The following is a 55,917-nucleotide window of genomic DNA, read 5'->3' on the forward strand; positions in this document are numbered from 1 at the left end:
TGGAACCACCTGATCCCATCCCGAACTCAGCAGTGAAACGATGCATCGCCGATGGTAGTGTGGGGTTTCCCCATGTGAGAGTAGGTCATCGTCAAGATTAAATTCCGAAACCCCAATTGCGAAAGCAGTTGGGGTTTTGTTTTGTCCGCAAGAAAATCTGCCCGGTACGGTTTCTATGCAACGGCTCAAGGCATGGCTATCATGCGGGCCTCATTGTGAGGCGGGACTTGCATGCTGACGTTGTTAAAGCTTCTTAAGGATGGCCGATTCCATTCAGGTCAGGCCCTGGGCACCGCTTTAGGTGTCAGTCGGAGTGCTGTGTGGAAGCAGCTTCAGCTTCTCGAGGCTGAGCTTGGCTTGTCCATCCACAAGGTGCGGGGGCGTGGTTATCAATTGGCCTCGCCGTTGACACTGCTCGACTCTGTCGCAATAGCAGAGCAGGCGCCTTCTTGTGATTGGCCCATTCTGGTTTTCGATTCAATTGACTCCACTAACGCCGAGGCGCTGCGTGCAATAGAGCGCGGTCAGGTAGCGCCATTTCTTGTGCTCGCCGAGCGGCAGACGTCCGGCCGTGGGCGCCGTGGGCGTAAGTGGGCGAGTCCTTTCGCGGAAAATATCTATTACAGTCTGGTGTTGCGTATTGAGGGTGGCATGCGCCAGTTGGAAGGCTTGAGTCTTGTTGTTGGACTTGCTGTCTTGCAAACCTTGCGAGCGCTGGGCGTATCAGATGCAGGTTTGAAATGGCCCAACGATGTTCTGGTTGGTCAAAAAAAACTCGCGGGGATACTGCTTGAGTTGGTAGGTGATCCTGCTGATGTGTGCCATGTGGTTCTGGGTGTCGGGATCAATGTGAACATGCAGGTGACCGACGAGGTTGATCAGCAGTGGACGTCCTTGCGGCTTGAGTCAGGACGGACATTCGATCGCAATCACTTGGTCGCGCAGTTGGGGCAGATGCTCCAGGTTTATTTGAGTCGACATCAAGTCGGCGGATTTTCCGCTATCCAGGCAGAGTGGGAGCAGAATCATCTGTGGCAGGGGCGGACGGTGTCGTTGATCGCCGGAGTTAACCATATAGATGGCGAGGTACTGGGTATTGATAGTCAGGGTGCTCTGCGCTTGAAGGTGGGCGGTGTGGAAAAAGTCTTTAGTGGTGGTGAGCTCAGCTTGAGGTTGCGTGATGATTCTTGAGCTCGACTGCGGAAACAGTTTTATCAAGTGGCGAGTGCTTGAAGCTGATGCTCGCCAGACGGTTGGCGAGGGTGTCGTCGACTCCAATCTTGCATTGCTGGAGAGCTTGAGCGCGCTGAAGGGGCTCGCCCTCAGGTTTTGCCGATTGGTCAGTGTCCGAACGGCAGAAGAGACCGGTGCATTGATTACTCTGCTGACCGGCACTTTTGGAGTGTCAGTAGTTTGCGCTGCGCCCGCTCGCGAAATGTCGGGGGTTCGCAATGGCTACGAGGAATTCGAACGCTTGGGGCTCGACCGCTGGCTGGCGATGCTTGGGGGGTTCCAATTAGCGTCGGGTGCATGCCTGGTGCTTGATTTTGGTACTGCTGTCACTGCAGATTTCGTCGCCGGTGATGGAGAGCATCTCGGGGGGTTTATTTGTCCGGGAATGCCATTGATGCGAAATCAATTGCGCACCCATACCCGTAAAATTCGTTATGGGGATCTGGCGGCTGAGCGCGCCATGGAGAGCCTCGTTCCAGGTCGCACAACCGTCGAAGCGGTTGAGCGGGGGTGCTCGTTGATGCTTAGAGGCTTTGTTCTGACCCAGCTGGAGCTTGCGCGTAGCTACTGGGGGGCGGATTTCTCCGTGTTTCTGACCGGTGGGGATGCCGGGTTGGTTTCTGAGATTGTGCCAGAGGCTAGAGTGGTTCCGGACCTGGTATTTGTGGGTTTGGCTATGGCATGTCCTTTGTCCTGAGGTTCTTATGCGTTGGTTGTTTCTGCTGCTGCTTGTTCTGAATGTGTTCTATTACATCTGGCACCAACAAGAGGCTCCTCTGCGCGCGAAGGATGTCACTCCTCTCAGTTTGTATAGGGGAGGGCAGCAGGATATTCGCTTGTTGAGCGAGGCGGCTGATCCGGTCCTTGATAAGGGGAAGGCTGCTCTGCCGGACAATAGCTGTTTGTACTTGGGTGGTTTTGTTCGTCAAGAAGCGGTTCAGGCAGTTGAGCGACGCTTGAATGGCATGGAAATCAAGTATCAGCTCCTGCCAAAGGATCATCTTGAATTCGCGGGTTATTGGGTTCGGATCGCCCCTGAAAGCCGGCGTTGGCTAGGTGAGGTTCAGCTGCAAAACCTTTCTAGAGAATTCAATGAGTTAAAACATAAAATAATGCCGTGTGAGGGGGTTGCACCGGCTGAATAGTTTGAATAGAATGGCGCCCGCTTCGCAGTGAACGCCTTTAACGGCAAGCACAACGAAACGACGTCAACGCAGCTAACCTCAGGTTTTTAATGAGAAAATGCTTGACAGAAGGCTGGCATGATATAGAATGCCGGCTCGCTTAGGAGGGGTTCCCGAGCGGCCAAAGGGATCAGACTGTAAATCTGACGTCTACGACTTCGAAGGTTCGAATCCTTCCCCCTCCACCATTTTTAGCGAGAGCTGCAAGCCTCGCGGGTATAGTTTAGTGGTAGAACCTCAGCCTTCCAAGCTGATGATGCGGGTTCGATTCCCGCTACCCGCTCCAAGTTTGCAGGTCCTGCAAAGTGTTACGCTCTTGTAGCTCAGTTGGTAGAGCACACCCTTGGTAAGGGTGAGGTCAGCGGTTCAAATCCGCTCAAGAGCTCCATATAACAAGGCAGATATGAAAATATCTGCCTTTGTTTTAAGGGTTGCGATCAGGCCTTGTTGTTTTTTGTTGGCTGGTTGCGCGGGTGGCTTTGGACTTAAGGTCGAGGCTGTCGAGTAAGGTGTTGTAATGTCTTTTTCGGGTCGGCATAATGGTCGGCCTGATTTTGTTTTAGGTCAGTAGCTCAATTGGCAGAGCGACGGTCTCCAAAACCGTAGGTTGGGGGTTCGATTCCCTCCTGACCTGCCAGATTCACTTGGTGTGTCTGGCTTTCTTTTCACAGGATCTTCATAGATGACTCCTAAAGCTGAAGCTCAAGGCTCTCGCTTCGATCTGCTCAAGTGGCTAGTAGTAGTCGCTTTGGTGGTTGTTGGCGTTGTTGGTAATCAGTATTACTCTGCTTCGCCGATCCTGTACCGCGTACTTGCATTGCTTGTCATCGCTGCTGTGGCTGCCTTCGTAGGTCTGCAAACAGTCAAGGGCAAGTCTTTCTTTGTACTGGTTAAGGAAGCTCGCACCGAGATTCGTAAAGTCGTATGGCCAACTCGCCAAGAAACCACGCAGACCACGTTGATCGTTGTCGCTGTTGTGTTGGTTATGGCGTTGCTGTTGTGGGGGCTTGATTCCCTGCTCGGCTGGCTTGTTTCCTTGATTGTCGGCTAAGGGTGTCCCGTGGCTAAGCGTTGGTACGTTGTGCATGCTTACTCCGGTTACGAGAAGCATGTCATGCGCTCGTTGGTAGAGCGCGTAAAGCTGGCTGGCATGGAAGATGGCTTTGGCGAAATTCTGGTTCCCACTGAAGAAGTGGTTGAAATGCGTAATGGCCAGAAGCGCAAAAGCGAGCGTAAGTTCTTCCCAGGTTATGTGCTGGTTCAGATGGACATGAACGAGGGTACTTGGCACTTGGTCAAGGATACTCCTCGGGTGATGGGTTTCATCGGCGGTACCGCTGATAAGCCTGCACCAATCACAGACAAAGAGGCAGAAGCGATTCTGCGTCGTGTCGCTGATGGTAGCGATAAGCCTAAGCCGAAGACGTTGTTCGAGCCTGGTGAGTCGGTGCGTGTCAACGACGGGCCGTTTGCCGACTTTACCGGCACGGTTGAAGAAGTTAACTACGAAAAGAGCCGGATCCAAGTGGCAGTGCTCATTTTCGGTCGCTCTACTCCGGTAGAGCTAGAGTTCAGCCAGGTCGAAAAAGTCTAGCTGAGCAAGCATCCCAACCCCGCAGCCCCAGGCTGTGGGGTTTTGTCGTCACTGGGATAAACGCGCAAGTAACCGGGGAGCCTTTCGAGGCGTTCGAACCCGTAATTGGAGTGCCTCATGGCCAAGAAGATTACCGCTTACATCAAGCTGCAAGTGAAGGCCGCTCAGGCTAACCCAAGCCCACCTGTTGGTCCTGCTCTGGGTCAGCACGGCGTGAACATCATGGAATTCTGCAAGGCTTTCAACGCCCGTACTCAGGGTATTGAGCCAGGTCTGCCGACTCCAGTGATCATCACTGTCTACAGCGACCGTAGCTTCACTTTCGAAACCAAATCCACCCCTGCTTCGGTTCTGCTGAAGAAGGCGGCTGGTCTGACTAGCGGTTCCGCTCGTCCGAACACCGTTAAGGTTGGCACTGTGACTCGTGCTCAGCTGGAAGAAATCGCGAAAGTTAAAAACGCGGATCTGACTGCAGCTGATATGGAAGCAGCCGTGCGTACCATCGCCGGTTCTGCTCGTAGCATGGGCCTTAACGTGGAGGGTGTGTAATGGCTAAGTTGACCAAGCGTCAAAAGGCTATCGCCGGCAAAATCGAAGCAGGCAAGTCCTACAACTTTGTAGACGCTGCTTCTCTGCTGGCTGAGCTGTCGACTGTCAAGTTCAGCGAGTCGTTCGACGTTGCTGTGAACCTGGGTGTTGACCCGCGTAAATCCGACCAGGTCGTTCGTAGCGCTACTGTGCTGCCGCACGGCACTGGCAAGACTGTTCGCGTTGCTGTGTTCACCCAGGGTCCAGCTGCTGAGGCCGCTCTGGCTGCCGGCGCTGACCGTGTAGGTATGGACGACCTGGCTGCCGAAATGAAAGGCGGCGACCTGAACTATGACGTAGTTATCGCATCCCCGGATGCAATGCGCGTTGTAGGTCAGTTGGGTCAGATCCTCGGTCCACGTGGCCTGATGCCTAACCCTAAAGTCGGCACCGTAACTCCAGACGTAGCTACCGCGGTTAAAAACGCCAAGGCTGGTCAGGTTCGTTATCGCACCGACAAAAACGGCATCATCCACACTTCCGTTGGCAAGATTGGCTTCGACGCCGTCAAGCTGAAGGAAAACGTTGAAGCCCTGATCGCTGATCTGAAGCGTATCAAGCCAGCTTCCTCGAAAGGCATTTACGTCAAGCGCGTTACCCTGAGCACCACTATGGGCCCAGGTCTGGTCATCGACCAAAGCTCGCTCGACGCGTAAGACACAGGTTGGCGTAAGCGATTGCGCCAATTGAAAGATTGGGGTCCCTGCCTGGCGGGGGCTATCCAAGACCGTAGGCGACGCAAGTCTTAAACCTCAAGCCTACGCAGATGGTGCTCCCGGTTCCTTACCGAATCAGACACCAAAACGACATCCGGCTCCGGTTGGATGAAACGGTAACAAGCAGGAGTTAAACCCGTGGCAATTAAACTCGAAGACAAGAAGGCCATCGTCGCTGAAGTCAACGAGGCTGCCAAAGTCGCTCTGTCCGCTGTCGTGGCTGATGCCCGTGGCGTAACAGTAGGCGCAATGACCGGACTCCGTAAAGAGGCTCGTGAAGCTGGCGTTTACGTACGTGTTGTACGTAACACCCTGCTCAAGCGCGCCGTTGCCGACACTGAATACAGTGTTCTCAACGACGTGTTCACCGGCCCTACCTTGATTGCATTCTCCAAAGAACATCCGGGCGCTGCTGCTCGTATCTTCAAAGAGTTCGCAAAAGGTCAGGATAAGTTCGAGATCAAGGCAGCTGCGTTCGAGGGCAAGTTCCTCGCAGCTAATCAGATCGACGTACTGGCAACCCTGCCGACCCGTAACGAAGCTATTTCTCAGCTGATGAGCGTGATTCAAGGCGCTACCAGCAAGTTGGCTCGTACTCTGGCGGCAGTTCGCGACCAAAAAGAAGCTGCCGCAGCCTAAGGCTCGTCTCCTTCTCGCGTTTTTTGTTTATTTCGATGGTCGCGTAGGCCGTCCCCAATATCAGGAATTAGATTCATGTCTATCTCTCAGAACGATATCCTTGAAGCAGTTGGCAACATGTCCGTAATGGAAGTTGTTGAGCTGATCAAAGCTTTCGAAGAAAAATTCGGCGTTACCGCTGCTGCTGCATCGGCTGGTCCAGCTGCTGCTGCCGCTGTTGTTGAAGAGCAAACTGAATTCAACGTCATGCTGACCGAAGCTGGCGAGAAGAAAGTTAACGTGATCAAGGCTGTACGTGAACTGACCGGTCTGGGCCTGAAAGAAGCCAAGGCTGTAGTTGACGGCGCTCCTGCCATGGTTCTGGAAGCTGTTGCCAAAGACGCAGCTGACAAAGCCAAAGCAGTACTGGAAGAAGCAGGCGCTAAAGTCGAGCTGAAGTAAGCATCGACTTTGCTCCTCCAGCCCGAGCGTTAAGCGAAAGGCTGATGGCTGGTGGCTCTTGCCACCGGCCTTTTTCCGTTATTGGCAGCCGACTGGGTCGGTGCTGATAACGAGTTGTAACCACCCGATGCGGTGGCGCAAACCATGGGGTTTGCACGATTTTCTGGCTGCTCCCGTCGGGAGGGGCCAAACAAGCAGGTGACCAAGCTGGGGAACGCTGATGGCTTACTCATATACTGAGAAAAAACGTATCCGCAAGGACTTTAGCAAGTTGCCGGACGTCATGGATGTGCCGTACCTCCTGGCCATCCAGCTGGATTCGTATCGTGAATTCTTGCAAGCGGGAGCGACTAAAGATCAGTTCCGCGACGTGGGCCTGCATGCGGCCTTCAAATCCGTTTTCCCGATCATCAGCTACTCCGGCAATGCTGCGCTGGAGTACGTCGGTTATCGCCTGGGCGAACCGGCATTTGATGTCAAAGAATGCGTATTGCGCGGTGTAACTTACGCCGTACCTTTGCGGGTAAAAGTGCGCCTGATCATTTTCGACAAAGAATCGTCGAACAAAGCGATCAAGGACATCAAAGAGCAAGAAGTCTACATGGGTGAAATCCCCCTGATGACTGAGAACGGTACCTTCGTAATCAACGGTACCGAGCGTGTAATCGTTTCCCAGCTGCACCGTTCCCCGGGCGTGTTCTTCGACCACGACCGTGGCAAGACGCACAGCTCCGGCAAACTGCTGTACTCCGCGCGCATCATTCCTTACCGCGGTTCGTGGTTGGACTTCGAGTTCGATCCGAAAGACTGCGTGTTCGTGCGTATCGACCGTCGTCGCAAGCTGCCTGCATCGGTACTGCTGCGCGCGCTCGGCTATACCACTGAAGAAGTGCTCGACGCGTTCTACACCACCAACGTCTTCCACGTGCAAGGTGAAAACCTCAGCCTGGAACTGGTGCCTCAGCGCCTGCGTGGTGAAATTGCTGTCCTGGATATCCTGGATGACAAAGGCAAGGTTATTGTCGAGCAAGGTCGTCGTATCACCGCTCGCCACATCAACCAGCTGGAAAAAGCCGGGATCAAAGAGCTGCAAGTGCCTCTGGACTACGTCCTGGGTCGCACTACCGCCAAGGTCATCGTGCATCCGGCAACCGGCGAAATCCTGGCAGAGTGCAACACCGAGCTGAACACCGAGATCCTGGCAAAAATCGCCAAGGCTCAGGTTGTCCGCATCGAAACTCTGTACACCAACGATATCGACTGCGGTCCGTTCGTCTCCGACACCCTGAAGATCGACTCCACCAGCAACCAATTGGAAGCGCTGGTCGAGATCTATCGCATGATGCGTCCAGGCGAGCCGCCAACCAAAGACGCTGCCGAGACTCTGTTCAACAACCTGTTCTTCAGCCCTGAGCGCTATGACCTGTCTGCGGTCGGCCGGATGAAGTTCAACCGTCGTATCGGTCGTACCGAGATCGAAGGTTCGGGCGTGTTGTGCAAAGAAGACATCGTCGCGGTTCTGAAGACTCTGGTCGACATCCGTAACGGTAAAGGCATCGTCGATGACATCGACCACCTGGGTAACCGTCGTGTTCGCTGCGTAGGCGAAATGGCCGAGAACCAGTTCCGCGTTGGCCTGGTACGTGTTGAGCGTGCGGTCAAAGAGCGTCTGTCGATGGCTGAAAGCGAAGGCCTGATGCCGCAAGACCTGATCAACGCCAAGCCAGTGGCTGCGGCGGTGAAAGAGTTCTTCGGTTCCAGCCAGCTCTCCCAGTTCATGGACCAGAACAACCCGCTGTCCGAGATCACCCACAAGCGTCGTGTGTCTGCACTCGGCCCTGGCGGTTTGACTCGTGAGCGTGCCGGCTTTGAAGTTCGTGACGTACACCCGACTCACTACGGTCGTGTATGCCCGATCGAAACGCCGGAAGGTCCGAACATCGGTCTGATCAACTCCCTGGCCGCCTATGCGCGCACCAACCAGTACGGCTTCCTCGAAAGCCCGTACCGTGTGGTGAAAGATGCTCTGGTCACCGACGAGATCGTGTTCCTGTCCGCCATCGAAGAAGCTGATCATGTGATCGCTCAGGCTTCGGCCACGATGAACGACAAGAAAGTCCTGATCGACGAGCTGGTTGCTGTTCGTCACTTGAACGAGTTCACCGTCAAGGCGCCGGAAGACGTCACCTTGATGGACGTATCGCCGAAGCAGGTAGTTTCGGTTGCAGCGTCGCTGATCCCGTTCCTCGAGCACGACGACGCCAACCGTGCGTTGATGGGTTCGAACATGCAGCGTCAAGCTGTACCAACCCTGCGCGCTGACAAGCCGCTGGTCGGTACCGGCATGGAGCGTAACGTAGCTCGTGACTCCGGCGTTTGCGTCGTGGCTCGTCGTGGTGGCGTTATCGATTCCGTGGACGCCAGCCGTATCGTGGTTCGTGTTGCTGATGACGAAGTTGAAACCGGCGAAGCTGGTGTCGACATCTACAACCTGACCAAATACACCCGCTCTAACCAGAACACCTGCATCAACCAGCGTCCGCTGGTGCGTAAAGGTGATCGGGTCCAGCGCAGCGACATCATGGCCGACGGTCCGTCCACCGACATGGGTGAGCTGGCTCTGGGTCAGAACATGCGCATCGCGTTCATGGCATGGAACGGCTTCAACTTCGAAGACTCCATCTGCCTGTCCGAGCGTGTTGTTCAGGAAGATCGCTTCACCACGATCCACATTCAGGAACTGACCTGTGTGGCACGTGACACCAAGCTTGGGCCTGAGGAAATCACTGCGGACATCCCTAACGTGGGTGAAGCTGCACTGAACAAACTGGACGAAGCCGGTATCGTTTACGTAGGTGCTGAAGTTGGCGCAGGCGACATTCTGGTCGGTAAGGTCACTCCGAAAGGCGAGACTCAACTGACTCCGGAAGAGAAGCTGCTGCGTGCCATCTTCGGTGAAAAAGCCAGCGACGTTAAAGACACCTCCCTGCGCGTACCTACCGGTACCAAGGGTACTGTCATCGACGTACAGGTCTTCACCCGCGACGGCGTTGAGCGTGATGCTCGTGCACTGTCGATCGAGAAGACTCAGCTCGACGAGATCCGCAAGGATCTGAACGAAGAGTTCCGTATCGTTGAAGGCGCCACTTTCGAACGTCTGCGTTCCGCTCTGGTCGGCCATAAAGCCGAAGGCGGCGCCGGTCTGAAGAAAGGTCAGGACATCACCGACGAAGTTCTCGACGGTCTTGAGCATGGTCAGTGGTTCAAACTGCGCATGGCTGAAGATGCTCTGAACGAGCAGCTCGAGAAGGCTCAGGCCTACATCGTTGATCGCCGCCGTCTGCTGGACGACAAGTTCGAAGACAAGAAGCGCAAACTGCAGCAGGGCGATGACCTGGCTCCAGGCGTGCTGAAAATCGTCAAGGTTTACCTGGCAATCCGTCGCCGCATCCAGCCGGGCGACAAGATGGCCGGTCGTCACGGTAACAAAGGTGTGGTCTCCGTGATCATGCCGGTTGAAGACATGCCGCACGATGCCAATGGCACCCCGGTCGACGTCGTCCTCAACCCGTTGGGCGTACCTTCGCGTATGAACGTTGGTCAGATCCTTGAAACCCACCTGGGCCTCGCGGCTAAAGGTCTGGGCGAGAAGATCAACCGGATGATCGAAGAGCAGCGCAAAGTCGCCGAGCTTCGCAAGTTCCTGCACGAGATCTACAACGAGATCGGCGGTCGCAACGAAGATCTGGATAGCTTCTCTGATCAGGAAATCCTGGATCTGGCGAAGAACCTGCGTGGCGGCGTTCCAATGGCCACTCCAGTGTTCGACGGCGCCAAGGAAAGCGAAATCAAGGCCATGCTGAAACTGGCAGACCTGCCAGAAAGCGGCCAGATGCAGCTGACCGACGGCCGTACCGGCAACAAGTTCGAGCGCCCGGTTACTGTTGGCTACATGTACATGCTGAAGCTGAACCACTTGGTAGACGACAAGATGCACGCTCGTTCTACCGGTTCGTACAGCCTGGTTACCCAGCAGCCGCTGGGTGGTAAGGCACAGTTCGGTGGTCAGCGTTTCGGGGAGATGGAGGTCTGGGCACTGGAAGCATACGGTGCCGCTTACACTCTGCAAGAAATGCTCACAGTGAAGTCGGACGATGTGAACGGCCGTACCAAGATGTACAAAAACATCGTGGATGGCGATCACCGTATGGAGCCGGGCATGCCCGAGTCCTTCAACGTGTTGATCAAGGAAATTCGTTCCCTCGGCATCGATATCGATCTGGAAACCGAATAACACGTGACGCGAATCGAGAGCGGGGCAGGATTGCCCGCTCTCTGCTCCGCCAGGAGGAAAGGCCTTGAAAGACCTACTGAATTTGCTGAAAAACCAGGGTCAAGTCGAAGAGTTCGACGCCATCCGTATTGGATTGGCATCGCCTGAGATGATCCGTTCGTGGTCGTTCGGTGAAGTTAAAAAGCCGGAAACCATCAACTACCGTACGTTCAAACCTGAGCGTGACGGCCTGTTCTGCGCCAAGATCTTTGGCCCGGTAAAGGATTACGAGTGCCTGTGCGGTAAGTACAAGCGCTTGAAGCACCGTGGTGTGATCTGCGAGAAGTGCGGCGTTGAAGTCGCGCTGGCTAAAGTTCGTCGTGAGCGCATGGCGCACATCGAACTGGCCTCGCCAGTTGCCCACATCTGGTTCCTGAAATCGCTGCCGTCGCGTATCGGCTTGCTGATGGACATGACCCTGCGTGATATCGAACGCGTTCTCTATTTCGAGAGCTATGTCGTTATCGATCCAGGCATGACCACCCTTGAAAAAGGTCAGCTGCTGAACGATGAGCAGTACTTCGAAGCGCTGGAAGAGTTCGGCGACGATTTCGATGCCCGCATGGGTGCCGAAGCTGTCCGCGAACTGCTGCACGCTATCGACCTGGAACACGAGATTGGCCGTCTGCGTGAAGAAATTCCGCAAACCAACTCCGAAACCAAAATCAAGAAGCTGTCCAAGCGTCTGAAGTTGATGGAAGCCTTCCAGGGTTCCGGCAACCTTCCAGAATGGATGGTGCTGACCGTTCTGCCGGTTCTGCCGCCAGATCTGCGTCCGCTGGTCCCGCTGGATGGCGGTCGCTTCGCGACTTCCGACCTCAACGATCTGTATCGTCGAGTGATCAACCGTAACAACCGCTTGAAGCGTTTGCTCGATCTGTCCGCTCCGGACATCATCGTGCGCAACGAAAAGCGTATGTTGCAGGAAGCTGTCGATGCACTGCTCGACAACGGTCGTCGTGGTCGCGCTATCACCGGTTCTAACAAGCGTCCTCTGAAATCCTTGGCTGACATGATCAAGGGTAAGCAAGGTCGTTTCCGTCAGAACTTGCTCGGTAAGCGTGTTGACTACTCGGGTCGTTCGGTAATTACCGTAGGTCCGACCCTGCGTCTGCACCAGTGCGGTCTGCCGAAGAAAATGGCTCTCGAGCTGTTCAAGCCGTTCATTTTCGGCAAGCTGGAAATGCGTGGTCTTGCTACCACCATCAAAGCTGCGAAGAAGATGGTTGAGCGCGAGCTGCCGGAAGTTTGGGACGTTCTCGCTGAAGTTATCCGCGAACACCCAGTGCTTCTCAACCGTGCACCGACCCTTCACCGTCTAGGTATCCAGGCGTTTGAACCAGTTCTGATCGAAGGTAAGGCTATCCAGCTGCACCCTCTGGTCTGTGCTGCGTACAACGCCGACTTCGACGGCGACCAAATGGCCGTGCACGTACCGCTGACACTGGAAGCCCAGTTGGAAGCGCGTGCGTTGATGATGTCGACCAACAACATTCTGTCGCCAGCCAACGGTGAGCCAATCATCGTTCCGTCGCAGGACGTTGTATTGGGTCTGTACTACATGACTCGTGAAGCGATCAACGCCAAGGGCGAAGGTCGTGTGTTCGCGGATCTGCAGGAAGTTGACCGTGTGTTCCGTGCCGGCGAAGCCGCACTGCACGCAAAAGTCAAAGTCCGGATCAACGAAACCGTCAACGACCGTGATGGCGGCAGCGTGACCAACACCCGTATCGTCGACACCACTGTCGGCCGTGCGCTGTTGTTCCAGGTTGTACCAAAAGGTCTGTCGTACGACGTCGTCAACCTGCCGATGAAGAAAAAGGCGATCTCCAAGCTGATCAACCAGTGCTACCGCGTGGTTGGTTTGAAAGAGACCGTGATCTTCGCTGACCAGTTGATGTACACCGGTTTTGCCTATTCGACTATTTCCGGCGTTTCCATCGGTGTTAACGACTTCGTTATCCCGGATGAAAAAGCCCGCATCATCGGTGCTGCTACCGACGAAGTGAAAGAGATCGAAAGTCAGTACGCCTCCGGCCTGGTAACCCAGGGCGAGAAGTACAACAAAGTGATCGACCTTTGGTCCAAGGCGAACGACGAAGTTTCCAAGGCGATGATGGCCAACCTCTCGAAAGAGAAAGTCATCGACCGTCATGGCGTCGAAGTCGACCAAGAGTCCTTCAACTCGATGTACATGATGGCCGACTCGGGCGCACGGGGTTCTGCTGCGCAGATCCGTCAGCTCGCCGGTATGCGTGGCCTGATGGCCAAGCCGGACGGTTCCATCATCGAAACGCCGATTACTGCGAACTTCCGTGAAGGTTTGAGCGTACTTCAGTACTTCATCTCGACTCACGGTGCTCGTAAAGGTTTGGCGGATACCGCGTTGAAAACTGCGAACTCCGGTTACCTGACTCGTCGTCTGGTAGACGTGGCGCAGGATCTGGTTGTGACCGAGATCGATTGCGGCACCGAACATGGCCTGGTAATGACTCCGCACATTGAAGGCGGTGACGTTGTTGAGCCGTTGGGTGAGCGCGTATTGGGTCGTGTCATTGCCCGTGACGTATTCAAGCCAGGTACCGAGGAAGTTATCGTTCCTGCCGGCACTCTGGTAGACGAGAAGTGGGTCGAGTTCATCGAGCTGAACAGCATCGACGAAGTGATCGTGCGTTCGCCGATCAGCTGCGAAACCCGCTATGGCATTTGCGCCAAGTGCTACGGCCGTGACTTGGCTCGTGGTCACCAGGTGAACATCGGTGAAGCGGTCGGCGTTATCGCTGCCCAGTCCATCGGTGAGCCGGGTACCCAGCTGACCATGCGTACGTTCCACATCGGTGGTGCGGCAAGCCGGACCTCCGCAGCTGACAGCGTTCAGGTGAAGAATGGCGGTACCGTCCGTCTGCACAACCTGAAGCATGTTGAGCGAGTGGATGGTTGCCTGGTTGCTGTGTCCCGTTCCGGTGAGCTGGCAATCGCTGATGACTTCGGTCGTGAGCGCGAGCGTTACAAGCTGCCGTACGGTGCTGTGATTTCGGTTAAAGAAGGTGACAAGGTCGACGCTGGCGCAATCGTGGCCAAGTGGGATCCGCACACTCACCCAATCGTTACCGAAATGAAAGGTACCGTGACCTACGTGGGCATGGAAGAAGGCATCACGATCAAGCGTCAGACTGACGAATTGACCGGTATGACCAACATTGAAGTTCTCGACGCCAAAGACCGTCCAGCTGCCGGTAAAGATATCCGTCCTGCTGTGAAGATGGTTGATGACAACGGCAAGGATCTGTTGCTGCCAGGCACTGACGTTATCGCTCAGTACTTCCTGCCAGCCAACGCCCTGGTCGGTGTTGCGGACGGTGCGAAAATCGCGATCGGTGATGTTATCGCTCGTATTCCGCAAGAGACTTCGAAGACCCGTGACATCACCGGTGGTCTGCCGCGTGTTGCCGACTTGTTCGAAGCCCGTCGTCCGAAAGAAGCCTCGATTCTGGCTGAAGTCAGCGGCACCATCGCGTTCGGTAAAGAGACCAAAGGCAAGCGCCGTCTGGTCATCACTCCGAACGACGGTAGCGATCCGTACGAAGAGCTGATTCCGAAGTGGCGTCACCTGAACGTCTTCGAAGGCGAACAGGTAAACCGCGGCGAAGTTATCTCCGACGGCCCGAGCGATCCACACGACATCCTGCGTCTGCTGGGTGTAAGTGCGCTGGCCAAGTACATCGTGAACGAGATCCAGGACGTTTACCGTCTGCAAGGCGTGAAGATCAACGACAAGCACATCGAGACCATCCTGCGTCAGATGTTGCGTAAAGTTGAAATCGCTGAATCCGGCGATTCCAGTTTCATCAAGGGCGACCAGATGGAATTGACTCACGTACTGGTAGAGAACGAGCGCCTGGCGAACGACGAGAAATTCGTTTCCAAGTTCACTCGCGTGCTGCTGGGTATCACCAAGGCGTCGTTGTCCACCGAATCGTTCATCTCGGCGGCTTCCTTCCAGGAAACCACTCGCGTACTGACCGAAGCGGCGGTAACCGGCAAGCGCGATTACCTGCGCGGCCTGAAAGAAAACGTGGTCGTGGGTCGTCTGATCCCGGCTGGTACCGGTCTGGCTTATCACAGCGAGCGTAAACGCCGTCGTGATGCTGACAAACCGTTGCGCGTAAGCGCCAGTGAAGTGGAAGCTGCACTGACCGAAGCGCTGAACTCGAGCGGTAACTGAGTTCTGCGATAAATGAGCCAAGGCCCTGATCGTTCCGTTCATCGAATCAAGACATTTTGTCGAGGTTGGATAAACGGGAAGGTCGGGGCCTTGTCTTGACTGGGGGCAAGATCCTCTTTAGACTCTTGTACCCCTAAATTTGGCGGGAATTCGTTCCTGCCATTTTGCTTTTCTTGCAAGACAATAGCGTCGCAAGACAACAGTGGAGCTAGTAGATGGCAACTATCAACCAGCTGGTACGTCAGCCGCGTAAGCGTATCGTCGAGAAATCCGACGTGCCTGCGCTGCAGAACTGCCCGCAACGTCGTGGCGTATGCACCCGTGTGTATACCACCACGCCGAAAAAACCTAACTCGGCACTGCGTAAAGTATGCCGTGTGCGTCTGACCAACGGTTTCGAGGTTTCCTCGTACATCGGCGGTGAAGGCCACAACCTGCAAGAGCACAGCGTGGTACTGATCCGCGGCGGTCGTGTAAAAGACTTGCCAGGTGTTCGTTACCACACCGTTCGCGGCTCTTTGGATACTTCCGGCGTTAAAGGTCGTAACCAAGGTCGTTCGAAGTACGGTACCAAGAAGCCTAAGTAGTAGTGGCTTTTTGTAAAAACTGAATCATCTATTTTTCTGAGTCGATAAGAGTAAGGTCGGAGGCGTCCCGAAAGGGCACCGATTCCGAGCGAACCTGAAGACCGTTTGAGGGCTTATCCATGCCAAGAAGACGCGTAGCAGCCAAGCGCGAAGTGCTTGACGATCCAAAATACGGAAGCCAAATCCTGGCCAAGTTCATGAACCACGTGATGGAAAGCGGCAAGAAAGCCGTTGCCGAGCGTATCGTTTATGGCGCGCTGGAAAAGGTTAAAGAACGCAAGAACAGCGACCCCCTGGAAATCTTCGAGAAAGCTCTCGACGCCATCGCTCCGCTGGTCGAAGTAAAGTCGCGCCGTGTAGGCGGTGCTACTTACCAGGTTCCGGTCGAAGTTCGTCCGTCCCGTCGTAACGCTCTGGCAATGCGCTGGTTGGTAGACTTCGCCCGTAAGCGCGGCGAGAAGTCTATGGCTCTGCGTTTGGCTGGCGAACTGTTGGACGCTGCTGAAGGCAAAGGTGCTGCAGTTAAGAAGCGTGAAGACGTGCACCGTATGGCTGAAGCCAACAAGGCTTTCTCGCACTACCGCTTCTAATTTTAGCGTCACTAATTTTGCGAGGGCTTTATGGCTCGTACTACACCGATTAATCGCTACCGTAACATTGGTATCGTTGCTCACGTGGATGCTGGTAAAACCACCACCACCGAGCGCGTCCTTTTTTACACTGGCAAAAGTCACAAAATGGGCGAGGTGCATGACGGCGCCGCGACCACAGACTGGATGGTGCAGGAGCAGGAGCGTGGTATTACCATTACTTCTGCTGCTATTACCGCCTTCTGGCAGGGTTCCGAGAAGCAGCACAAAGATCAGTATCGCTTCAACGTCATCGACACCCCGGGCCACGTTGACTTCACTATTGAAGTTGAACGTTCCCTGCGTGTTCTCGACGGCGCGGTCGTTGTGTTCTGCGGTACCTCGGGTGTTGAGCCTCAGTCGGAAACCGTATGGCGTCAGGCCAACAAGTACGGCGTTCCACGTCTTGTTTACGTAAACAAGATGGACCGTGCTGGTGCAAACTTCCTGCGCGTGATCGGTCAGATCAAGCAGCGTCTGGGTCACACTCCGGTGCCAATTCAGTTGGCTATCGGTTCCGAAGACAACTTCCAGGGTCAGATCGATCTGATGTCCATGGAAGCTGTTTACTGGAATGACGCTGACAAAGGCATGACTCCACGTCGCGAGCCTATCCCTGCTGAATTGCAGGAATTGGCTGACGAGTGGCGCAGCAACATGATTGAAGCTGCGGCCGAAGCCAGCGAAGAGCTGATGAACAAGTACCTCGAAGGTGAAGAACTCACCAACGCGGAAATCAAGGCCGCTCTGCGTCAGCGTACTATTGCTGGCGAGATCGTTCTGGCTGTTTGCGGTTCTTCCTTCAAGAACAAGGGCGTTCCCCTGGTTCTCGACGCCGTTATCGACTACCTGCCTGCTCCTACCGACATTCCTGCCATCAAGGGTACTGACCCGGATGACGAGACCAAGGAAATGGAGCGTCACGCAGACGACAGCGAGCCGTTCTCGGCTCTGGCGTTCAAGATCGCTACCGACCCATTCGTGGGTACCTTGACCTTTGTTCGAGTTTACTCGGGCGTGTTGGCCTCCGGCGACGGCGTGATCAACTCGGTTAAAGGCAAGAAAGAGCGTGTGGGTCGTATGGTGCAAATGCACGCAAACGCCCGCGAAGAGATCAAGGAAGTTCGCGCTGGTGACATCGCGGCCTTGATCGGCATGAAGGACGTCACCACTGGTGAGACTTTGTGCAACGCTGATAAGCCAATCATCCTGGTTCGCATGGACTTCCCGGAGCCGGTTATTTCGGTTGCCGTAGAGCCTAAGACCAAGGACGACCAGGAAAAAATGGGTATCGCTCTGGGCAAACTTGCTCAGGAAGACCCGTCTTTCCGCGTCAAGACTGATGAAGAGACTGGTCAAACGATCATCTCCGGCATGGGCGAGTTGCACCTGGACATCCTGGTTGACCGGATGCGCCGTGAGTTCAACGTCGAAGCCAACATCGGTAAGCCTCAAGTTTCGTACCGTGAGCGCATCACGAAGAGCTGCGAAATCGAAGGCAAGTTCGTTCGTCAGTCCGGCGGTCGTGGCCAGTTCGGTCATTGCTGGATTCGCTTTGCTCCTGCTGACGAAGGTCAGGAAGGTCTGCAATTCCTGAACGAAGTAGTGGGTGGTGTGGTTCCTAAGGAATACATCCCGGCTATCCAGAAGGGTATCGAAGAGCAGATGAAGAACGGCGTTGTTGCCGGCTATCCGCTGATCGGCCTGAAGGCTACCGTGTTTGATGGTTCCTACCATGACGTCGACTCGAACGAGATGGCGTTTAAGGTGGCTGCTTCCATGGCGACCAAGCAACTGGCCCAGAAGGGCGGTGGTGAGTTGCTTGAGCCGATCATGGCTGTAGAGGTTGTTACACCTGAAGACTATATGGGTGACGTGATGGGCGACCTTAACCGTCGTCGCGGCATGATCCTGGGTATGGAAGATACGGTTTCCGGTAAAGTAATTCGTGCCGAGGTTCCGTTGGGCGAGATGTTCGGTTATGCGACCGACGTTCGTTCCATGTCCCAAGGTCGCGCAAGCTACTCTATGGAATTCAAAAAATACAATACAGCTCCGTCGCACATCGTCGAAACTGTAACCAAAAAACAAGGCTGATTCAGTCCTTTAGGCTAGGAGTTAATTGTCGTGGCTAAAGAAAAATTTGATCGTTCCCTTCCGCACGTCAACGTTGGCACCATCGGTCACGTTGACCACGGTAAAACCACTCTGACTGCTGCTCTGACTCGCGTCTGCTCCGAAGTTTTCGGTTCGGCTCGTGTTGACTTCGACAAGATCGACAGCGCACCAGAAGAGAAAGCTCGTGGTATCACCATCAACACCGCGCACGTTGAATACAACTCGCTGATCCGTCACTACGCTCACGTTGACTGCCCAGGTCACGCTGACTATGTGAAGAACATGATCACCGGTGCTGCTCAGATGGACGGCGCTATCCTGGTTTGCTCGGCCGCTGATGGTCCGATGCCACAAACCCGTGAGCACATCCTGCTGTCCCGTCAGGTAGGCGTTCCGTACATCGTGGTTTTCCTGAACAAGGCTGACCTGGTAGACGACGCAGAGCTGCTGGAACTGGTTGAGATGGAAGTTCGCGACCTGCTCAGCACTTACGACTTCCCAGGTGACGACACTCCGATCATCATCGGTTCTGCTCGTATGGCTCTGGAAGGCAACGACGAAAACGAAATGGGCACCACTGCCGTTCGTAAACTGGTTGAAACTCTGGACAGCTACATCCCAGAGCCAGTTCGTCTGACCGACAAGCCGTTCCTGATGCCAATCGAAGACGTATTCTCGATCTCGGGTCGTGGTACTGTTGTGACTGGTCGTATCGAGCGCGGTATCGTTCGCGTTCAGGATCCACTGGAAATCGTTGGTCTGCGTGACACCACCGTCACCACCTGCACCGGTGTTGAAATGTTCCGCAAGCTGCTCGACGAAGGTCGTGCTGGCGAGAACTGCGGCGTTCTGCTGCGTGGTACCAAGCGTGACGACGTTGAGCGTGGCCAGGTTCTGGTTAAGCCGGGTTCGGTTAAGCCGCACACCAAGTTCACCGCAGAAGTTTACGTTCTGAGCAAGGAAGAAGGCGGTCGTCATACTCCGTTCTTCAAAGGCTACCGTCCACAGTTCTACTTCCGTACTACTGACGTGACTGGTAACTGCGAGCTGCCAGAAGGCGTTGAAATGGTAATGCCAGGTGACAACATTCAGATGACTGTTACCCTGATCAAAACCATCGCAATGGAAGACGGTCTGCGTTTCGCTATCCGTGAAGGCGGTCGTACCGTCGGCGCTGGCGTCGTAGCCAAAATCATCGAGTAAGCTCTTTTTGAGTAAGCTTTGATGAGTTGAAAAAGCCCCCGCTTAGCGGGGGCTTTTTTATTGGGTTGACACCTATCTGGGGCGTCTATAGAATTGCGCCTCCTTTTAACGGGCGTATTGCGCCCGGTGGGAATAGCAGCCGGAGTCTGAAATCCAATGCAAAATCAGCAAATCCGTATCAGGTTGAAGGCTTTTGACCATCGCCTGATCGACCAATCCACCCAGGAAATCGTGGAAACCGCGAAACGTACTGGTGCTCAAGTGCGTGGTCCAATTCCACTGCCTACCCGTAAAGAGCGGTTCACCGTTCTGGTCTCCCCGCACGTCAACAAAGACGCGCGTGACCAGTACGAGATCCGTACTCATAAGCGCGTTCTGGACATCGTCCAGCCAACGGATAAAACCGTTGATGCTCTTATGAAGCTTGATCTTGCGGCCGGTGTGGAAGTGCAGATCAGCCTCGGCTAAGACTCGGTCTTAGTCGTGTAACGCTCTGAAATGGGCGGCCATAGCGGGTGAAAGCCCCGTACACTCATGAGGTTTACAACATGACTATTGGTGTAGTCGGTCGTAAATGCGGTATGACCCGTATTTTCACCGAAGAAGGTGTCTCCATTCCGGTCACGGTCATTGAGATCGAGCCGAATCGCGTCACCCAGTTCAAAACTGAAGAGACCGATGGCTATCGTGCAGTGCAAGTCACTGTAGGCGAGCGTCGTGCTTCGCGTGTTACAGCTGCTCAGGCTGGCCACTTCGCTAAAGCGAACGTTGCCGCTGGTCGTACCGTAATGGAATTCCGTCTTGAAGAAGGCGAGTACCAGGCCGGCGATCTGATCAACGCTGAAATCTTCGCCGCTGGTCAACTGGTTGATGTAACCGGTCAGTCCAAAGGTAAAGGCTTCCAGGGTACGATCAAGCGTTGGAACTTCCGCGGGCAAGATAATACCCACGGTAACTCCGTGTCCCACCGCGTTCCAGGCTCTATCGGCCAGTGCCAGACTCCTGGTCGTGTATTCAAGGGCAAAAAAATGTCCGGTCATATGGGCGCTGAGCGCGTGACCGTGCAGTCCCTCGAAGTAGTGCGCGTGGACGCTGAACGCAATCTGTTGTTGGTCAAGGGCGCTGTTCCTGGCGCTACTGGCGGCAACTTGGTTGTACGTCCAGCAGCCAAGGCTCGCGGTTAAGGGGAAGCTGACATGCAATTAAATGTAAATGACGCTCAAGCGATCGAAGTTTCCGAACTGACATTTGGCGGCGAATTCAACGAGACGCTGGTTCACCAAGCAGTCGTGGCCTACATGGCCGGCGGCCGTCAAGGTAGCAAGCAGCAAAAGACCCGTTCCGACGTTCGTGGTGGCGGTAAGCGCCCATGGCGTCAGAAAGGTACTGGCCGTGCTCGTGCCGGTACTATCCGTAGCCCAATCTGGCGTGGCGGCGGTACCACTTTCGCAGCTCGTCCTCAGGATCACTCCCAGAAGCTGAACAAGAAGATGTATCGCGCAGCAATGCGTTCCATCCTTGCTGAGCTGGTGCGTACTGATCGTCTGGTCGTGGTTCAGGATTTCGCAGTTGAAACTCCGAAAACCAAAGACCTGCTGGGCAAGCTGAACAACATGAGCCTGACCGACGTTCTGATCGTGTCGGACGCTGTTGATCAGAACCTGTACCTGGCTGCTCGCAACCTGCCGCACGTAGATGTACGTGATGTGCAAGGTTCCGATCCAGTTAGTCTGATCGCATACGACAAGGTGTTGATCACCGTGTCGGCCGTGAAGAAATTCGAGGAGCTGCTGGGATGAACCAGGAACGCGTATTTAAAGTTCTGCTTGGCCCGCACGTTTCCGAGAAGGCTACGGTTCTGGCAGACAAGAAAGGTCAGTTCGTTTTCAAGGTTGCTACTGATGCAACCAAGCTGGAAATCAAGAAGGCCGTCGAAAGCCTGTTCAGCGTGAAAGTAGAGCGTGTTACTACCCTGAATGTTCTGGGTAAGAGCAAGCGTACTGCTCGCGGTCTGGGCAAGCGTAATGACTGGAAGAAGGCAGTTATCTCCCTTCAGCCAGGCCAAGATCTCGATTTCAGCAGCAGTGCTGAGTAAGGAAGGGGTGCATCATGGCAATCGTTAAATGCAAACCGACTTCCCCTGGCCGCCGTCATGTGGTCAAGGTGGTCAACCAGGAGCTGCATAAAGGCGCTCCTCACGCACCGCTGCTCGAGAAGAAATCGAAGTCTGGTGGTCGTAACAACAATGGTCGTATTACCACTCGTCACATCGGTGGTGGCCATAAGCAGCATTATCGTCTGGTCGATTTCCGTCGCAATGACAAAGATGGCATTCCAGCCACTGTCGAGCGTATCGAATACGATCCAAACCGTACTGCTCACATTGCTCTTATGTTGTACGCAGACGGCGAACGCCGTTACATCATCGCCCCTAAAGGCGTGAACGCTGGTGACCAGCTGATTTCGGGTGCTTTGGCTCCGATCAAGCCGGGCAACCAGTTGCAACTGCGCAGCATTCCAGTTGGTAGTACCGTACACGGCATCGAATTGAAGCCAGGTAAAGGCGCGCAAATCGCTCGTTCCGCTGGTGCTTCGGCTCAGCTGATCGCTCGTGAAGGTGTCTATGTGACCCTGCGTCTGCGTTCTGGTGAGATGCGTAAAGTGCTGGCTGAATGCCGCGCGACCCTGGGCGAAGTCTCGAACTCCGAGCACAGCCTGCGTTCGCTGGGTAAAGCTGGTGCCAAACGCTGGCGTGGCGTTCGCCCAACCGTTCGTGGTGTTGCCATGAACCCGGTTGACCACCCACATGGTGGTGGTGAAGGTCGTACCTCTGGTGGTCGTCATCCGGTATCGCCATGGGGCTTCCCGACTAAGGGCGCGAAGACTCGTGGTAATAAGCGTACCGACAAAATGATCGTCCGTCGTCGCAAGTAAATAGAGGGATACGACAGTGCCACGTTCTCTGAAAAAAGGTCCTTTTATCGATCTTCACCTACTGAAGAAGATCGAAGTGGCGGCGGAAAAGAACGATCGCAAACCAGTTAAAACCTGGTCGCGCCGTTCGATGATCCTGCCACAAATGGTCGGTCTGACCATCGCAGTACACAACGGTCGTCAACATGTTCCAGTTCTCGTGAACGAAGACATGGTCGGCCACAAACTGGGCGAGTTCGCCGGTACCCGCACTTATCGTGGGCACGTGGCTGACAAGAAAGCCAAGCGTTAAGGGGTTAGGAAATGGAAGTAGCCGCTAAGTTGTCGGGCGCTCGAATCTCCGCCCAGAAAGCCCGCTTGGTCGCCGACCAGATCCGCGGGAAGAAGGTGGGCGAAGCGCTCAACTTGTTGGCTTTCAGCAGTAAGAAAGCCGCCGAGATCATGAAGAAAGTGCTGGAGTCGGCCGTAGCCAACGCCGAGCATAACGAAGGCGCAGACGTTGATGACCTTAAGGTCAGCACCGTTTTCGTCAACGAAGGGCGTTCGCTGAAGCGCATCATGCCACGTGCCAAAGGCCGTGCTGATCGCATCGTCAAGCGGTCTTGCCATATCACTGTCAAGGTTGCTGACAAGTAACGGAGTCGAAGAGATGGGTCAGAAAGTACATCCCATTGGCATTCGCCTGGGAATCGTCAAGGAGCACACCTCCGTCTGGTACGCAGACGGTCGGACTTATGCGGACTATTTGTTCGCTGATCTGAAGGTGCGTGAGTATCTCCAAGACAAACTAAAAAGCGCGTCCGTAAGCCGTATCGATATCCATCGTCCGGCCCAAACTGCACGTATCACCATCCACACCGCTCGCCCAGGTATCGTTATCGGGAAGAAAGGTGAGGATGTTGAGAAACTGCGTCAGGACCTGACCAAACAAATGGGTGTGCCTGTGCACATCAATATCGAAGAAATCCGCAAGCCGGAACTCGACGGTATGTTGGTTGCGCAGAGCGTAGCTCAGCAGCTGGAGCGTCGCGTAATGTTCCGTCGCGCTATGAAGCGCGCTGTACAGAACGCCATGCGCATTGGTGCCAAAGGCATCAAAATCCAAGTGAGCGGTCGTCTCGGCGGTGCTGAAATCGCACGTACTGAATGGTATCGCGAAGGTCGTGTGCCACTGCACACCCTGCGTGCCGACATCGACTATGCCAACTACGAAGCTCACACCACTTACGGTGTGATCGGTGTAAAGGTTTGGATCTTCAAAGGCGAAGTAATTGGTGGTCGCCAAGAAGAACTGAAACCACAAGCACCAGCGCCTCGTAAAAAAGCTGCTAAGTAAGGGGTACGCCAAATGTTGCAACCAAAGCGTACGAAGTTCCGCAAGCAAATGACTGGTCACAACCGTGGCCTGGCATTGCGCGGTAGCAAAGTCAGCTTCGGCGAGTTCGCGCTGAAGTCTGTAGCTCGTGGTCGTCTCACCGCTCGTCAGATCGAGTCAGCGCGTCGTGCTCTGACCCGTCACGTTAAACGTGGCGGCAAGATCTGGATCCGTGTATTCCCGGACAAGCCTATTTCCAAAAAGCCACTCGAAGTTCGGATGGGTAAAGGTAAGGGTAGTGTGGAGTACTGGGTTGCCCAGATTCAGCCAGGCAAAGTCCTGTATGAAATCGAGGGTGTTTCTGAAGAGCTGGCGCGTGAGGCTTTTGCCCTGGCTGCTGCAAAGCTGCCGCTCGCCACCGCCTTTGTTAAACGGACGGTGATGTGATGAAAGCGAACGAACTTCGTGAAAAAGACGCGCCGCAGCTTAACGAGCAACTGCTCGGCCTGCTGCGCGACCAGTTCAATCTGCGCATGCAGAAAGCAACTGGCCAGTTGGGGCAGTCTCACCTGCTCCGGCAAGTTAAGCGTGACATCGCTCGCGTGAAGACTGTGCTCAAACAGCAGGCAGGTAAGTAATCATGGCTGAAGCCGAAAAAACCGTCCGTACGCTGACTGGCCGTGTTGTCAGCGACAAAATGGACAAGACCATCACCGTTCTGATCGAGCGTCGCGTTAAGCACCCGATCTACGGTAAATACGTTAAGCGTTCGACTAAGCTGCACGCGCACGACGAAACCAATCAGTGCCACATCGGCGACAAAGTCACTATTCGTGAAACTCGTCCTTTGGCCAAGACCAAGTCTTGGGCGCTGGTTGATGTTCTCGAACGCGCTGTGGAAGTCTAAGGACTAGGGGTCGGAGAAATTATATGATTCAGACTCAATCCATGCTCGATGTGGCCGATAACTCTGGCGCTCGCCGTGTTATGTGCATCAAGGTGCTGGGTGGCTCCCATCGTCGTTACGCTGGTATCGGTGACATCATCAAAGTTACCGTGAAGGAAGCAATTCCTCGCGGTAAAGTGAAAAAAGGCCAAGTGATGACTGCTGTTGTAGTCCGCACTCGTCACGGCGTACGTCGTGCTGATGGCTCCATTATCCGCTTTGATGGCAACGCTGCTGTTCTTCTGAACAACAAGCAAGAGCCGATCGGCACCCGTATCTTTGGGCCAGTGACCCGTGAACTTCGTACTGAGAAGTTCATGAAGATCGTCTCGCTCGCCCCAGAAGTGCTGTAAGGAGATCCGACATGCAAAAGATTCGTCGTGACGACGAGATCATCGTGATCGCCGGCAAAGACAAAGGTAAGCGCGGTAAGGTGCTTAAGGTTCTCGCTAATAACCGTCTGGTTATCGGTGGTCTGAACCTGGTCAAGCGTCATACCAAGCCTAACCCGATGTCGGGCGTACAAGGCGGTATCGTCGAGAAAGAAGCTCCACTGGACGCTTCTAACGTAGCCATTTTCAACGGCGAAACCAACAAGGCTGATCGCGTTGGTTTCAAAGTAGAAGACGGCAAGAAAATTCGTGTCTTCAAGTCGACCCAAAAAGCGGTTGATGCTTGAACACTGCTAGGTAGATGAGACCATGGCACGACTAAAAGAGATTTACTGGAAAGAAATCGCACCGAAGCTTAAGGAAGAACTTAAGCTTTCGAACGTGATGGAAGTTCCACGCGTTACCAAAATCACCCTGAACATGGGTCTGGGCGAAGCAGTCGGTGACAAAAAAGTCATCGAGCACGCTGTTGCTGACCTGGAAAAGATCACCGGCCAGAAAGTCGTTGTGACTTACGCTCGGAAATCCATCGCTGGCTTTAAAGTCCGTGAAGGTTGGCCGATCGGCGTCAAAGTGACCCTGCGCCGTGAGCGTATGTACGAGTTCCTGGATCGTCTGCTGTCGATCTCCCTGCCTCGGGTTCGCGACTTCCGCGGCCTGAATGCCAAGTCCTTCGATGGTCGTGGTAACTACAGCATGGGCGTTAAAGAGCAGATCATCTTCCCGGAAATCGACTACGACAAGATCGATGCTCTCCGCGGTCTGGACATTACCCTGACCACCACTGCCAAGAACGATGATGAAGGTCGCGCCCTGTTGCGTGCTTTCAAATTCCCGTTCCGCAACTGATTGGAGTAGGAAAATGGCCAAGATGAGCATGAAAAACCGCGAGCTGAAGCGTCAGCTCACGGTTGCCAAGTACGCCAAAAAGCGTGCAGCACTGAAAGCAATCATCGTTGATCTGAACGCAAGTCCAGAAGCGCGTTGGGAAGCTACAGTAGCTCTGCAAAAGCAGCCACGTGACGCAAGCGCTTCGCGCATGCGTAACCGCTGCCGCCTGACCGGTCGTCCACACGGCGTTTACCGCAAGTTCGGCCTCGGCCGTAACAAACTGCGTGAAGCTGCAATGCGTGGTGACGTACCTGGTCTGGTTAAAGCCAGCTGGTAATCACTATCAAAGTCTCGGCGTCCAGGTTCGCAAGATCCTGACCGCCGGTGACCTTGAACTTGAATCAAGCCCCTTTTGGGGCTTGATTCATTTGTGGGGTGTGTCTAGAATACCCGGCTCGCCTGAGCCCGTGCTTTTTTTGCACGGATGTCCTCGGCGACACGTAGTAGCCGCAAGGCTAATTTTTTGTGTATTAGGAGCGTCTAGCCCATGAGTATGCAGGACCCGTTAGCGGACATGCTAACTCGAATCCGTAATGCCCAGATGGCTGAAAAGTCCGTCGTAAGCATGCCATCTTCTACTTTGAAGGTAGCTGTTGCCAAAGTCCTGAAGGACGAAGGTTACATTGCGGGTTATCAGATCAGCAGCGAAATCAAGCCACTGCTGTCCATCGAGCTGAAGTACTTCGAAGGCCGTCCGGTCATCGAGGAAGTGAAGCGCGTTAGCCGTCCAGGCCTGCGTCAGTACAAGTCCGTCGATGATCTGCCAAAAGTTCGTGGCGGTCTCGGTGTGTCTATCGTCTCCACCAACAAAGGTGTGATGACGGATCGTGCTGCGCGCGCTGCCGGTGTCGGCGGCGAAGTTCTTTGCACTGTGTTCTAAGGGGGGATAAGCATGTCACGCGTCGCTAAGAACCCCGTTAAGCTGCCAGCCGGCGTCGAAGTCAAATTCGCAGGCCAACAGCTTTCGGTGAAGGGTGCCAAGGGCACTCTCGAACTGAACATCCATTCGTCCGTTGAGATCGTTGAAGAAGCTGGTGAGCTGCGTTTCGCTGCTCGCAATGGCGATCAACAAACTCGCGCAATGGCTGGTACCACTCGTGCGTTGGTAAACAACATGGTCCAAGGCGTAAGCCAAGGCTTCGAGCGTAAGCTCCAGCTGGTCGGTGTTGGTTACAAAGCGCAAGCAAAAGGCACAGTGCTGAACCTGGCTCTTGGCTTCTCGCACCCAGTGGATTATGAACTGCCGGAAGGCATCACCGCTGAGACTCCTAGCCAGACCGATATCCTGATCAAGGGCATCGATAAGCAGCTGGTAGGTCAAGTGGCCGCCGAGATCCGCGACTTCCGTCCACCAGAGCCGTACAAAGGCAAAGGTGTGCGCTACGCGGACGAAGTCGTCCGTCGTAAAGAAGCCAAGAAGAAGTAGGGCATAGCAAATGACCGACAAAAAAGTTACTCGACTGCGTCGCGCTCGCAAAGCACGCCTGAAAATGCACGAACTCGAAGTCGTGCGTCTCTGCGTGTTCCGCTCGTCGCAGCACATCTACGCCCAGGTCATTTCGGCCGACGGCAACAAAGTCCTGGCATCTGCCTCGACTTTGGATAAAGAACTGCGTGATGGCGCCACTGGCAACATCGACGCGGCCACTAAGGTTGGCCAGCTGGTCGCTACGCGTGCTAAAGCCGCTGGCGTCTCGCAGGTGGCTTTCGACCGCTCTGGCTTCAAGTACCACGGCCGCGTCAAGGCGCTGGCTGATGCTGCTCGTGAAGCTGGGCTGGAGTTCTAAGTTATGTCAAATAACGACCAAAAGCGCGACGAAGGCTACATCGAGAAGCTGGTTCAAGTTAACCGCGTAGCCAAAACCGTTAAAGGCGGCCGTATCTTCACTTTCACCGCGTTGACCGTGGTTGGTGATGGTAAAGGGCGTGTTGGCTTCGGCCGTGGCAAGTCACGTGAAGTGCCTGCTGCGATCCAGAAGGCAATGGAAGCTGCTCGCCGCAACATGATCCAAGTTGACCTGAACGGCACCACTCTGCAGTACGCAATGAAGTCCGGTCACGGCGCTTCGAAGGTGTACATGCAGCCTGCTTCTGAAGGTACCGGTATCATCGCTGGCGGCGCTATGCGTGCTGTCCTCGAAGTTGCTGGCGTTCAGAACGTTCTGGCCAAGTGCTACGGCTCGACTAACCCGGTAAACGTGGTTCACGCCACTTTTAAAGGTTTGAAAGCTATGCAGTCTCCTGAATCCATTGCCGCCAAGCGTGGCAAAAGCGTCAAGGAGATCTTCTGATCATGGCTACCGTTAAAGTTACGCTGATCAAAAGCATGACCGGCCGCATCCCTAACCACAAACTGTGCGTTAAGGGTCTGGGTCTGCGTCGCATCGGTCACACTGTAGAAGTACTTGATACTCCCGAGAATCGCGGGATGATCAACAAGGCTTACTACATGCTGCGTGTCGAGGGTTAATCGATGAAACTCAATGATCTGAGTCCAGCGCCGGGTTCCCGTCGCGAAAAGCATCGTCCGGGCCGTGGTATCGGTAGTGGTTTGGGTAAGACCGGTGGCCGTGGCCACAAAGGTCAGTCCTCCCGCTCCGGTGGCACCATTGCTCCAGGCTTTGAAGGCGGTCAACAGCCGCTGCATCGTCGCCTGCCGAAGTTCGGTTTCGTTTCCCTGAAAGCCATGGATCGCGCAGAAGTGCGTTTGTCCGAGCTGGCTAAAGTGGAAGGCGACATCGTCACCGTGCAGTCCTTGAAAGATGCCAACGTGATCAACGTCAACGTACAGCGTGTGAAAATCATGCTGTCCGGTGAAGTGACTCGCGCTGTTACCATCGGAAAGGGAATCGGCGCCACCAAAGGTGCGCGTGCGGCTATCGAAGCAGCTGGCGGCAAGTTCGAGGAATAAATGGCTAAGCAAGGTGCTCTCTCTGCGCTCGGCAAAGGCGGTATGTCTGAACTCTGGGCTCGTCTGCGTTTTCTGTTCCTGGCGATTATCGTCTACCGAATAGGCGCACACATCCCGGTTCCAGGTATCAACCCGGACCGACTCGCGGACCTGTTTCGACAGAATGAGGGGACCATTCTTAGCTTGTTCAACATGTTTTCCGGCGGCGCGCTGGAGCGGATGAGCATCTTTGCATTGGGGATCATGCCGTACATTTCGGCATCGATCATCATGCAGCTGATGACCGCCGTCAGCCCGCAGCTGGAGCAGTTGAAGAAGGAAGGTGAAGCTGGCCGTCGCAAGATCAGCCAGTACACCCGCTACGGCACTGTCGTCCTCGCTCTTGTTCAGGCAATTGGCATGTCCATTGGTCTGGCAGGGCAGGGCGTTGCGTTCACTGGTGACTTTGGCTTCCATTTCGTCGCGGTATCCACGTTTGTGGCTGGTGCGATGTTCATGATGTGGCTGGGTGAGCAGATTACTGAGCGTGGTGTTGGCAACGGTATCTCGATGTTGATTTTTTCGGGTATCGTCGCCGGTCTTCCGAGAGCGATCGGGCAGTCTTTCGAGTCTGCACGTCAGGGTGATATCAACATCTTCGCCCTGGTTGCCATCGGTTTGCTGGCAGTAGCGATTATCGGTTTCGTGGTGTTCATTGAGCGTGGTCAGCGTCGTATTGCTGTTCACTACGCCAAGCGTCAGCAGGGCCGTAAGGTCTTCGCTGCGCAGACTAGCCACTTGCCGCTGAAGGTGAACATGGCCGGTGTTATTCCGGCCATTTTCGCGAGCAGCATTTTGCTGTTCCCGGCTTCGTTGGGTGCCTGGTTCGGCCAGTCTGAAGGTATGGGCTGGTTGCAGGACATCTCGCAGTCGATCGCTCCTGGTCAGCCGTTGAATATTCTGCTGTTTAGTGCAGGGATTATTTTCTTCTGCTTCTTCTATACGGCGTTGATGTTCAATCCGAAAGACGTAGCGGAAAACCTGAAGAAGTCCGGTGCCTTTATTCCGGGCATCCGTCCAGGTGAGCAGTCTGCGCGCTACATTGATGGCGTTCTGACTCGCTTGACCATGTTCGGTGCTCTTTACATGACGGCCGTGTGTCTGCTTCCCCAGTTCCTGGTGGTTGCGGCAAACGTACCGTTCTACCTTGGCGGGACCTCGTTGCTGATCGTCGTCGTGGTTGTGATGGACTTCATGTCCCAAGTACAATCGCACCTCGTTTCGCACCAGTACGAATCCCTGATGAAGAAAGCCAACCTGAAGGGTTACGGCAGCGGCATGTTGCGCTGAGTACCCATAAGGTTCGAGGAGTTGGTGATGAAAGTTCGTGCATCGGTGAAAAAGCTGTGCCGTAACTGCAAGATTATTCGCCGCGAAGGTGTTGTTCGAGTAATTTGCAGCGCGGAACCGCGTCACAAACAGCGCCAAGGCTGAGTGTGATTGTGCTTCAAGCCCGGTAGCTAGTGCGCTACCGGGTTGATTATTTGTTATTACAGCGATATTATCTCGCGCCCTATTTCTTGGCTTCCGGGGCGTAGGTAGCTGTCAATTGGAGTCCCACTGAATGGCCCGTATTGCAGGCGTTAACATTCCAGATAACAAGCATACTGTTATCTCGCTGACCTACATCTATGGTGTTGGTCGCACTACTGCACAGAAGATCTGTGCAGTGACTGGGGTAAACCCAGCCGCAAAGATCAAGGATCTGAGCGACGAGCAGATTGAACAGCTGCGTGGCGAAGTGGCGAAGTTCACCACTGAAGGTGACCTGCGTCGCGAAATCAACATGAAAATCAAGCGTTTGATGGACCTCGGTTGCTATCGCGGTCTGCGTCATCGTCGTGGTCTTCCAGTACGCGGTCAGCGTACCAAGACTAACGCGCGTACCCGTAAAGGTCCGCGTAAGCCGATCCGCAAGTAATCGCCCCAGCGAATCGACAGGAAATTAATCATGGCTAAACCTGCTGCTCGTCCTCGTAAAAAAGTTAAAAAGACAGTGGTTGATGGCATCGCCCACATCCATGCTTCTTTTAACAACACAATCGTGACCATCACCGACCGTCAAGGCAACGCTCTTTCCTGGGCTACCTCCGGTGGTTCGGGTTTCCGCGGTTCCCGCAAGTCCACCCCGTTTGCTGCTCAAGTAGCTGCTGAACGTGCTGGTCAAGCTGCGCTGGAATACGGTCTGAAAAACCTCGACGTTAACGTCAAAGGTCCAGGCCCAGGTCGTGAATCTGCAGTCCGCGCTTTGAACGGCTGTGGCTACAAGATCGCCAGCATCACCGACGTGACGCCAATCCCGCACAACGGGTGCCGTCCGCCGAAGAAGCGCCGCGTGTAATCCAGGAGATTGTAAAGAATGGCTCGTTACATTGGTCCAAAATGCAAACTCGCTCGTCGCGAAGGCACCGATCTCTTTCTGAAGAGCGGCGTGCGCGCGATCGAATCGAAGTGCAACATTGAAGCAGCACCTGGTATCCACGGCCAACGCCGCGGTCGCCAGTCCGATTACGGCACCCAACTGCGTGAAAAGCAGAAGGTCCGTCGTATCTACGGCGTTCTCGAGCGTCAATTCAGCGGCTACTACAAAGAAGCTGCTGGCAAGAAAGGTGCAACCGGTGAAAACCTGCTGCAACTGCTCGAATGCCGTCTGGACAACGTTGTATACCGTATGGGTTTTGGCTCTACTCGTGCCGAATCCCGTCAGCTGGTATCGCACAAATCCGTCAGCGTTAACGGTCAGACCGTAAACGTACCGTCTTACCAGGTTCGTGCTGGTGACGTGGTCGCGATTCGCGAGAAAGCAAAGAACCAACTTCGCATTGTCCAAGCTCTCGATCTGTGTGCCCAACGTGGCCGCGTAGAATGGGTAGAAGTAGACACTGAGAAGAAGTCGGGCGTTTTCAAGAACGTTCCAGCTCGCAGTGATCTGTCCGCCGACATCAACGAAAGCCTGATTGTCGAGCTCTACTCCAAGTAAGGGCTAGAAAATAGGTGCATCCATGCAGATTTCGGTAAATGAGTTCCTGACACCCCGCCATATTGATGTGCAGGTTGTCAGTCCAACCCGCGCCAAGATCACTCTCGAGCCTCTCGAGCGTGGTTTCGGCCACACCCTGGGCAACGCGCTGCGCCGCATCCTGTTGTCCTCAATGCCCGGCTGTGCAGTAGTCGAGGCCGAGATTGACGGTGTACTCCATGAGTACAGCGCAATCGAAGGCGTACAGGAAGACGTAATTGAAATCCTGTTGAACCTTAAAGGTCTGGCTATCAAGCTGCACGGTCGTGACGAAGTTACGCTGACCTTGTCGAAGAAGGGTTCGGGGGTGGTTACCGCTGCCGATATTCAGCTGGATCATGATGTCGAGATCGTTAACCCCGATCACGTAATCGCTAACCTGGCGTCTAACGGCGCCCTGAACATGAAGCTCACCGTAGCTCGTGGTCGTGGTTATGAACCGGCAGACTCGCGTCAGAGCGATGAAGACGAAAGCCGCAGCATCGGTCGCTTGCAGCTTGACTCTTCGTTCAGCCCGGTTCGCCGTATCGCATACGTGGTGGAAAACGCCCGTGTCGAGCAGCGTACTAACCTGGACAAGCTGGTTATTGATCTGGAAACCAACGGTACTCTGGATCCTGAAGAGGCTATCCGTCGCGCTGCAACCATTCTGCAACAGCAGTTGGCTGCGTTCGTCGACCTCAAAGGTGACAGTGAGCCAGTGGTTGTCGAGCAGGAAGACGAGATCGATCCGATCCTGCTTCGCCCGGTTGACGATCTGGAACTGACTGTACGTTCGGCTAACTGCCTTAAGGCGGAAAACATCTACTACATCGGTGACCTGATTCAGCGTACCGAAGTAGAGCTGTTGAAGACTCCGAACCTTGGCAAGAAATCCTTGACTGAAATCAAGGACGTTCTGGCCTCCCGCGGTCTGTCCCTCGGCATGCGCCTCGACAACTGGCCGCCTGCAAGTCTTAAGAAGGACGACAAGGCGACTGCCTGATCGTCGTAATCACCGAACGTCGTGTTTGGTAAGGAATGAACCATGCGTCATCGTAAAAGTGGTCGTCACCTGAGCCGCACTAGCTCGCACCGCAAGGCCATGTTTCAAAACATGGCAGTGTCGCTGTTCGAGCACGAGCTGATCAAAACTACACTGCCGAAAGCTAAAGAACTGCGTCGCGTTGCTGAGCCGCTGATCACTTTGGCCAAGACAGACAGCCTGGCTAACCGCCGTCTGGCTTTCGACCGTACTCGTTCGAAAGCTATCGTTGGTAAGCTCTTCAACGACCTGGGCAAGCGTTACGCTACCCGTGAGGGTGGCTACCTGCGCATCCTCAAGTGCGGCTTCCGCACTGGCGACAACGCGCCTATGGCGTACGTCGAGTTGGTTGATCGTGCTACCGGCGGTGAAGCTGTATCCGCTGAGTAAGACGTCAGTCTGAAACGAAGAACCGGGCCTAGTGCCCGGTTTTTTGTGGGCGTTTGAAAAGTGGAGCCGTCGTTAGTAATTTTCTATCGACGCTTACAAGTTAATGAATTTGTAGGTGTAACGTTGGTGATCAATACTCCCTCTCAGCCGATTAGCCGGCAGTTCAAGACTGACAGAGGAAGAGATCGCATGAGCCAAAATAAAATACTTACCACCGCCAGTGGCGCTCCTGTCGCCGACAACCAGAATTCCCGCTCCGCCGGCCCTCGTGGCCCATTGCTGCTCGACGACTTCCACCTGATCGAGAAGCTTGCCCACTTCAACCGTGAAAACATTCCTGAGCGCCGCGTACACGCCAAGGGTTCGGGTGCTTGCGGTACGTTCACCGTGACGCGCGACATCACTGAATACACCAGCGCCAAGCTGTTCGAATCCGTCGGTAAGCAGACCCCAACGTTTCTGCGGTTTTCCACCGTGGGCGGTGAGCGCGGCTCGGCTGACACGGAACGCGACCCACGTGGCTTTGCTCTGAAGTTCTATACCGAAGAAGGTAACTGGGACATCGTTGGCAACAACACCCCTGTGTTTTTCATTCGTGATCCGCTCAAGTTTCCGGACTTTATCCACACCCAAAAACGCCTGCCGCAAAGCAACCTGAAAAGTGCGCAGATGATGTGGGACTTCTGGTCGCACTCACCTGAGGCGCTGCACCAGGTCACCATCCTGTTTTCGGACCGTGGCATACCTGACGGCTACCGTCACATGCACGGCTTCGGCAGCCACACTTACAGCCTGATCAGTGCCAGCGGCGAGCGTCACTGGGTGAAGTGGCATTACAAGACCCAGCAAGGGATCAAGAACCTGGCACCGGCAGAAGCTGCTCGCCTGGCGGGCACCGATCCGGATTACGCTCAGCGCGATTTGTTCGAAGCGATTGAGCGTGGCGACTTTCCAAAATGGCGTGTGTGCATTCAGATCATGACCGAGGCCCAGGCTGCGGCGCACTACGAGAACCCTTTCGATGTGACCAAGACCTGGTCGCAGAAAGAGTTCCCACTGATCGAAGTGGGTGAGCTCGAGCTCAACCGTAATCCGCAGAACTACTTCGCTGAAGTTGAACAAGCGGCGTTCGGTCCGAGCAATATGGTGCCGGGTGTCGGCCTGTCACCAGACCGCATGCTGCAAGGGAGAGTGTTCGCTTACGCCGATGCGCACCGCTACCGTGTTGGTACCAACCATCAGCAACTGCCGGTGAATGCGCCGCGCAGTCCGGTCAACAGCTACCAGCGTGATGGCTCCATGGCGTTTGGCAGCAATGGCGGTGCAGCGCCGAACTACGAGCCGAACAGTTACGTAGAGTCGCCAAAACAGGCGCCTCGTTATGCTGAGCCTGCTTTGGCATTGAGCGGTGCGGCTGATCGTTACGATCATCGCGAAGACACGGACTACTACAGCCATGCAGGTGCCTTGTTCCGTTTGATGAGTGATGAGCAGAAAAACCTGCTGACCAACAATATTGCGGGCGCGATGGCAGGGGTCTCCGCTGATGTAGTGGATCGCCAATTGCAGCATTTCTTCAAGGCCGACCCGGCTTATGGAGACGCAATCGCAAAGGCGCTCAACGTACAGATTAACGAAGTCTAAACGAGAAGCAGAACCGCCCTCATTAGGGTGGTTTTTGCGCTATTTAAACTACTTTTCTCAGAATATCTTCGCTTTTATCGCGCAAACCAAGTGACCAAACAGTCGCTGTGGTTCAAACTACAGACTTTCAAGCAGGGAGATGTAGGGCGATGCAAGGCCACCCAGACGTAATCGATTACCTCAACACGTTGCTGACCGGCGAACTGGCCGCGCGTGATCAATATTTCGTTCACTCGCGGATGTATGAGGACTGGGGATTCACCAAGCTCTACGAACGAATCAACCACGAGATGGAAGAGGAAGCAGGGCACGCCGATGCGCTGATGCGCCGAATTCTGATGCTCGAAGGCACGCCACGCATGCGTCCGGACGATCTTGATGTCGGCACCACGGTTCCTGACATGCTCGCTGCCGACCTGCGACTGGAATACAAAGTCCGCGCCGCACTCTGCAAGGGCATCGAACTCTGCGAGCAGCACAAAGACTACGTCAGCCGCGAGATGCTGCGCATTCAACTGAACGATACTGAAGAAGACCACACCTACTGGCTCGAGAAGCAGTTGGGTCTGATCAAGTTGATCGGTCTGGAAAATTACCTGCAATCTCACGCCTGACATTGAACCGTAGGAGCACAGCTTGCTGGCGAAGGCTTCCTTGATATCGCCATCGCCAGCAAGCTGTGCTCCTACAGTGTCAACAAAAAAGCCCCTGTCACCGACAAAGTGACAGGGGCTTTTTCGTGGGCCTGATTCAGGCCTTGTCGCGAGCCAGCAGCGGTTTGAGATAGAAACCGGTGTGAGACTGCTTCATCTCGGAGACTTCTTCCGGCGTACCGACGGCGATAATCTGCCCGCCTTTGGAACCACCTTCCGGCCCCAGATCTACCAACCAGTCAGCGGTCTTGATCACGTCCAGATTGTGCTCGATCACCACCACGGTGTTGCCGTGGTCGCGCAGTCGATGCAGCACGTCGAGCAGTTGCTGAATATCCGCGAAGTGCAAACCGGTGGTTGGCTCATCGAGGATGTACAGCGTCTTTCCGGTATCGCGCTTGGACAGCTCGCGGGACAGCTTCACCCGCTGCGCTTCACCACCAGACAGCGTGGTCGCCGATTGCCCCAGCTTGATGTACGACAGGCCGACATCCATCAACGTCTGAAGCTTGCGTGCCAGTGCCGGCACCGCGTCGAAGAACACCCTAGCTTCCTCGATGGTCATCTCGAGGGTTTCGTGGATGCTCTTGCCCTTGTACTTGATCTCCAGCGTTTCGCGGTTGTAGCGCTTGCTCTTGCAGACGTCGCACGGAACATAGATGTCCGGCAGGAAGTGCATTTCAACCTTGATCAGGCCGTCGCCCTGGCAGGCTTCGCAGCGTCCGCCCTTCACGTTGAAGGAGAAACGTCCCGGCCCGTAACCGCGGGAACGGGATTCCGGCACGCCGGCGAACAGTTCGCGAATCGGCGTGAACAGCCCGGTGTACGTCGCCGGGTTGGAGCGTGGCGTGCGGCCGATCGGGCTCTGGTCAATGTCGACGACCTTGTCCAGGTGTTCCAGCCCTTTGATGCTGTCGTGAGCCGCAGCCTCAAGCGTCGTCGCACCGTTGAGTGCCGTCGCGCTCAAAGGAAACAGCGTGTTGTTGATCAGCGTCGACTTGCCCGAACCGGACACGCCGGTAACGCAGGTCAGCAGGCCAATCGGAATCTCCAGATCGACGTTGCGCAAGTTATTGCCGCGAGCGCCCTTGAGGGACAGCGACAATTTCTTGTTACGCGGCGTGCGTTTGGCTGGAACGGCAATCTTCACCCGACCCGACAAGTACTTGCCGGTCAGCGAGTCAGGGTGAGCCATGACTTCCGCTGGCGTACCTTCGGCGACGATATGCCCCCCGTGCACGCCGGCACCCGGGCCGATATCCACGACATAGTCAGCCAGGCGAATGGCATCTTCATCGTGTTCGACCACGATCACCGTGTTGCCGATGTCGCGCAGGTGCTTGAGCGTGCCGAGCAAACGGTCGTTGTCGCGCTGGTGCAGACCAATCGACGGTTCATCGAGGATGTATAGAACGCCCACCAGGCCGGCACCAATCTGACTGGCCAGACGAATCCGCTGCGCCTCGCCACCGGACAGCGTGTCGGCACTGCGATCCAGCGACAGATAATCGAGGCCGACGTTGACCAGGAACTGCAGGCGCTCGCGGATTTCCTTGAGGATCTTGTCGGCAATTTCACCGCGACGCCCGGTCAGCTTAAGCACGCCGAAGTATTCGCATGCATCGCCAATCGGCAGATTGGTTACCGCCGGCAGCGTCTTCTCGCCAACCCAGACATGCCGCGCCTCGCGACGCAGGCGGGTGCCACGGCAATCCGGGCAATGCTGGGTGCTGAGGAACTTGGCCAGCTCTTCACGCACCGATGCCGATTCGGTTTCGCGGTAGCGACGTTCCAGGTTTGGCACGATGCCTTCGAACGGGTGCGAACGTTTGACGATGTCGCCACGGTCATTCAGGTATTTGAAATCGACGTTCTGGGAGCCGCTGCCGTGCAGGATGAATTTCTGCTGCTCGGCCGGTAGTTCGTTGAACGGTACTTCGAGGCTGAACTTGTAGTGCGCCGCCAGCGACCCGAGCATCTGGAAGTAATAGACGTTACGCCTGTCCCAGCCGCGAATCGCACCTTCGGCCAGAGTCAGTTCGCCATTGACCAGTCGCTTGATGTCGAAGAATTGCTTCACGCCCAGACCATCGCAGGTCGGGCAGGCGCCGGCCGGGTTGTTGAAGGAGAACAGCTTGGGTTCCAGCTCGCTGATCGCGTGACCGCAGATCGGGCAGGCGAAGCGCGCGGAGAAGATCATCTCTTCGCCGGGTTCGTCGTCCATCGGTGCGACCAGGGCAATGCCGTCCGCCAGTTTCAGCGCGGTTTCGAAGGATTCGGCCAGACGCTGTTGCAGATCGGCGCGGACCTTGAAGCGGTCGACGATGACGTCAATCGAATGCTTCTTCTGCTTGTCCAGCTTCGGCAGTTCGTCCAGTTCGCAGATCCTGCCGTTGACCCGGGCCCTGACAAAGCCCTGGGCGCGCAGTTCTTCGAAGACCGAAAGGTGTTCGCCTTTACGCTCGCGGATCACCGGCGCCAGCAGCATCAGTTTGCTGCCCTCCGGTTGGGCGAGGACCAGGTCGACCATCTGGCTGACGGTCTGCGCTTCCAGCGGAATGTCGTGATCCGGGCAGCGCGGAATACCGACGCGAGCGTAGAGCAGGCGCAGATAGTCGTAGATTTCGGTGATGGTGCCGACCGTCGAACGCGGGTTGTGCGAGGTCGACTTCTGTTCGATGGAAATGGCTGGCGACAAACCTTCAATGGTGTCGACGTCAGGCTTTTCCATCATCGACAAAAACTGCCGGGCATAGGCCGACAGCGACTCGACATAGCGGCGCTGGCCTTCGGCGTACAGCGTGTCGAACGCCAGGGACGATTTGCCGGATCCGGACAAGCCGGTGATGACGATCAGTTTGTCCCGTGGCAGGGTCAGGTCGATGTTCTTCAGGTTGTGGGTTCGGGCCCCACGAATCAGGATCTTGTCCAAAGTGGCCTCGCTCGGCGGGCGTCGAAAACGTAGGAGTATACGGCCAAATACTGGATGGATGCACACTATCAAACGAGTGGTTTACTGTCGTACATGAAGAGTCTGTCAGCGGAACGCGTCAAAGCGTCGCGATATACCCTGTCAATCGATGGGACTGGTAGAATCGCCGCCGGTTCACATGAGGTTTTTCCATGCACGATCCCCACAGCGAACGCATGAGTGGCAGTGAGACCCGCGCAGCAAGCGGTCTGGCCCTCGTGTTCGCGTTCCGTATGCTTGGCATGTTCATGGTGTTGCCGGTACTGGCGACCTATGGGATGGATCTGGCAGGAGCGACCCCGGCCCTCATCGGGCTGGCGATTGGCGCTTACGGCCTGACCCAGGCGATATTTCAGATTCCGTTCGGCTTCATTTCCGACCGCATCGGACGCCGCCCGGTGATTTACCTGGGGCTGATCGTGTTTGCCCTCGGCAGTGTGCTGGCGGCGAACGCCGACTCGATCTGGGGCGTTATCGCCGGGCGAATCCTGCAAGGCGCCGGGGCGATTTCCGCAGCGGTCATGGCTTTGTTGTCAGACCTGACCCGCGAACAGCATCGGACCAAAGCCATGGCCATGATCGGCATGACGATTGGTCTGTCGTTCGCGGTCGCCATGGTGGTAGGGCCTTTGCTGACTCGCGCCTTCGGCCTTTCCGGGTTGTTCCTCGCCACCGGTGGCATGGCGCTGGTGGGTATCGTGATCGTGATGTTCATGGTGCCGCGCTCCACAGGGCCGTTGCAGCACCGTGAATCCGGCGTCGCGCGTCAGGCACTGATGCCGACGCTCAAGCACCCGGACCTGCTGCGCCTGGACCTGGGTATTTTTGTGTTGCACGCGATGTTGATGTCGAGCTTCGTTGCATTGCCGCTGGCCCTGGTCGAAAAAGCCGGGCTGCCCAAAGAGCAGCACTGGTGGGTCTACCTGACCGCGCTGCTGATTTCCTTCTTCGCCATGATCCCGTTCATTATCTACGGCGAGAAGAAACGCAAAATGAAACGAGTTTTATTGGGCGCAGTGCTGACGCTGATGCTCACTGAGCTATTCTTCTGGCAGTTCGGCGATAGCTTGCGGGCCCTGGTGATCGGAACGGTGGTGTTCTTTACCGCGTTCAACTTGCTGGAAGCTTCGTTGCCATCGCTGATCAGCAAGGTTTCACCGGCGGGCGGCAAGGGCACGGCGATGGGGGTTTATTCCACCAGTCAGTTCCTCGGATCGGCACTGGGCGGGATCCTCGGCGGCTGGATGTTCCAGCATGGCGGTCTGTCGGTTGTCTTCCTCGGATGCGCCGGCCTGGCTGCCCTCTGGCTGGCCTTTGCTGTTACCATGCGCGAACCACCTTATGTCACGAGCCTGCGCTTGCCGTTGTCGCCCGAGGCGATCCGCGAAGCGGGTCTGGTTGAGCGCCTGAAGGCCGTCGTAGGGGTAACAGATGCGGTAATCGTTGCTGATGAAGCAGCGATTTACATCAAATTGGACACAGAACTATTGGATCGCACTACCCTCGAGCGCCTGGTGAACAACCCGCCCGAGGCAGCGTGCGTAGCCTAGGAGAACGTTATGGCCCGTGGGGTTAACAAAGTCATATTGGTCGGCACTTGCGGCCAGGATCCCGAAGTTCGCTACTTGCCTAACGGTAACGCCGTGACCAACCTGAGTCTGGCGACCAGCGAACAGTGGACCGACAAGCAGACCGGGCAGAAGGTCGAGAAGACCGAATGGCACCGTGTTTCGATGTTCGGCAAAGTGGCGGAAATCGCTGGCGAATACCTGCGTAAAGGTTCGCAGGTCTACATCGAAGGCAAGCTGCAGACCCGCGAGTGGGAAAAAGACGGTATCAAGCGTTACACCACTGAAATCGTGGTCGACATGCAAGGCACCATGCAACTGCTGGGCGGCCGTCCACAGCAGGGCGACCAACAAGGCGGGGGCAACAACTATCAGCAGTCCGCTCCGGCTCCACGCCAGCAGCAGGCGCCGCGTCCGCAGCAGTCGGCACCGCAACAGTCGCGTCCGGCTCCACAGCAGGCCGCTCCTCAGCCGGCTCCGGATTTCGACAGCTTTGATGACGATATCCCGTTCTAGGAAATTGCTCAGACTAAAAGTGTAAGGTTTTCCCCTGAAAGCCCCGAGAGTTCTGCTCTTGGGGCTTTTTCTTTGGCTCGAAAAAATTAACGATTACGCACAGAAAACGGTCTAGGAGGACAACTGGTAGGGGCAATTTTCTGTGTAGGAAAAATGGGTTTTTCTCTGTGCACAAGATAGACAACTCTTTAGTTGATGTGGAAAATGCCTACGCAGCGGCCTGCCTTTTCTGATGGATACTAGTAGTGTTTTGTATCTAGATCTGGTTTGACTATTGTGTTGTAAGTGTGTAGTGCGGAAGTATTCCATTTTTGTGGAGCATTAATTTCTATTGCTATCGACATTGATATTTAGAGCTTAGAGTGGTGAGGAAGTGTTAGTGTGAACGGGATTTCAAAAACTTTAGATTTTAATCGCGTGTCTACGGATTGTTTTGGTTTGGCTGCCACTGCTTCTGTCGCCGTACTACTATGTACACGAAATGGCGAGCGCTTCCTCAATGAGCAAATGGCTTCCATTTCTCGTCAAACCCATCAAAACTTTAAAGTTTTTGTTTCTGACGATGGTTCGAATGACTCAACGCGGGCCATTATTGCCGCTCATATTGAGTGTTGGGGGCATGAGCGTATTGAGTTGGCTGAGGGGCCGCGAAAGGGGTTTGCTCGAAACTTTCTGGCCGTCAGTTGTCGTGCCGATGTGGAAGCCGACTATTATGCCTGGTGTGATCAGGATGATGTTTGGAATGAAGATAAGCTCAAGATAGCCGTGGATTGGCTTGCAAACGGTGACGCTTCTGTGCCGGCGTTATATTGTTCGCGTACTGAGCTGATTGATGAATGTGGGGCGAGTATTGGCTTCTCTCCCTCATTTTCAAAGCCGGCGACATTTCAGAACGCACTGGTTCAGAATATTGCAGGTGGAAATACCATGGTCTTCAATCAGGCACTGATGAATTTGATTCGCGAAGCCGGTGATGCCGTGCCTGCTGTTTCTCATGACTGGTGGGCCTATATGATTGTCAGTGGTTGTAATGGTCGAATTCATTATGATTTGAAACCAACTGTTCGCTATCGACAGCACAGTTTGAATTGTATTGGTACTAATCGTGGGTTCCTCAATCATAGTAAGCGTGTAAGAGAGTTGTTGCGCGGGCGTTTTCGCAGTTGGATCGATAATAATATGATTTCTTTGCAGATGATTAGTCATCAATTTACTGCGGAAAACAGAAAGACACTTGAGCGCTTTTCTGAGGCTAGAAATAATGGGTTTTTTGGAAGGGTTTTGGGCCTTAAACATTCAGGGGTATATCGCCAGACGTTGATGGGGAATATCGGTCTGATTGTCGCGGTGATTGCGCGGCGCGTGTAGTGCAATGGGACGCGTGCCTGTTGGTAAGCGTCCGATAGTTATGCCGGTTTGATGTCAGAAGATAAAATCAGCAGGAGTGAGCGTTTCTTTCGTTACATTGAGCAGCAAGATTGAGTCGTCAGAGTTCAGCGTGATCAGCAAGTCGTCGCCCACTGCTTTCGATGCGCTCAGTACTTCTTCAAATGTACCTAAAACGCCAGCAAGGTCAATTTTGTCTTGCTCGCCGGTACTGCCCGAAAAGTCTCCGATAATGGTTTTTTCGCCGCCGCTGCCTTTCCAGAAAATGAAGGTGTCAGCGCCCAGGCCGCCCCACAGAATATCGTTGCCAGCACCTCCATCAAGAACATCATCACCTGAACCGCCAAAAAGCTCGTCGTCCCCGTCATCGCCATAGATATAGTCATTTCCTGCTCTGCCTTCAATACGATCGTTGCCAACTCCGCCGGCCAGCAAGTTGTCGTTGTCATTGCCCAGGATTGTGTCGTCGTAGGGGCTGCCTTGGGCGCCCTGAATGGCAATCAGGCGGTCGTTTCCGCTGCCCGTCGCTCGACCGGCGGCCAAGTCAATGAATACAGGGCTGTCGGGTTTACTTGGGTCAATCGGGGACCAGTAATCGACCATGTTCCGTTCGCCAATTCCAATAATGATATCGTCGCCATTGGTTGGGTTTGGTCGCGGAAGAAAAGCGGGGTAGGCAAGGCGATGCAGTGGTGAAAGGTAGGTGAGGTAAGGTGGCTCCACAGTTTCGACCTGGCCAGGCGTTGCTCGGCCAGGCTTCAAATCGAGGGTCTGTTCATCCGAGGTGTTCTGCCCGAGATCGGCCACTCTTGTTCTGCTTTGATTGTCAGGGAGGTAATAGGGGATAAACGCGTTGGTGACTCTATTCCCAAAGAGACTGCCTGATTCAGAACGCTTGAACGTTATTCCCTGTTTGAAGTTATTGATTGTATTGTGTCTGACAACGACATCGTGAATACCGTCGCCACCTACCCATATTCCGTAAGTTGATCTTGATCTGGTTTTCCAGGCAGGAGAGCTACTGCTGATTTCAAACTCTCGGTTGGCCACATGGTTACCATCTACAATGCTGCCTTCGCCATATCGGGAGAGTGAGATCCCTACACCCTCACCAATATCTTGAATCCCCATGCCTCTTACTTCCATGATGCTGTTGTTTTTGACGAGAACTTGCTTGCCAAACGCCTCGATGCCCATGGAGTAAGCATTGTCAATTGTGGTATCGCCCCCAATGTCCGAAATCATATTGTTACTGATGACGGAGTTTTCGCCCTCAACCCGAATCCCTCGGAAGGTGCTAAAGCGGATGTTCATGCCGTCCACTAAGTGATTTCGACCTACCAGCGCTGAAGAGGATTCTGCAAAGTCAGAAAGTCCAGAAAGGTAAATGCCGTACTGGAAACCGCGAATAAGTCCGTTTTTTACGGTTATGTTGCTTTGGCCGAAGGAAAAAATGCCGAATCCGGTATTGCCCCCGCCTGTCGATCCAGTGATCGTATTGTGATTGAGATTAATGGTGACATTGCTGGCATTGATTTCAATACCGTTGCGGTCGCTATGTAGCGATTTTTCAAGCTTGTAGTTTCCTGGCTCGTTGATGGTGTAGGGGAGCTTGTCAATAATGATGTCGTTATTGGGTTTTTCATCATGAAGAAAAATAATCGACGATGGAAAGGCGAAAATTATAAACATCGCAATTAGCGAGGGGGGAAGGCGTTTCACATTGAGAGGGAGCATTATTAAGTGGGCCTAAGTGCGGAATTATGCAAGATGGTTGTCGCGTCAACTGTGTTTTTGTGCGGCTATTTTCAGTATTGGCAACTCCGTTTCCGGATTGTGTAGCGGTCAACCAATCCCGGGCACGACGTTGAATTTTTCTTCGGTCCGAGCTGGCGACAACCCACCGGTGAATTGATGGGGCGGATCCAGTTGTACCGATACATCAAGAAAAGACGGATATCGCGCTGGGTTTCTTGAGCAGTTCTATCACCCACGGTCGGTATCCATTCAGTTTTCAAGCTACGGAGCACATGATCCAGAGCTACAGCCAGAGAGCGCCATTTCCCCCGGGTCCCGATTTAGGTGATGTCGACACCTCGGTTGAGCGAGCATTCTCGCCTAAATTGGGGGTTGGTTTCATTAGGCCACTACACTTTTTATCTAGCCTGACACCGGGGTGGGCTTGGTGGGGGGTATTTTGATTGTTTCAATATTCTTTCGTTGGCCAAGCTCATGTATTTTTTATAGTCCGGCTTAAAGAATTCTTCGATGTGTTCGGCAGTGAGCGCGTGAATGAGGTTGGGGGTTGGCAGTAGGCTCAGCAGTGCCGATGCCGATGAAACGGAGATGATACTGCAAGAATTGAGTACTTGACCGAGAAACTCAATAGGTAGGCGATCCAGGTGTTCTGGGAGTTTTTCGGCGTGATAGTTATCGAGGCGCTGTAACAGCCGTGCAACGAACTTGGCCGGGGTTCCGGCATGTTTTTTAATAAAAACTGCACGACCCGGCGTCACGTGCTCCTTGCAGATCTGGACATACAGCTGGAGCTCATCCTCTTCACAGGTAAGCTTGCTACTCGTGAAATTGCTGAGGATGAGTACCCAGGCAGGTTCTGTTTTTGACCTTGCGCTAATGTCCTGCTCAAGTTGGAGCATGGGGGCGAAAAATGTTTTCAGAGTGGCAAGCGTCTGCTCGAGAATATCGATAGGTATGGTTGTACGTGTTGGGCAGGGAAGGGACGAATCCAGATCATCAAAATTGACAGCGGTCAACGCTGTCTCTGCCGCAATCCATTCGCCGGCAATGCTGACTCGGTTGAACCAAAAAGAGTTTTTCAGACCGCCAAGGCTAAGGTCAAAGGGGTTAGCGCGGGGCCTTGTAGGTGGATAGAGAAAGCCAGGCGAATCGCCATAACAGATGTTCCGTTTGGCTAGCAAAGCCTGCATGAATGCCTGCGCAGTATGTTCTGAGCTGGCATCGTGTGCGTAATAGAATGTGGCGCATTCTCCGGGAGTGATTTTCAAATACTCCCTGAGCCACTCTGAGCGCTTCATCAATTTGCGATACGGTGATAACGGGCCTTTACGTTCCTTCAATGATGGCAGCACCGCTGTGATGAACGGGAAGCTTTTGAGTGCAGCATCGAAAAATTGCCGAACGTGTGAGTTCGGCAAATGGTCGTTCGGTTGATAGGACCACAGTACGAGGGTGGCTGGGCTTTTGCTGGAAATGCCCCGAGATTCTCTATCATAGCGAAGCGCGCAGAGGGCGTGCAGCAGTTGATGCGGGAACGAGATCAAAATCACCACTTTCCCTTGGGGGGCAAGGGAGAGGGCGTTCGTATTGTCTAGAGCCACTGATTATCGCGCCTGACGGTTAACAGGCATGTCGACATCCCAGGATAGTTGAGGCCGAACCATGCAGTTTGGCCATGCGTTGGGCCAGTTTCCACGAACCCCGGTCGGTTCGCTGTCATCGGCAACCGTGAAGCTGAGAACGGCCTGCCTGATGATCCTATGATCGATTTCAGCGCCTGGCCAGAGCTCAACGTCAATACGATAGTCGCCTACATTGAGCAGCGGTGACTTCACAGTGCAACGTTCAACATGTTGTCCCACTGCCCGAACATCAGTGCCGGTGTACAGGTTGTCCATGCTCACCAGTACATAATGGCCCGCAAGATCTTTCAGGTGAAGGTGCACATTGATCGGCCATTTCTCCTCAAGTACCGTGAACTTGACTTCAATGACGAACTCTTCCTTCACGTCAAATTCGGAACTCGGGTTTCCGGCTTGATCAAGAATCATGATCGAGTCCAGCCTTACGCAGTCGTCAAACACCGGTGCGCTGTGCTCTGCCCAAGTGACTGCCGGTGTCAGTTGAATGCCAGAACGGATATAGGAGCGAGTAATGTCTGAAACCGTTTGCGTGGGAAGTGTTTTGTCGTCGATGTTTTTCGGCAGTTCGATTTTGCTGTCGTTGATAATACGACCGTGAGCCATGTGCACGGCTCTGTTGCAAATGCGGTTGACGGCATCCATGTCGTGGCTGACGAACAGCAGTGTCCGGCCCTGGTCTGCTACTTGAAGCATTTTTTCGGTGCAGCGTCTCTGGAACGCCGCATCGCCAACAGCCAAAACTTCATCGACGATGAGAATCTCGGATTCAAGGTGTGCTGCCACGGAGAATGCGAGGCGCACATACATGCCTGATGAGTAGCGTTTCACCGGAGTGTCGATCAGCTCCCCGAGTTCCGAGAACTCGATGATTTCCTCAATGCGACGGCTGATTTCTTGAGGTTTCATGCCCATGATCGAGCCGTTCAGGTAGATGTTTTCACGGCCGCTGAGGTCGCCGTGAAATCCTGTACCAATCTCCAGCAGACTGATCAATCGTCCGCGGAAACGGAAGCCACCATGCGAGGGTGAAGTGATTCTCGACAGAATTTTCAGTAGCGTACTCTTGCCGCAGCCGTTCGGACCGATAATTCCGACTCGGTCGCCTTGTTTTATCTCCAGGTCCACGTCTTTCAGAGACCAGAAATGGTTGGCGGGCGCATCTTGGGTCTGTAGTGCGTCAAGAATGGTGTGTGATTCGTGAGTAGTCTCCACCGGTTTCGGAGTGTTCGACTTCTGCAGTGGGTTAATGACTCGACCGAGCATCCACCGGATACGCATGTTGATCATTTCGGCGGCCGTAACATTGGACTTGCCAATACGGTACAGTTTGGAAATGTTCTCGCAACGAATGGCCCATGTCATAGGGTGTCTACCACGTTTTTATCGAAGTGCTGGAATATAAACACACCAACCGAGAAGCAAGTCACTGCAATGGCAATGAGCGTGAGCAGGCTGCTTTGTGCTGGCCAGTGCCCGTGCATGGCATCACGGTAACCGTTAATCACCAGAGAGAGCGGGTTGACGGCGTACCAGGGTTTGGCCCAAGGCGGGACAGCTGAAACCGGGTAAATGGCGGGCGTCGAGTAATAAAAAAGCTGCAATGCTAACGGGACCAAATGCTTTACGTCTCGATACTTGGCATTTAAAGGCGCAAGCATCAGGCCTATGCCCAAGCCTGTCATCAGCGTGCAGGCCAGCAGCAACGGCATGATGAAGAGCAGTTGAAGCGTCCATACGTCATAGATAATGGCGAATGGGGTTATCAGCAGCGTGTACGCGATCAGAAAGTCAACTGCCGCGCCTACGGCGTAGGCGCCGCCAATGAGCAGGCGAGGAAAGTAGACTTTGGTGATCAGGCCTGCATTACCTTCGATCATCTGAACCGAAGGATTGAGGACGTTCATGAAGGCGTACCAGGGTATGACCGCCACCAGATAAAACATGATGGTTGGAAGCCCGTCGGTCGGTACTTTGACCATGATGCCGAACACAATAACGAATACACCAACGGTAATGAGTGGCGTCAGAACGACCCAGCCCAATCCGAATATCGTTTGTGTGTAACGTCCCTTCAGGTCGCGTTTGCAGAATACCCACAACAGCAATCGAAAATCCCATAGGGTTCTGAGCAGACCGAAGAGGTCGAAACGGCGTGAATTGTTGACGACCGTTTCTTTGAGGGGGGGACGGATTTTTTCTTCGATACTCATGAGTGTCAGGTTCTGGCTGAGGGCGTGGAGAGAGGCTGAGCGCTGGTCAGTTCGTCGAGCAGGTCGATTATTCTCTCCATCGATTTACCATCATGCAGTCCCCATTCTTGAGCGCATTCAATTTGATTGGCTCGGGCTCGGGCGTAGGCTTCCTTGTCGTCAGTCAGTTGCTCCAGGGTCGATTGGAAGACACTGTAGCGGTTAGTGGTAACGAGACCTTTGGCGTTTTCGAAGTCGGTATAACCGTAGTCATAGCAGTCATAGTTAATGGCTGGAATGCCACAGGCCGTTGCCCAGCGCAGCGTGGAGGACACGCACGCGACAAACAGGTCGCACGCGGGGACGAGTTCTAGTGTGTCGATGTCGGTAACCCGGTGATGCAGGCGATAAGGCCGAAGGATTTCACTTAAAAACTCGGGGTCGGTTACTGGGTGTGGGCGAATTATCACGTTGAAATCTGTGCTGCGACTGACGCTTGCAAGCGCTTTAGCCCAAGCCTTGCAAAGTGCTTTGTAGTCGCTGAACTCCATCGGGATGCTGCGTGATCCATATTGGTCGGTGGGCCAGGCGCAGACGAGCAAAGGCTTCGCAGGATCCAGGCGCAGACGCCGGAAAACGCGCTCTCGAGCGGTTTTGGACTCTCTTGCTGCATGCATGACGTCGTCGTATGCGGCCCCCGTCAAACGCAACTGCTGCTCCGGGAAACGCATTCGGCGATAGTAACGCTCCATTTCAGGGCTTTCGACGCCGATGCAGGTGACGCTGCTGTTGTTTGGGATCCACGGGTGTTCCGGTGCAAAGCCGAAGGCTTCGAGGAAAAATATTCGCTGGCCGGGCAGGCGAAGGAGTTTCTTCGAGGCGTAGTAGTTGACCCAGTGCGGAAACAGAAAAGCGGCAAGTTTGTTAAGAATGTTTCTGTCCGCTTCGTACATGGGCTTGTCGGAAAGGCTTTCGACCATTTCCTTGGCTGTGCCCACTGCGAACGGAATGATCAGTGTCGGTACGTTGTCTTTGTTGCAGATTTTCGTCAGCAGGGTATTCACCGATCCCGGGAATTCCTGGCCGAAAACCACCACTGAAGGCTTGAGTAATTTATAGAGCAGGCGCGCGTAGTTGAAGGGTTTGAAATTGTTGCCGTTGGCCTTTTTCCTGCTCTTTTGCAAGGCATCAGTGGCGGTATCATGCAGCTTGAAAAAAGGGCTGAGCGCCGTCGTGAGGATCAGACCGGCCCATGTGAGTGCGCCGCCTTTGGGGGTTGTTTTTTGCACCAGCGAGTGAGGGATGTAACCGTTTTCAAGCCCCTGCGCGATTTTTTCGTACTTTATCGTCAGTGGAGATCGCTTCAGCGAGCGCCCTGGGTAGTAAGCAGTAAAGCCATTCAGGCGGCAAAACGCACGGTCCGGCTTGAGGTTGATATAGCTTGCGTGTGTGAAAAGGAAGTTGACGTCGTAACCTGCCAATTTGGCGGCTAGAGCAACACGGCGAAGCTCGACGAACTCCCCGGCCTCGTTTACGACAAAAAGCACCTTTTTGCCGGGGAGTGGAGAGTCCAATTTCATTCCTCACCTCTTGTTGCGTGCATCGTTCTGACATCTCCGTCGCTAAGCTTATGAAATAGTTGTGTCGCGTAAAGTTTGAGCAGAAAACGTGTCCCAAGAAAGCGTGGCTCGTGAGCCTTTTGGTGTGCAATTTTTCGTTCGGCCCTGTGCACGATCGGCTGTGCCGTTCAGGTCGAGTGAACACATTGTTATCGCCAGCTCATCAGCAACGCTTTTGGTTCGGTTTTTACTTACTTAGCATCCTTGATTGCCGCTTTGGCTCGTAATTTAGCGCTTTTAGCCTTTTGGGCAGCATCCTTGGCGACTTGCGACTTCGGGGCTGCTGCAGAGGCGGCAGCAGCAAGTTGTACGTAGGCGTCAAGCCTCAGCATTGCCGACTCTGGCGAGGAGTTAAGTTCAGTTAGCGCCTTTTCAGATGCTTCCATCGCAGCAATGGCGACAGATTCCGGGGACTTTGCGGCCAGCTGAGCAGCGCCTTCGGGGGAGGACAATGCAAGTTGGAGGGCCTGATGTTCAATGGTTTCTACAACAGCAGCTTTGGCGGGCCTGCCAAGAGCTTGCTCTTGTTTGTCAGATCTTTGATCGCAGCCAGCAATGCTGCCCACAGTGATGGTCAAAACAGTAAGGAGCAGAAGCATTTTTTTCATGAGATATTCACTTTGCTGTTTGGCGTTAGTTTTGCTGGCTGCCGATGTGGTTTTTTTGCGCAGCCCATTCATGTTGTGCTCGTTCGAACTCTTCAATGCGACCAATGTCGAGCCAGTACTCACGTAGAGGAAATGCCGCAGTGGCTCTGTTCGACGCGATCAAATCCTCGAACATCGTGGGCATGTCGTAAAAAGTGCCGGCGGGAATTTGATCGAGCACTGATGGTGAAATAACGTAAATTCCCGCGTTGACATAAAAGCTGTGTATCGGTTTTTCATCGATGCCGACAATAGCTGGGCCATCGACCTTCACCACCCCGTAGGGCACTTGAAAGTCGTACTCGCGTACCGTCATCGTCGCTTCGGCGTTGTGATCTTCATGAAACTGCAGCAAATTGTCGAAACGTGCGTGGGTCAAGAGATCACCATTCATGACTAGAATGGGATGTTCTGGACGTTTGGACAGTAGCGACAAGGCGCCTGCTGTACCGAGCCGTTTGTTTTCTTCCAGATAGCGAATTCGCACCCCCCATTTGCTGCCGTCCCCAAAGTGGTTGCGTACCACTTCAGCGAGATAGTTGACGGAGAGAAAAAAGTTGCGAAACCCTTGCTCGATGAAACTCTCCAGAATGCACTCCAATATGGGCTTTCCGGCAATCATCAGCATCGGTTTTGGGCAGTTTTCTGTTAGGGGGCGTAGTCGCTGTCCCAAGCCGCCAGCCATCAGGACCACCCAGTTGGGGCGCTCAAGTATTCCAGTCAGGGCATCAAGAGTGGCAAGGCCCACGACACGCTGCTGGTCATCGACCAGTGGCAGGTGGTGTAGAACCTTTCGACGCATCAGGTTCAATTGTTCGTTGCTGGAGGATGTAGCGTGGGCAGTCTCTGGTGCCTTGTTCATGACTTCGGCAACAGGCGTTTCCAGGTGGACGTCCCTGAGAATCGCTCGGCGAACATCTCCGTCGCTGAGTAGACCGACAAGCTTTTCGTTGTCATCCAGCACCAGCGCCATTTGCATTCCGCAAGTATCGATGCGAACAATCGCCTTACGGAGCGGGGTGTCCGGCGAGACTACAGTATCTCTCCAATCCTTCACTTTTTTCGATTCCATATCTGGCTGGAGGAAGTACAGCATCCCTGCCTACTCTGTTTATATTGCTCGGAATCTATAGCGCGCCGAGTTGTTGCGAAACTCCGGCTATTGAGCCAGAGCGCGGCAAGCCTACACTAGAGGTCTCGCAAGTCAATAAGGGGGGGCAGGGGGGGTGGATCTTGTAAAGGGGAAAAAAGTATCTATGCATGTTCAATTTTTGCGAGAAGAGAGTGTCGCCAAGGTGTTTTTCGGTGCCGTGTGAGCTGGTATGATCCGCCGATTCATTGAAAACAATTGTTTTTTTCTGGTGATGTGGTTAGTTGTACGGCTTGTACTAGTGCAGGGATGCATTCTCATCGATTTCTTGTCAGGCGCTGCTCAGGCGTTTTGCGATTGATTCTGACGAAGCACCTTTGGCGTAAATCAAGGCGTGCATCTCCCTCCTGATTTAATTTTTTACAAAATTCCTGGTTTCACTGCTTGGCGTGCGACGTTGTGTCATCGTTTTCCCTTGTTTCGTGTGGGGCATGCTGATGGCGCAAGTAGGGCGGCGCCCTGCAAGATATGCCGACTGGTGCCCTTGCCTGGCGCGTCGCCAACCAGGCGAGCTCTTGGCAGCTCGGCGCAGTCACGGACGTGTGTCTTTCGGCGCGGGCCGCAATTTTTTTGAAGCAAGATCCGTGTGTTGGGCTCTTGCTTATTGGTTTTTTGTGTCTTGAGCTCTGGTGCTTCGGGGCAGGTACGTTAAGGGTTGAACGATGTCTACAGTTTTAGTAACCGGCGCGGATGGGTTCATTGGCTCGCATTTGACCGAACTGCTCGTGCGTGAAGGCTACAAGGTCAAGGCGCTGTCTCAGTACAACTCCTTCAATTATTGGGGGTGGCTCGAGGACGTCGATTGTCTTTCTCAAATCGAGGTGCTCAATGGTGATGTGCGTGACCCGCACTATTGCAAGCACATCACCAAAGATGTCGACATCGTTTTTCACCTGGCGGCACTGATTGCCATTCCTTATTCGTACGTTGCGCCAGACAGCTACGTAGATACCAACGTCAAAGGTACGTTGAACATCTGCCAGGCGGCGTTGGAGAATGGCGTTAAACGCGTCATCCATACGTCGACCAGTGAGGTATATGGTACTGCCCAGTATGTGCCTATCGACGAAAAGCACCCTCTTCAAGCGCAATCGCCGTATAGCGCTTCGAAAATTGGTGCCGATGCAATGGCAATGAGCTTTTTCAATGCATTCGATCTGCCGTTGACGATTGCCCGGCCATTTAACACCTACGGTCCTCGCCAGTCTGCTCGGGCGGTTATCCCGACCATCATCAGCCAGATCGCCGCTGGCCAGAAGCAAATCAAGTTGGGCGATGTAACGCCTACTCGAGACTTCAACTATGTCGCGGATACCTGCCGTGGTTTTCTCGAGCTGGCTCGTTGTGAGCAAGCGATCGGCGAGACGGTGAACATTGGTTCGAACTTCGAAATTTCGGTAGGTGACACCCTCAATCTTATTCGCGAGTTGATGAATAGCGATGTCGAGTTCCTGACGGATGACCAGCGTCTGCGTCCCGAGAAATCGGAGGTTTTCCGGTTGTGGTGTGATAATTCGAAAATCCACGGGCTAACCGGATTCGAGCCTGATTATTCGATTCGTCAGGGCCTGGAAAAGACTGTTGAATGGTTCTCCCAGCCTCAAAATCTCGCCAAATATAAAGCCAATATTTATAACGTTTGAGGCTCGAAATGTTTGACGCTCTAGTCAGGTTTGTACGCGATCAATACGGAACAAATGAATTTATTCCGTTGCATGCCCCAGTGTTCTCCGGTAACGAGAAAACGTATGTAGCCGAAACGATTGAGTCGACTTTCGTCTCCAGTGTCGGCGCCTTTGTAGACCGTTTCGAGCAGGACATGCAGGCGTACACCGGCAGTGCGCGAGCGGTTGCCACGGTGAATGGCACTGCTGCATTACACATCGCCCTGTTGTTGGCAGGTGTGAAACCGGGTGATTTGGTCATCACTCAGTCCCTGACATTTGTCGCGACATGCAATGCCATTGCCTATTGCGGCGCCCAACCGGTTTTCGTTGATGTCGATCGCGAGACGCTGGGGCTTTCGCCTTCCGCTCTGGATGCCTGGCTCGAGTCCGAAGCGTTCATCGACGCAGACGGCGTGTGCCGCCTGCGTAGCGATGATCGTGTGCTCAGAGCCTGTTTGCCCATGCATACATTTGGCCATCCTGTAGCGCTCGACGCGCTCATGGAAGTCTGTGCGCGTTGGGGGCTGGCGCTGGTGGAGGACGCTGCCGAGTCGCTGGGCAGTACTTACAAAGGGCGTCATACCGGTACATTCGGCCTGGTTGGCACACTCAGTTTCAATGGCAACAAGGTCATTACCACCGGGGGGGGCGGCATGCTGCTCACCAACGAGTTGCTGGGGGCCAAGGCCAAGCATCTGACGACCACTGCCAAGCAGCCTCATCCCTATGAATATGTACATGATGAGGTCGGTTACAACTACCGCTTGCCGAACCTTAATGCGGCGCTGGGATGTGCACAGCTAGAACAGTTGGATACATTCCTGGCGGCCAAGCGAAAATTGGCAATGAATTACAAGCATGAATTGGCGCAAACCGACTTGCAGTTCTTTACCGAACCCGCGCATGGCAGCTCCAATTACTGGTTGAACGCAGTTGTTTGCCATGATCTCGCGCAACGTGACGCGCTCTTGAAAGCAACCAACGATAGCGGCGTCATGACTCGGCCAATCTGGAAATTGATGAACCACTTGCCGGCTTATGAGCATTGCTTGAAGGGTGACCTCAGCAACGCGCAATGGTTGGAGGCGCGTATCGTCAACTTGCCAAGCAGCGTGCCGCCGGCGGAGCGCTCATGACACGTCGCATCGCCGTATTTACCGGTACCCGGGCAGAATATGGCTTGCTCTACTGGTTGATGAAAGGCATTCAGGCCAGCGAGACTCTGGAGCTGCAAACCATCGTCAGTTGCATGCACCTTTCTCCTGAGTTTGGAGAGACCTGGCGGCAAATCGAGCGCGATGGTTTTGTAATCGACTCCAAGGTCGAGATGCTTCTGTCTTCTGATACCGATGTCGGTGTGGCCAAGTCGATGGGCTTGGGAACGCTGGGGTTTGCCGATGCTTTGGACCGGTTGCGTCCAGAGATGCTGGTCGTGCTGGGCGATCGATTCGAGGCGCTGAGTATTGTTCAGGCTGCGTTGGTCATGCGTATTCCCGTCGTTCATTTACATGGCGGCGAATTGACTGAGGGCGCGTACGACGACGCGATTCGCCATGCCATCACTAAAATGGCCTATCTGCATTTCGTGGCGGCCGAGCCCTATCGACAACGTGCCATTCAGATGGGCGAAAGTCCTGAACGGGTTTTCAACGTAGGGGCCGTGGGTCTTGACCACATCAAGCGCACGCCACTCATGTCGGCGCAAGAACTGCGCGATAGCCTCCAGTTTTCTGTGGATACACCGCTCTTGCTGGTGACTTATCACCCGGTCACGGCGCTGGAAGAAGACCCGGTAGAGAGCTTTAGTGCCTTATTGCTGGCTTTGGAGGAGTTCGCGGAGTATCGCGTGATCCTGACTTACCCCAACGCCGATAACGGAGGTCGCGCGATCATTCCGTTGCTGGAGGATTTTGCAGCCCGCCACGCTGATCGGGTGTTGGCAATCCCTTCATTGGGTTTTCGACGCTACCTCAGTGTTGTCGCACGTTCTGCCGCTGTTGTCGGCAACTCCTCTAGCGGGATCATCGAAGTGCCGTCTTTTGGCGTGCCGACCATCAATATAGGGATGCGTCAGGCCGGCCGGCTGTGCGCCGATTCTGTATTGCACTGCCAACCCGATAAGGAGTCCATCGCGGCGGCACTTGCGTTGGCACTCAGTGCGCCATTCGCACAGTCTTGCAGGGACACAACCAACCCTTATGGGCAGGGCGATGTCGCCGAGGCTATCGTGGCCGTTCTTGAAACCTGTGATGTGTCGAGTCACAAGTCATTTCATGATTTGAGTTGACGTATGAAACTACCCAATAAAGATGCTGTGTACGTTATTGCTGAAGCAGGTGTGAACCATAACGGTGAGCGTGAGCTCGCGTTCGAACTGGTTGACCTGGCGGCGAGCGCAGGGGCGGATGCGGTGAAGTTCCAGACTTTCGACGCCCGAAAGTTGGCTTCCGCAAGTGCCCCCAAGGCCTTGTATCAGCAAGAAACCACCGACGCGGCTGAAAGCCAGTTGGCGATGTTGCAGAAGCTTGAGCTGCCTCGTGCCTGGCATGCTGATTTGCAAAGCCATGCCAAAGCCCGTGGCATTGAGTTCATCAGCACTGCTTTTGATAGCGACAGCCTGGATTTTCTGTGTTCGCTGGATATCCCATTCTTTAAGGTTCCGTCCGGTGAGTTGACCAACGGGCCATTGCTTTGGCAATTCGCCAGGACCGGGAAGCCGCTCATCCTTTCGACGGGCATGGCAACACTGAGTGAAGTCGAGCAGGGTCTAGCGATAGTCGCGCACGCGTTGTCCAATGAACGCGAGCCAGCGGACATGGATCAGGTCTGGCGGTGTTGGAGTGATGAAGAGGCCAGGAGCCGATTGACAGGCCACGTCACGCTACTGCACTGCACTTCACAATACCCTACGCCTATGGCGGAAGTTAATCTTCGGGCGATGGACACCTTGCAACAGGCGTTCGGACTTGATGTGGGGTATTCAGACCACACCGAAGGGTTGTTGGTGCCTGTCGCAGCGGTTGCCCGTGGTGCTACGGTGATTGAGAAACACTTCACGCTGGATCGCTCGATGCCGGGGCCGGATCACAAAGCATCGTTGGAGCCTGCTGAGCTGGCGGAAATGGTCTTGCAGATCCGGGCGCTTGAAAAGGCCC

At 54.5% G+C, this 55,917-nt stretch carries 60 protein-coding genes, 4 tRNA genes, 1 rRNA gene and 1 pseudogene (1 of these 66 only partly in view); 57 read left to right on the top strand and 9 right to left on the bottom strand.

Annotated features, from left to right (window positions below):
• From rrf to bfr, 50 genes are all read left to right on the top strand, one after another.
• Positions 1–97: ribosomal RNA gene (rrf, locus tag KGB24_RS13595) — 5S ribosomal RNA — on the top strand; the annotation flags it as partial.
• 134 nt (positions 98–231) lie between these two features.
• Positions 232–1,191, top strand: coding sequence for a bifunctional biotin--[acetyl-CoA-carboxylase] ligase/biotin operon repressor BirA (gene birA / locus KGB24_RS13600; RefSeq protein WP_223415616.1), 960 nt, complete (start codon positions 232–234; stop codon positions 1,189–1,191).
• Complete coding sequence (locus KGB24_RS13605; protein WP_223415617.1) at positions 1,181–1,930, top strand: pantothenate kinase; 750 nt, start codon at positions 1,181–1,183, stop codon at positions 1,928–1,930. Before birA ends, KGB24_RS13605 begins: the two co-directional genes overlap by 11 nt.
• A gap of 7 nt (positions 1,931–1,937) precedes the next feature.
• Complete coding sequence (locus tag KGB24_RS13610; protein ID WP_008041291.1) at positions 1,938–2,378, top strand: hypothetical protein; 441 nt, start codon at positions 1,938–1,940, stop codon at positions 2,376–2,378.
• 142 nt (positions 2,379–2,520) lie between these two features.
• A tRNA-Tyr gene (locus KGB24_RS13615) sits at positions 2,521–2,605 on the top strand.
• A 24-nt stretch (positions 2,606–2,629) separates the two neighbouring features.
• Positions 2,630–2,703, top strand: a tRNA-Gly gene (locus KGB24_RS13620).
• Between the two features lie 26 nt (positions 2,704–2,729).
• Positions 2,730–2,805 (top strand) — tRNA-Thr (locus tag KGB24_RS13625).
• 173 nt (positions 2,806–2,978) lie between these two features.
• Positions 2,979–3,054, top strand: a tRNA-Trp gene (locus tag KGB24_RS13630).
• 45 nt (positions 3,055–3,099) lie between these two features.
• Complete coding sequence (gene secE, locus KGB24_RS13635) at positions 3,100–3,468, top strand: preprotein translocase subunit SecE (RefSeq protein ID WP_007896620.1); 369 nt, start codon at positions 3,100–3,102, stop codon at positions 3,466–3,468.
• 9 nt (positions 3,469–3,477) lie between these two features.
• Complete coding sequence (nusG, locus tag KGB24_RS13640; RefSeq protein WP_007896622.1) at positions 3,478–4,011, top strand: transcription termination/antitermination protein NusG; 534 nt, start codon at positions 3,478–3,480, stop codon at positions 4,009–4,011.
• Positions 4,012–4,128: 117 nt separating this feature from the next.
• Positions 4,129–4,560 (top strand): 50S ribosomal protein L11, encoded by a 432-nt coding sequence (gene rplK, locus KGB24_RS13645; protein ID WP_008030880.1) that lies wholly within the window; start codon positions 4,129–4,131, stop codon positions 4,558–4,560.
• Positions 4,560–5,255, top strand: a complete 696-nt coding sequence (rplA, locus tag KGB24_RS13650; protein ID WP_008030883.1) for a 50S ribosomal protein L1 — start codon at positions 4,560–4,562, stop codon at positions 5,253–5,255. The genes rplK and rplA overlap by 1 nt, the downstream gene beginning before the upstream one ends.
• Before the next feature lie 198 nt (positions 5,256–5,453).
• Positions 5,454–5,954, top strand: a complete 501-nt coding sequence (rplJ, locus tag KGB24_RS13655; protein WP_008030884.1) for a 50S ribosomal protein L10 — start codon at positions 5,454–5,456, stop codon at positions 5,952–5,954.
• Between the two features lie 75 nt (positions 5,955–6,029).
• Positions 6,030–6,395 carry a 50S ribosomal protein L7/L12 gene (rplL, locus tag KGB24_RS13660; RefSeq protein ID WP_008030886.1) on the top strand — a complete coding sequence of 122 codons (366 nt, stop codon included), beginning with the start codon at positions 6,030–6,032 and terminating at the stop codon, positions 6,393–6,395.
• 220 nt (positions 6,396–6,615) lie between these two features.
• The gene (gene rpoB / locus KGB24_RS13665) at positions 6,616–10,689 is read left to right on the top strand and encodes a DNA-directed RNA polymerase subunit beta (RefSeq protein WP_008030889.1); all 4,074 of its coding nucleotides are present in this window, start codon (positions 6,616–6,618) and stop codon (positions 10,687–10,689) included.
• A gap of 64 nt (positions 10,690–10,753) precedes the next feature.
• Entirely contained in the window at positions 10,754–14,953 is a 4,200-nt protein-coding gene (gene rpoC, locus KGB24_RS13670; RefSeq protein WP_008030891.1) for a DNA-directed RNA polymerase subunit beta', read from the top strand.
• Between the two features lie 215 nt (positions 14,954–15,168).
• The gene (gene rpsL, locus KGB24_RS13675; RefSeq protein ID WP_002555494.1) at positions 15,169–15,540 is read left to right on the top strand and encodes a 30S ribosomal protein S12; all 372 of its coding nucleotides are present in this window, start codon (positions 15,169–15,171) and stop codon (positions 15,538–15,540) included.
• A 119-nt stretch (positions 15,541–15,659) separates the two neighbouring features.
• Positions 15,660–16,130 (top strand): 30S ribosomal protein S7, encoded by a 471-nt coding sequence (gene rpsG, locus KGB24_RS13680; RefSeq protein WP_002555493.1) that lies wholly within the window; start codon positions 15,660–15,662, stop codon positions 16,128–16,130.
• Positions 16,131–16,160: 30 nt separating this feature from the next.
• Positions 16,161–18,266, top strand: coding sequence for an elongation factor G (gene fusA / locus KGB24_RS13685; protein ID WP_008030893.1), 2,106 nt, complete (start codon positions 16,161–16,163; stop codon positions 18,264–18,266).
• A gap of 30 nt (positions 18,267–18,296) precedes the next feature.
• Positions 18,297–19,490, top strand: coding sequence for an elongation factor Tu (gene tuf / locus KGB24_RS13690; RefSeq protein ID WP_008030895.1), 1,194 nt, complete (start codon positions 18,297–18,299; stop codon positions 19,488–19,490).
• Positions 19,491–19,646: 156 nt separating this feature from the next.
• Positions 19,647–19,958 carry a 30S ribosomal protein S10 gene (gene rpsJ, locus KGB24_RS13695; RefSeq protein ID WP_003186070.1) on the top strand — a complete coding sequence of 104 codons (312 nt, stop codon included), beginning with the start codon at positions 19,647–19,649 and terminating at the stop codon, positions 19,956–19,958.
• 80 nt (positions 19,959–20,038) lie between these two features.
• Positions 20,039–20,674, top strand: coding sequence for a 50S ribosomal protein L3 (gene rplC / locus KGB24_RS13700; protein ID WP_003186059.1), 636 nt, complete (start codon positions 20,039–20,041; stop codon positions 20,672–20,674).
• A gap of 12 nt (positions 20,675–20,686) precedes the next feature.
• On the top strand, positions 20,687–21,289 hold the full coding sequence (gene rplD, locus KGB24_RS13705) for a 50S ribosomal protein L4 (RefSeq protein WP_003228735.1): 603 nt from the start codon (positions 20,687–20,689) through the stop codon (positions 21,287–21,289).
• The gene (gene rplW, locus KGB24_RS13710; RefSeq protein WP_002555488.1) at positions 21,286–21,585 is read left to right on the top strand and encodes a 50S ribosomal protein L23; all 300 of its coding nucleotides are present in this window, start codon (positions 21,286–21,288) and stop codon (positions 21,583–21,585) included. Before rplD ends, rplW begins: the two co-directional genes overlap by 4 nt.
• Before the next feature lie 14 nt (positions 21,586–21,599).
• Positions 21,600–22,424 carry a 50S ribosomal protein L2 gene (rplB, locus tag KGB24_RS13715; RefSeq protein WP_008030897.1) on the top strand — a complete coding sequence of 275 codons (825 nt, stop codon included), beginning with the start codon at positions 21,600–21,602 and terminating at the stop codon, positions 22,422–22,424.
• Positions 22,425–22,440: 16 nt separating this feature from the next.
• Entirely contained in the window at positions 22,441–22,716 is a 276-nt protein-coding gene (gene rpsS / locus KGB24_RS13720; protein ID WP_002555486.1) for a 30S ribosomal protein S19, read from the top strand.
• 11 nt (positions 22,717–22,727) lie between these two features.
• A complete protein-coding gene (rplV, locus tag KGB24_RS13725) occupies positions 22,728–23,060 on the top strand; it encodes a 50S ribosomal protein L22 (protein ID WP_003103908.1) in 333 nt (110 codons plus the stop codon).
• 13 nt (positions 23,061–23,073) lie between these two features.
• On the top strand, positions 23,074–23,760 hold the full coding sequence (gene rpsC, locus KGB24_RS13730; protein WP_003176422.1) for a 30S ribosomal protein S3: 687 nt from the start codon (positions 23,074–23,076) through the stop codon (positions 23,758–23,760).
• Between the two features lie 12 nt (positions 23,761–23,772).
• A complete protein-coding gene (rplP, locus tag KGB24_RS13735) occupies positions 23,773–24,186 on the top strand; it encodes a 50S ribosomal protein L16 (protein ID WP_008030899.1) in 414 nt (137 codons plus the stop codon).
• Complete coding sequence (rpmC, locus tag KGB24_RS13740; protein ID WP_008030901.1) at positions 24,186–24,377, top strand: 50S ribosomal protein L29; 192 nt, start codon at positions 24,186–24,188, stop codon at positions 24,375–24,377. Before rplP ends, rpmC begins: the two co-directional genes overlap by 1 nt.
• 2 nt (positions 24,378–24,379) lie before the next feature.
• Entirely contained in the window at positions 24,380–24,646 is a 267-nt protein-coding gene (gene rpsQ / locus KGB24_RS13745; RefSeq protein WP_003176419.1) for a 30S ribosomal protein S17, read from the top strand.
• Between the two features lie 23 nt (positions 24,647–24,669).
• On the top strand, positions 24,670–25,038 hold the full coding sequence (rplN, locus tag KGB24_RS13750; protein WP_002555479.1) for a 50S ribosomal protein L14: 369 nt from the start codon (positions 24,670–24,672) through the stop codon (positions 25,036–25,038).
• Positions 25,039–25,049: 11 nt separating this feature from the next.
• On the top strand, positions 25,050–25,364 hold the full coding sequence (rplX, locus tag KGB24_RS13755; protein ID WP_003176416.1) for a 50S ribosomal protein L24: 315 nt from the start codon (positions 25,050–25,052) through the stop codon (positions 25,362–25,364).
• 22 nt (positions 25,365–25,386) lie between these two features.
• Positions 25,387–25,926, top strand: a complete 540-nt coding sequence (gene rplE / locus KGB24_RS13760) for a 50S ribosomal protein L5 (RefSeq protein WP_003176415.1) — start codon at positions 25,387–25,389, stop codon at positions 25,924–25,926.
• 13 nt (positions 25,927–25,939) lie between these two features.
• A complete protein-coding gene (gene rpsN, locus KGB24_RS13765) occupies positions 25,940–26,245 on the top strand; it encodes a 30S ribosomal protein S14 (RefSeq protein ID WP_003176414.1) in 306 nt (101 codons plus the stop codon).
• A gap of 210 nt (positions 26,246–26,455) precedes the next feature.
• Positions 26,456–26,848: a 30S ribosomal protein S8 gene (gene rpsH / locus KGB24_RS13770; RefSeq protein WP_003186040.1), complete on the top strand. Its 393-nt coding sequence runs from the start codon at positions 26,456–26,458 to the stop codon at positions 26,846–26,848.
• Between the two features lie 12 nt (positions 26,849–26,860).
• Positions 26,861–27,394: a 50S ribosomal protein L6 gene (gene rplF / locus KGB24_RS13775; RefSeq protein ID WP_003176412.1), complete on the top strand. Its 534-nt coding sequence runs from the start codon at positions 26,861–26,863 to the stop codon at positions 27,392–27,394.
• Positions 27,395–27,404: 10 nt separating this feature from the next.
• Positions 27,405–27,755: a 50S ribosomal protein L18 gene (gene rplR / locus KGB24_RS13780; RefSeq protein WP_003186037.1), complete on the top strand. Its 351-nt coding sequence runs from the start codon at positions 27,405–27,407 to the stop codon at positions 27,753–27,755.
• 3 nt (positions 27,756–27,758) lie between these two features.
• On the top strand, positions 27,759–28,259 hold the full coding sequence (rpsE, locus tag KGB24_RS13785; RefSeq protein ID WP_007943782.1) for a 30S ribosomal protein S5: 501 nt from the start codon (positions 27,759–27,761) through the stop codon (positions 28,257–28,259).
• 2 nt (positions 28,260–28,261) lie between these two features.
• A complete protein-coding gene (gene rpmD / locus KGB24_RS13790; RefSeq protein ID WP_003186033.1) occupies positions 28,262–28,438 on the top strand; it encodes a 50S ribosomal protein L30 in 177 nt (58 codons plus the stop codon).
• A gap of 3 nt (positions 28,439–28,441) precedes the next feature.
• The gene (gene rplO / locus KGB24_RS13795) at positions 28,442–28,879 is read left to right on the top strand and encodes a 50S ribosomal protein L15 (protein WP_007896782.1); all 438 of its coding nucleotides are present in this window, start codon (positions 28,442–28,444) and stop codon (positions 28,877–28,879) included.
• A complete protein-coding gene (gene secY, locus KGB24_RS13800) occupies positions 28,880–30,208 on the top strand; it encodes a preprotein translocase subunit SecY (protein ID WP_003228718.1) in 1,329 nt (442 codons plus the stop codon).
• A gap of 27 nt (positions 30,209–30,235) precedes the next feature.
• Positions 30,236–30,352 (top strand): 50S ribosomal protein L36, encoded by a 117-nt coding sequence (gene rpmJ / locus KGB24_RS13805; protein WP_002555468.1) that lies wholly within the window; start codon positions 30,236–30,238, stop codon positions 30,350–30,352.
• Between the two features lie 130 nt (positions 30,353–30,482).
• The gene (gene rpsM / locus KGB24_RS13810) at positions 30,483–30,839 is read left to right on the top strand and encodes a 30S ribosomal protein S13 (RefSeq protein ID WP_003186020.1); all 357 of its coding nucleotides are present in this window, start codon (positions 30,483–30,485) and stop codon (positions 30,837–30,839) included.
• 30 nt (positions 30,840–30,869) lie between these two features.
• Positions 30,870–31,259 carry a 30S ribosomal protein S11 gene (gene rpsK, locus KGB24_RS13815; protein ID WP_002555466.1) on the top strand — a complete coding sequence of 130 codons (390 nt, stop codon included), beginning with the start codon at positions 30,870–30,872 and terminating at the stop codon, positions 31,257–31,259.
• Between the two features lie 18 nt (positions 31,260–31,277).
• Positions 31,278–31,898 carry a 30S ribosomal protein S4 gene (rpsD, locus tag KGB24_RS13820; protein ID WP_003210056.1) on the top strand — a complete coding sequence of 207 codons (621 nt, stop codon included), beginning with the start codon at positions 31,278–31,280 and terminating at the stop codon, positions 31,896–31,898.
• A gap of 22 nt (positions 31,899–31,920) precedes the next feature.
• Positions 31,921–32,922, top strand: coding sequence for a DNA-directed RNA polymerase subunit alpha (locus KGB24_RS13825; protein ID WP_003186012.1), 1,002 nt, complete (start codon positions 31,921–31,923; stop codon positions 32,920–32,922).
• Between the two features lie 42 nt (positions 32,923–32,964).
• Positions 32,965–33,351, top strand: a complete 387-nt coding sequence (gene rplQ / locus KGB24_RS13830) for a 50S ribosomal protein L17 (RefSeq protein ID WP_007943777.1) — start codon at positions 32,965–32,967, stop codon at positions 33,349–33,351.
• A 189-nt stretch (positions 33,352–33,540) separates the two neighbouring features.
• Entirely contained in the window at positions 33,541–34,995 is a 1,455-nt protein-coding gene (locus tag KGB24_RS13835) for a catalase (protein ID WP_223415618.1), read from the top strand.
• A gap of 149 nt (positions 34,996–35,144) precedes the next feature.
• A complete protein-coding gene (gene bfr, locus KGB24_RS13840; protein WP_223415619.1) occupies positions 35,145–35,609 on the top strand; it encodes a bacterioferritin in 465 nt (154 codons plus the stop codon).
• 136 nt (positions 35,610–35,745) lie between these two features.
• Here bfr and uvrA read toward each other — a convergent pair whose 3' ends face one another.
• Positions 35,746–38,580, bottom strand: a complete 2,835-nt coding sequence (gene uvrA / locus KGB24_RS13845; protein WP_008030906.1) for an excinuclease ABC subunit UvrA — start codon at positions 38,578–38,580, stop codon at positions 35,746–35,748.
• 191 nt (positions 38,581–38,771) lie between these two features.
• On the opposite strand from uvrA, the gene KGB24_RS13850 reads away from it, so the two are divergent.
• From KGB24_RS13850 to KGB24_RS13860, 3 genes are all read left to right on the top strand, one after another.
• Complete coding sequence (locus KGB24_RS13850; RefSeq protein WP_008030907.1) at positions 38,772–40,169, top strand: MFS transporter; 1,398 nt, start codon at positions 38,772–38,774, stop codon at positions 40,167–40,169.
• Between the two features lie 9 nt (positions 40,170–40,178).
• Positions 40,179–40,703 (top strand): single-stranded DNA-binding protein, encoded by a 525-nt coding sequence (locus KGB24_RS13855; protein ID WP_008041307.1) that lies wholly within the window; start codon positions 40,179–40,181, stop codon positions 40,701–40,703.
• A gap of 381 nt (positions 40,704–41,084) precedes the next feature.
• Positions 41,085–42,071, top strand: a complete 987-nt coding sequence (locus KGB24_RS13860; protein WP_223415620.1) for a glycosyltransferase family 2 protein — start codon at positions 41,085–41,087, stop codon at positions 42,069–42,071.
• 54 nt (positions 42,072–42,125) lie between these two features.
• On the opposite strand, the gene KGB24_RS13865 is transcribed toward KGB24_RS13860, so the two are convergent.
• The 8 genes and pseudogenes from KGB24_RS13865 to KGB24_RS13900 all read right to left on the bottom strand — a co-directional run bounded on the left by KGB24_RS13865 (position 42,126) and on the right by KGB24_RS13900 (position 51,041).
• Positions 42,126–43,826: a calcium-binding protein gene (locus KGB24_RS13865; protein WP_008030910.1), complete on the bottom strand. Its 1,701-nt coding sequence runs from the start codon at positions 43,824–43,826 to the stop codon at positions 42,126–42,128.
• A gap of 108 nt (positions 43,827–43,934) precedes the next feature.
• A pseudogene (locus tag KGB24_RS13870) lies at positions 43,935–44,128 on the bottom strand (IS3 family transposase); the annotation flags it as partial.
• Positions 44,129–44,245: 117 nt separating this feature from the next.
• Entirely contained in the window at positions 44,246–45,448 is a 1,203-nt protein-coding gene (locus KGB24_RS13875; RefSeq protein ID WP_223415621.1) for a hypothetical protein, read from the bottom strand.
• 3 nt (positions 45,449–45,451) lie between these two features.
• A complete protein-coding gene (locus KGB24_RS13880) occupies positions 45,452–46,852 on the bottom strand; it encodes an ABC transporter ATP-binding protein (RefSeq protein WP_223415622.1) in 1,401 nt (466 codons plus the stop codon).
• Positions 46,849–47,700: an ABC transporter permease gene (locus tag KGB24_RS13885; protein ID WP_008030918.1), complete on the bottom strand. Its 852-nt coding sequence runs from the start codon at positions 47,698–47,700 to the stop codon at positions 46,849–46,851. Before KGB24_RS13885 ends, KGB24_RS13880 begins: the two co-directional genes overlap by 4 nt.
• Positions 47,701–47,705: 5 nt before the next feature.
• A complete protein-coding gene (locus tag KGB24_RS13890) occupies positions 47,706–49,259 on the bottom strand; it encodes a hypothetical protein (RefSeq protein ID WP_223415623.1) in 1,554 nt (517 codons plus the stop codon).
• A gap of 230 nt (positions 49,260–49,489) precedes the next feature.
• The gene (locus KGB24_RS13895) at positions 49,490–49,978 is read right to left on the bottom strand and encodes a hypothetical protein (RefSeq protein WP_223415624.1); all 489 of its coding nucleotides are present in this window, start codon (positions 49,976–49,978) and stop codon (positions 49,490–49,492) included.
• Positions 49,932–51,041 (bottom strand): nucleotidyltransferase family protein, encoded by a 1,110-nt coding sequence (locus KGB24_RS13900; RefSeq protein ID WP_008030924.1) that lies wholly within the window; start codon positions 51,039–51,041, stop codon positions 49,932–49,934. Before KGB24_RS13900 ends, KGB24_RS13895 begins: the two co-directional genes overlap by 47 nt.
• A 716-nt stretch (positions 51,042–51,757) precedes the next feature.
• Between KGB24_RS13900 and KGB24_RS13905 the strand changes: the two genes are divergently transcribed.
• The 4 genes in view from KGB24_RS13905 to neuB are tightly spaced (at most 8 nt apart) and all read left to right on the top strand, a layout consistent with a single transcriptional unit that may run on beyond the window.
• Entirely contained in the window at positions 51,758–52,738 is a 981-nt protein-coding gene (locus KGB24_RS13905) for an NAD-dependent 4,6-dehydratase LegB (protein WP_008030926.1), read from the top strand.
• Between the two features lie 8 nt (positions 52,739–52,746).
• Positions 52,747–53,898 (top strand): LegC family aminotransferase, encoded by a 1,152-nt coding sequence (locus KGB24_RS13910; protein ID WP_008030929.1) that lies wholly within the window; start codon positions 52,747–52,749, stop codon positions 53,896–53,898.
• On the top strand, positions 53,895–55,049 hold the full coding sequence (gene neuC, locus KGB24_RS13915) for a UDP-N-acetylglucosamine 2-epimerase (RefSeq protein ID WP_223415625.1): 1,155 nt from the start codon (positions 53,895–53,897) through the stop codon (positions 55,047–55,049). The genes KGB24_RS13910 and neuC overlap by 4 nt, the downstream gene beginning before the upstream one ends.
• A 3-nt stretch (positions 55,050–55,052) precedes the next feature.
• Positions 55,053–55,917, top strand: partial view of an N-acetylneuraminate synthase gene (gene neuB / locus KGB24_RS13920; protein ID WP_008030932.1) — the 5' portion only. 221 nt of this gene lie beyond the right edge of the window; 865 of the gene's 1,086 nt are visible here — the first part of the coding sequence; its start codon is at positions 55,053–55,055; the stop codon falls past the right edge of the window.

The organism is Pseudomonas sp. BF-RE-25, assembly GCF_019956105.1.
GTDB lineage: Bacteria > Pseudomonadota > Gammaproteobacteria > Pseudomonadales > Pseudomonadaceae > Aquipseudomonas > Aquipseudomonas migulae.

What these genes read in the sequence shown, in the direction of transcription:
- KGB24_RS13900 (WP_008030924.1), bottom strand. Translation starts at nt 51,041, where the DNA reads ATGCTGTACTTCCTCCAGCCAGATATGGAATCGAAAAAAGTGAAGGAT.
- KGB24_RS13605 (WP_223415617.1), top strand. Translation starts at nt 1,181, where the DNA reads ATGATTCTTGAGCTCGACTGCGGAAACAGTTTTATCAAGTGGCGAGTG.
- rplF (WP_003176412.1), top strand. Translation starts at nt 26,861, where the DNA reads ATGTCACGCGTCGCTAAGAACCCCGTTAAGCTGCCAGCCGGCGTCGAA.
- rplN (WP_002555479.1), top strand. Translation starts at nt 24,670, where the DNA reads ATGATTCAGACTCAATCCATGCTCGATGTGGCCGATAACTCTGGCGCT.
- KGB24_RS13610 (WP_008041291.1), top strand. Translation starts at nt 1,938, where the DNA reads ATGCGTTGGTTGTTTCTGCTGCTGCTTGTTCTGAATGTGTTCTATTAC.
- KGB24_RS13885 (WP_008030918.1), bottom strand. Translation starts at nt 47,700, where the DNA reads ATGAGTATCGAAGAAAAAATCCGTCCCCCCCTCAAAGAAACGGTCGTC.
- rplX (WP_003176416.1), top strand. Translation starts at nt 25,050, where the DNA reads ATGCAAAAGATTCGTCGTGACGACGAGATCATCGTGATCGCCGGCAAA.
- bfr (WP_223415619.1), top strand. Translation starts at nt 35,145, where the DNA reads ATGCAAGGCCACCCAGACGTAATCGATTACCTCAACACGTTGCTGACC.
- KGB24_RS13895 (WP_223415624.1), bottom strand. Translation starts at nt 49,978, where the DNA reads ATGAATGGGCTGCGCAAAAAAACCACATCGGCAGCCAGCAAAACTAAC.
- rpsG (WP_002555493.1), top strand. Translation starts at nt 15,660, where the DNA reads ATGCCAAGAAGACGCGTAGCAGCCAAGCGCGAAGTGCTTGACGATCCA.
- rplR (WP_003186037.1), top strand. Translation starts at nt 27,405, where the DNA reads ATGACCGACAAAAAAGTTACTCGACTGCGTCGCGCTCGCAAAGCACGC.
- rplK (WP_008030880.1), top strand. Translation starts at nt 4,129, where the DNA reads ATGGCCAAGAAGATTACCGCTTACATCAAGCTGCAAGTGAAGGCCGCT.
- rpsL (WP_002555494.1), top strand. Translation starts at nt 15,169, where the DNA reads ATGGCAACTATCAACCAGCTGGTACGTCAGCCGCGTAAGCGTATCGTC.
- secE (WP_007896620.1), top strand. Translation starts at nt 3,100, where the DNA reads ATGACTCCTAAAGCTGAAGCTCAAGGCTCTCGCTTCGATCTGCTCAAG.
- rplL (WP_008030886.1), top strand. Translation starts at nt 6,030, where the DNA reads ATGTCTATCTCTCAGAACGATATCCTTGAAGCAGTTGGCAACATGTCC.
- KGB24_RS13880 (WP_223415622.1), bottom strand. Translation starts at nt 46,852, where the DNA reads ATGACATGGGCCATTCGTTGCGAGAACATTTCCAAACTGTACCGTATT.
- rplO (WP_007896782.1), top strand. Translation starts at nt 28,442, where the DNA reads ATGAAACTCAATGATCTGAGTCCAGCGCCGGGTTCCCGTCGCGAAAAG.
- rpsJ (WP_003186070.1), top strand. Translation starts at nt 19,647, where the DNA reads ATGCAAAATCAGCAAATCCGTATCAGGTTGAAGGCTTTTGACCATCGC.
- neuC (WP_223415625.1), top strand. Translation starts at nt 53,895, where the DNA reads ATGACACGTCGCATCGCCGTATTTACCGGTACCCGGGCAGAATATGGC.
- rplQ (WP_007943777.1), top strand. Translation starts at nt 32,965, where the DNA reads ATGCGTCATCGTAAAAGTGGTCGTCACCTGAGCCGCACTAGCTCGCAC.
- rplP (WP_008030899.1), top strand. Translation starts at nt 23,773, where the DNA reads ATGTTGCAACCAAAGCGTACGAAGTTCCGCAAGCAAATGACTGGTCAC.
- KGB24_RS13855 (WP_008041307.1), top strand. Translation starts at nt 40,179, where the DNA reads ATGGCCCGTGGGGTTAACAAAGTCATATTGGTCGGCACTTGCGGCCAG.
- rpsK (WP_002555466.1), top strand. Translation starts at nt 30,870, where the DNA reads ATGGCTAAACCTGCTGCTCGTCCTCGTAAAAAAGTTAAAAAGACAGTG.
- rpsD (WP_003210056.1), top strand. Translation starts at nt 31,278, where the DNA reads ATGGCTCGTTACATTGGTCCAAAATGCAAACTCGCTCGTCGCGAAGGC.
- rpsE (WP_007943782.1), top strand. Translation starts at nt 27,759, where the DNA reads ATGTCAAATAACGACCAAAAGCGCGACGAAGGCTACATCGAGAAGCTG.
- birA (WP_223415616.1), top strand. Translation starts at nt 232, where the DNA reads ATGCTGACGTTGTTAAAGCTTCTTAAGGATGGCCGATTCCATTCAGGT.
- rpsN (WP_003176414.1), top strand. Translation starts at nt 25,940, where the DNA reads ATGGCCAAGATGAGCATGAAAAACCGCGAGCTGAAGCGTCAGCTCACG.
- KGB24_RS13890 (WP_223415623.1), bottom strand. Translation starts at nt 49,259, where the DNA reads ATGAAATTGGACTCTCCACTCCCCGGCAAAAAGGTGCTTTTTGTCGTA.
- rplB (WP_008030897.1), top strand. Translation starts at nt 21,600, where the DNA reads ATGGCAATCGTTAAATGCAAACCGACTTCCCCTGGCCGCCGTCATGTG.
- KGB24_RS13850 (WP_008030907.1), top strand. Translation starts at nt 38,772, where the DNA reads ATGCACGATCCCCACAGCGAACGCATGAGTGGCAGTGAGACCCGCGCA.
- rplC (WP_003186059.1), top strand. Translation starts at nt 20,039, where the DNA reads ATGACTATTGGTGTAGTCGGTCGTAAATGCGGTATGACCCGTATTTTC.
- KGB24_RS13825 (WP_003186012.1), top strand. Translation starts at nt 31,921, where the DNA reads ATGCAGATTTCGGTAAATGAGTTCCTGACACCCCGCCATATTGATGTG.
- KGB24_RS13865 (WP_008030910.1), bottom strand. Translation starts at nt 43,826, where the DNA reads ATGCTCCCTCTCAATGTGAAACGCCTTCCCCCCTCGCTAATTGCGATG.
- rpsH (WP_003186040.1), top strand. Translation starts at nt 26,456, where the DNA reads ATGAGTATGCAGGACCCGTTAGCGGACATGCTAACTCGAATCCGTAAT.
- rpoB (WP_008030889.1), top strand. Translation starts at nt 6,616, where the DNA reads ATGGCTTACTCATATACTGAGAAAAAACGTATCCGCAAGGACTTTAGC.
- rplE (WP_003176415.1), top strand. Translation starts at nt 25,387, where the DNA reads ATGGCACGACTAAAAGAGATTTACTGGAAAGAAATCGCACCGAAGCTT.
- rplW (WP_002555488.1), top strand. Translation starts at nt 21,286, where the DNA reads ATGAACCAGGAACGCGTATTTAAAGTTCTGCTTGGCCCGCACGTTTCC.
- KGB24_RS13835 (WP_223415618.1), top strand. Translation starts at nt 33,541, where the DNA reads ATGAGCCAAAATAAAATACTTACCACCGCCAGTGGCGCTCCTGTCGCC.
- KGB24_RS13910 (WP_008030929.1), top strand. Translation starts at nt 52,747, where the DNA reads ATGTTTGACGCTCTAGTCAGGTTTGTACGCGATCAATACGGAACAAAT.
- rpmJ (WP_002555468.1), top strand. Translation starts at nt 30,236, where the DNA reads ATGAAAGTTCGTGCATCGGTGAAAAAGCTGTGCCGTAACTGCAAGATT.
- secY (WP_003228718.1), top strand. Translation starts at nt 28,880, where the DNA reads ATGGCTAAGCAAGGTGCTCTCTCTGCGCTCGGCAAAGGCGGTATGTCT.
- rplD (WP_003228735.1), top strand. Translation starts at nt 20,687, where the DNA reads ATGCAATTAAATGTAAATGACGCTCAAGCGATCGAAGTTTCCGAACTG.
- KGB24_RS13905 (WP_008030926.1), top strand. Translation starts at nt 51,758, where the DNA reads ATGTCTACAGTTTTAGTAACCGGCGCGGATGGGTTCATTGGCTCGCAT.
- rpmD (WP_003186033.1), top strand. Translation starts at nt 28,262, where the DNA reads ATGGCTACCGTTAAAGTTACGCTGATCAAAAGCATGACCGGCCGCATC.
- rpsC (WP_003176422.1), top strand. Translation starts at nt 23,074, where the DNA reads ATGGGTCAGAAAGTACATCCCATTGGCATTCGCCTGGGAATCGTCAAG.
- rplA (WP_008030883.1), top strand. Translation starts at nt 4,560, where the DNA reads ATGGCTAAGTTGACCAAGCGTCAAAAGGCTATCGCCGGCAAAATCGAA.
- rpsM (WP_003186020.1), top strand. Translation starts at nt 30,483, where the DNA reads ATGGCCCGTATTGCAGGCGTTAACATTCCAGATAACAAGCATACTGTT.
- fusA (WP_008030893.1), top strand. Translation starts at nt 16,161, where the DNA reads ATGGCTCGTACTACACCGATTAATCGCTACCGTAACATTGGTATCGTT.
- rpmC (WP_008030901.1), top strand. Translation starts at nt 24,186, where the DNA reads ATGAAAGCGAACGAACTTCGTGAAAAAGACGCGCCGCAGCTTAACGAG.
- rpsQ (WP_003176419.1), top strand. Translation starts at nt 24,380, where the DNA reads ATGGCTGAAGCCGAAAAAACCGTCCGTACGCTGACTGGCCGTGTTGTC.
- rplV (WP_003103908.1), top strand. Translation starts at nt 22,728, where the DNA reads ATGGAAGTAGCCGCTAAGTTGTCGGGCGCTCGAATCTCCGCCCAGAAA.